Annotated in this window: 33 protein-coding genes, 1 tRNA gene and 1 riboswitch; of the genes, 7 read left to right on the top strand and 27 right to left on the bottom strand. The window is 44.8% G+C overall.

From position 1 onward, the window contains the following. Nucleotides 1-278 precede the first annotated feature (278 nt). The 17 genes from tadA to K8R76_04115 form a co-directional block, all read right to left on the bottom strand. Nucleotides 279-3011: a Flp pilus assembly complex ATPase component TadA gene (gene tadA / locus K8R76_04195; GenBank protein MCD4847372.1), complete on the bottom strand. Its 2733-nt coding sequence runs from the start codon at nt 3009-3011 to the stop codon at nt 279-281. Between the two features lie 38 nt (nt 3012-3049). Next, nucleotides 3050-6184, bottom strand: coding sequence for a response regulator (locus K8R76_04190; GenBank protein MCD4847371.1), 3135 nt, complete (start codon nt 6182-6184; stop codon nt 3050-3052). Nucleotides 6185-6205: 21 nt separating this feature from the next. Continuing rightward, complete coding sequence (locus tag K8R76_04185) at nt 6206-7648, bottom strand: sodium:solute symporter (GenBank protein ID MCD4847370.1); 1443 nt, start codon at nt 7646-7648, stop codon at nt 6206-6208. Between the two features lie 77 nt (nt 7649-7725). Next, nucleotides 7726-9297, bottom strand: coding sequence for a hypothetical protein (locus K8R76_04180; protein ID MCD4847369.1), 1572 nt, complete (start codon nt 9295-9297; stop codon nt 7726-7728). Beyond that, the gene (locus tag K8R76_04175) at nt 9291-9980 is read right to left on the bottom strand and encodes a hypothetical protein (GenBank protein ID MCD4847368.1); all 690 of its coding nucleotides are present in this window, start codon (nt 9978-9980) and stop codon (nt 9291-9293) included. The genes K8R76_04180 and K8R76_04175 overlap by 7 nt, the downstream gene beginning before the upstream one ends. Further along, complete coding sequence (locus K8R76_04170; protein MCD4847367.1) at nt 9977-10963, bottom strand: VWA domain-containing protein; 987 nt, start codon at nt 10961-10963, stop codon at nt 9977-9979. The genes K8R76_04175 and K8R76_04170 overlap by 4 nt, the downstream gene beginning before the upstream one ends. Then, complete coding sequence (locus tag K8R76_04165) at nt 10963-11901, bottom strand: VWA domain-containing protein (GenBank protein ID MCD4847366.1); 939 nt, start codon at nt 11899-11901, stop codon at nt 10963-10965. The genes K8R76_04170 and K8R76_04165 overlap by 1 nt, the downstream gene beginning before the upstream one ends. Further along, nucleotides 11898-12755, bottom strand: coding sequence for a hypothetical protein (locus K8R76_04160; GenBank protein ID MCD4847365.1), 858 nt, complete (start codon nt 12753-12755; stop codon nt 11898-11900). Before K8R76_04160 ends, K8R76_04165 begins: the two co-directional genes overlap by 4 nt. Then, nucleotides 12755-13639 carry a DUF58 domain-containing protein gene (locus K8R76_04155; protein MCD4847364.1) on the bottom strand — a complete coding sequence of 295 codons (885 nt, stop codon included), beginning with the start codon at nt 13637-13639 and terminating at the stop codon, nt 12755-12757. Before K8R76_04155 ends, K8R76_04160 begins: the two co-directional genes overlap by 1 nt. Nucleotides 13640-13653: 14 nt before the next feature. After that, nucleotides 13654-14646 carry a MoxR family ATPase gene (locus K8R76_04150; protein ID MCD4847363.1) on the bottom strand — a complete coding sequence of 331 codons (993 nt, stop codon included), beginning with the start codon at nt 14644-14646 and terminating at the stop codon, nt 13654-13656. Further along, nucleotides 14627-15997, bottom strand: a complete 1371-nt coding sequence (locus tag K8R76_04145; GenBank protein ID MCD4847362.1) for a phosphomannomutase/phosphoglucomutase — start codon at nt 15995-15997, stop codon at nt 14627-14629. The genes K8R76_04150 and K8R76_04145 overlap by 20 nt, the downstream gene beginning before the upstream one ends. Beyond that, nucleotides 15997-16803, bottom strand: coding sequence for a hypothetical protein (locus K8R76_04140; protein MCD4847361.1), 807 nt, complete (start codon nt 16801-16803; stop codon nt 15997-15999). The genes K8R76_04145 and K8R76_04140 overlap by 1 nt, the downstream gene beginning before the upstream one ends. Nucleotides 16804-16807: 4 nt before the next feature. Next, a complete protein-coding gene (locus K8R76_04135; GenBank protein MCD4847360.1) occupies nt 16808-17968 on the bottom strand; it encodes a DUF512 domain-containing protein in 1161 nt (386 codons plus the stop codon). 54 nt (nt 17969-18022) lie between these two features. Next, a complete protein-coding gene (locus K8R76_04130) occupies nt 18023-19849 on the bottom strand; it encodes a tetratricopeptide repeat protein (GenBank protein ID MCD4847359.1) in 1827 nt (608 codons plus the stop codon). 36 nt (nt 19850-19885) lie between these two features. Next, nucleotides 19886-21103: an imidazolonepropionase gene (hutI, locus tag K8R76_04125; protein ID MCD4847358.1), complete on the bottom strand. Its 1218-nt coding sequence runs from the start codon at nt 21101-21103 to the stop codon at nt 19886-19888. Between the two features lie 61 nt (nt 21104-21164). Continuing rightward, nucleotides 21165-21422 carry a 50S ribosomal protein L27 gene (gene rpmA, locus K8R76_04120; protein MCD4847357.1) on the bottom strand — a complete coding sequence of 86 codons (258 nt, stop codon included), beginning with the start codon at nt 21420-21422 and terminating at the stop codon, nt 21165-21167. 28 nt (nt 21423-21450) lie between these two features. Continuing rightward, the gene (locus K8R76_04115; protein ID MCD4847356.1) at nt 21451-23127 is read right to left on the bottom strand and encodes a T9SS type A sorting domain-containing protein; all 1677 of its coding nucleotides are present in this window, start codon (nt 23125-23127) and stop codon (nt 21451-21453) included. Between the two features lie 167 nt (nt 23128-23294). Between K8R76_04115 and K8R76_04110 the strand changes: the two genes are divergently transcribed. Further along, nucleotides 23295-23371: transfer RNA gene (locus K8R76_04110), tRNA-Pro, on the top strand. 3 nt (nt 23372-23374) lie between these two features. On the opposite strand, the gene K8R76_04105 is transcribed toward K8R76_04110, so the two are convergent. From K8R76_04105 to K8R76_04070, 8 genes are all read right to left on the bottom strand, one after another. Beyond that, the gene (locus K8R76_04105; protein ID MCD4847355.1) at nt 23375-24133 is read right to left on the bottom strand and encodes a TrkA family potassium uptake protein; all 759 of its coding nucleotides are present in this window, start codon (nt 24131-24133) and stop codon (nt 23375-23377) included. Then, on the bottom strand, nt 24120-25394 hold the full coding sequence (locus K8R76_04100) for an NAD-binding protein (protein ID MCD4847354.1): 1275 nt from the start codon (nt 25392-25394) through the stop codon (nt 24120-24122). The genes K8R76_04105 and K8R76_04100 overlap by 14 nt, the downstream gene beginning before the upstream one ends. A gap of 3 nt (nt 25395-25397) precedes the next feature. Then, nucleotides 25398-27791 (bottom strand): glycosyltransferase, encoded by a 2394-nt coding sequence (locus K8R76_04095; protein MCD4847353.1) that lies wholly within the window; start codon nt 27789-27791, stop codon nt 25398-25400. 57 nt (nt 27792-27848) lie between these two features. Beyond that, the gene (locus K8R76_04090; protein MCD4847352.1) at nt 27849-28865 is read right to left on the bottom strand and encodes a hypothetical protein; all 1017 of its coding nucleotides are present in this window, start codon (nt 28863-28865) and stop codon (nt 27849-27851) included. Between the two features lie 116 nt (nt 28866-28981). After that, nucleotides 28982-30925 carry a TonB-dependent receptor gene (locus K8R76_04085; protein ID MCD4847351.1) on the bottom strand — a complete coding sequence of 648 codons (1944 nt, stop codon included), beginning with the start codon at nt 30923-30925 and terminating at the stop codon, nt 28982-28984. A gap of 64 nt (nt 30926-30989) precedes the next feature. Further along, nucleotides 30990-31194, bottom strand: a riboswitch (cobalamin riboswitch). Nucleotides 31195-31368: 174 nt separating this feature from the next. Then, nucleotides 31369-31629: a hypothetical protein gene (locus tag K8R76_04080; protein MCD4847350.1), complete on the bottom strand. Its 261-nt coding sequence runs from the start codon at nt 31627-31629 to the stop codon at nt 31369-31371. A 127-nt stretch (nt 31630-31756) separates the two neighbouring features. Then, nucleotides 31757-33067 (bottom strand): FAD-dependent oxidoreductase, encoded by a 1311-nt coding sequence (locus K8R76_04075; protein ID MCD4847349.1) that lies wholly within the window; start codon nt 33065-33067, stop codon nt 31757-31759. Beyond that, nucleotides 33064-34098, bottom strand: a complete 1035-nt coding sequence (locus tag K8R76_04070) for a flippase-like domain-containing protein (protein MCD4847348.1) — start codon at nt 34096-34098, stop codon at nt 33064-33066. Before K8R76_04070 ends, K8R76_04075 begins: the two co-directional genes overlap by 4 nt. Nucleotides 34099-34158: 60 nt before the next feature. On the opposite strand from K8R76_04070, the gene K8R76_04065 reads away from it, so the two are divergent. From K8R76_04065 to K8R76_04055, 3 genes are all read left to right on the top strand, one after another. Then, on the top strand, nt 34159-35082 hold the full coding sequence (locus K8R76_04065; protein MCD4847347.1) for an ABC transporter ATP-binding protein: 924 nt from the start codon (nt 34159-34161) through the stop codon (nt 35080-35082). Further along, nucleotides 35072-35920 carry a hypothetical protein gene (locus K8R76_04060; GenBank protein ID MCD4847346.1) on the top strand — a complete coding sequence of 283 codons (849 nt, stop codon included), beginning with the start codon at nt 35072-35074 and terminating at the stop codon, nt 35918-35920. Before K8R76_04065 ends, K8R76_04060 begins: the two co-directional genes overlap by 11 nt. 125 nt (nt 35921-36045) lie before the next feature. Continuing rightward, complete coding sequence (locus tag K8R76_04055; GenBank protein MCD4847345.1) at nt 36046-36402, top strand: VOC family protein; 357 nt, start codon at nt 36046-36048, stop codon at nt 36400-36402. 2 nt (nt 36403-36404) lie between these two features. Here the strand turns inward: K8R76_04055 and K8R76_04050 are convergent, their stop codons facing one another. Both K8R76_04050 and K8R76_04045 read right to left on the bottom strand, forming a co-directional pair. Beyond that, complete coding sequence (locus K8R76_04050; GenBank protein MCD4847344.1) at nt 36405-37694, bottom strand: M18 family aminopeptidase; 1290 nt, start codon at nt 37692-37694, stop codon at nt 36405-36407. Between the two features lie 24 nt (nt 37695-37718). Further along, a complete protein-coding gene (locus K8R76_04045; GenBank protein ID MCD4847343.1) occupies nt 37719-41903 on the bottom strand; it encodes an acyl-CoA dehydratase activase in 4185 nt (1394 codons plus the stop codon). Between the two features lie 243 nt (nt 41904-42146). Between K8R76_04045 and K8R76_04040 the strand changes: the two genes are divergently transcribed. The 3 genes from K8R76_04040 to K8R76_04030 are packed head-to-tail and all read left to right on the top strand — an operon-like array spanning nt 42147 to nt 46939. Beyond that, nucleotides 42147-44147, top strand: coding sequence for an alkaline phosphatase family protein (locus K8R76_04040; protein ID MCD4847342.1), 2001 nt, complete (start codon nt 42147-42149; stop codon nt 44145-44147). Then, nucleotides 44147-46117, top strand: a complete 1971-nt coding sequence (locus tag K8R76_04035; protein MCD4847341.1) for an alkaline phosphatase family protein — start codon at nt 44147-44149, stop codon at nt 46115-46117. The genes K8R76_04040 and K8R76_04035 overlap by 1 nt, the downstream gene beginning before the upstream one ends. Continuing rightward, on the top strand, nt 46118-46939 hold the full coding sequence (locus K8R76_04030; GenBank protein MCD4847340.1) for a hypothetical protein: 822 nt from the start codon (nt 46118-46120) through the stop codon (nt 46937-46939). Nucleotides 46940-47065: the final 126 nt, after the last annotated feature.

The raw sequence follows: 47065 nt of genomic DNA, 5'->3' as shown, positions 1-47065 counted from the left end.
TATGTACAGTCAAAAGTAGCTTGTTCTGTGCTGATCTGTCCAGAAGGGGATAAAGTATATTGATGATATTATGTACAGTCAAAAGTAGCTTGTTCTGTGCTGATCTGTCCAGAAGGGGATAAAGGATATTGATGATATTATGTACAGTCATAAGAGATTTGTGCGGTATCAATACATATGACTTTACATAATATCCCTTATCGGACGTCATATATTCACTGAATTACGCCAAACCCCGTACTGGCAGCTTGTTTTGAATAAATAGTCCCTGTCACTATTTAAATACGTTTTAGTATTTTCTTGATTCTAAGAAGTAATGTATTCTTATGAATGGGTTTTCTGATGTAATCCTCAGCTCCTAATTCGTAACCTTTGACTTCATCCTGTGTATTATCCCTTGCTGTGAGGAATACAACCGGAGTTTCGATTCCTTTGTTTGTAATAGTTTCAAGCAGTTTGAATCCATCCAGATTGGGCATATCGACATCTGAGAGTATCAGATCAAAACTTTCCTTACTGAGTGTTACGATTGCATCAATCCCGTCACCTGTTGAAGTTACATCGTATCCGTTGGAAGACAGGATGAATGATATGAATTCGCGAAGATCAGGATCATCATCAACAACCAGGATTCTGGCTCCAGTATGAGCCTTCCCTCCTGTTTGATTCTCAATAACAGCTTTTTCTTGTTTCTCGAACGGTCTGGATTCAGTTGTGGAGACTGATTCAGCGGGTTTGAATTCTTTTGAGTATTCAAGAGCATCCGGTGTACTTGTCTCGTAAAATGATTTATCAGTTTTGTGAACCTGAAAAGATGCTGTTGTACTGTTCTTCCTGATAGAACCTGTAAGCCTTTTCTCCTCGAGAAGAATGGAATGATATATATCATTGTAGCAGACAGTGAAATCTCTCAGTTTATCAATAGCATGATCGCTCATAAGATATTGCCCGATATCATGAAAGCGCTGCCTCATGACCGATACTGATTCACCGCTTCTGACAATTTCGATAACTTCAGGATTGAATCGGAGCAGTTCGTATATTCCCTGACGACCTTTATAACCTCTGTTCTTGCACTTCGGGCATCCGACGGGATCGGCTATTATATCGGGAATATTTTCCGTGAAAAGACCGAGCATTTCCGATTCCTCAGGATTAATTGGTCTCTCGTTTCTGCAATAAGGACATAGACGTTTAAGGAGCCGCTGGGCTGAAATGAGAAGAATAGAGTCTGCCAGGTCAGCTCTTGTAACGCCAAGACGTTCAAGTCTTCCTATTGAAGTTGTCGTATTGGCAGAATGAAGTGTGCCGAATGTCATATGTCCGGTACTCGTAAGGTCCATCACTGTTTTTGCTGTAAATGGATCTCTGATCTCACCAAGAAAGATGATGTCTGGATCCTGTCTTACTGCTGATCTGAGAAGCGCTTCGAAGGTTACACCGGCTTTCTCATTAACTTCCTGCTGGTTGGCATACGAGATAGTGTATTCAACGGGGTCTTCAATGGTCATCAGGCTTCGGTTCTTGATATCGATATTCGATATAAGACTGTAAAGAGTTGTGCTTTTACCAGAACCTGTTGGACCTACGACAATTATCGCTCCCGAATGCTGCTGAGAAACCTCATACAGCGTCTCAGCTTGAGTCTCTGTCATACCAAGCTCAGCCAGTTCCATTGGCCTGGAATCCATGTCCAGAAGACGAATGATGATACTTTCCCCATAAGGTGTGGATGTGGTTGCAAGCCGCATTTTGAAGAACTTGCCTCCGATCCTTGCTTCCAGAGCTCCGTCCTGGGGTTTCCGTCTTTCAGCGATATCCATATCTGCCAGGACCTTAAATCGACTGAGAAGAGTTTTACCTGTTTTTGGTTTGAGAGTGAATTTGTCATACATATCACCATCGATTCGAAACCTGACAACTACTTTATCGGCTTTCGGTTCCATATGAATGTCACTTGCGGTATCAGCGACAGCAGTGAAAATGATTTTATCCGCTATATATTTGATGGGAGAAGTGTTAATATCATCCTTATCCGGTTCATGCTCTATTTCCAGTACGCTGCCGTGTCTGGTTTCAGACGCAATATCTTTTCCATCATCTGATTCGTCCCCATCTTCAAGTCTTGAGGATACAATCTTAACTTCCTGTTCTTTCGGAACATATGTTTTTAAGAGAGCGAGAATGCTTTCTGGCTGAGAAATTCCAAGTCGGGGTTCTTTCCCCTGAGAAACCATGTCAATTGTATCTCTGAGTTCAAGATTGAAAGGGTTGCTCAGAACATATGTGGTTTCTCCATCAGAATCCCGTATGGCTAGAACGAGTTTTGATCTGCTGAAAGGAGCCGGAAATACATCTGTAAGTATACTATCAGGATCAATATACGGGAGATAAGCAAATTGGAAATATTCAGCAATATTTCGAGCTAGAGCCTCCGCATCAACTCCAATATCCTTTGCGGAATCGTATAGAGACAATCGATCAAGCAACTTCATCCTGCCGGCAGCTTCTTCATCGAGATTCAGAGCATTTTCAAGGTATTGAATGAAATCAACGTAATCTGATGGAGCCTGATCCGGAGTGGTATGTTTTCCAGGTGCGTAAACTTTAGACCAGTGAGCTTTTGTTTTAAGGTGAAGAGTTATCTTATCAAGGAATTTATGTACGTTAGCAAGAGGACAGACAACACTGTCTACAACACCTACAGGTTTGGATGGAATTTTTGAATTAATCAGATCATCTGTCTCGAATGTTACTATTGTGGGAATACAGGCTGTCTCAGGATTATTCTGCAGTATGGAACTGAATTGAGATACACCCATCCCGGACATATGGTAAGGAACAACAATCAGATCCGGTTGATCAATTGCAGCTATTTCAAGACCTGTTCGGCCTCCTGCAGACTCGATTACTCTGCAATCACAACTGCCCTGCAGCAATTCAAACAGCTGATTTTTCCTGGATTCGTTATCATCAACAATCAGTACAAGTGGCAGCATCTTCTGTTTCATCTTACATTACAGCATTCATTGAATGAAAGAGTGATTTACTATTCAAGTTCCTCCATAAGGTCAGTATAATCTTCTTCTGATTGTCTGATCATGTTTTCAACTGCATTCAAATCACCATCAGAGCAAGCTTTCTCAATGCTTTTCATTATTTCCAGCAGGGCTTTTGCTCCAATATTACCGGATGAACCCTTTAATGAATGTGCGTATTTTCTGACTGATTCAATATCATTCACTGAAGCTGCATTCTTCAATGATGTCATGATTTCATCAGCATTGCTCTTGAAAAGATCAAGAATCTCTTTGACAAGTTCATCATCATCTCCGAGTGATTCCCTGAGAACTGATCTGTCAAATACGGCAAATTCCTTTTTCTCTTTCCCGGTCTTCCGTTTTGCTTCAGAAATGAATTCTCTGGAGCGGACTTTCTGAATCATCCTGGTTAGTGTTTCTGGTTTAACTGGTTTGGAAATATAATCATCCATTCCGGCCTGAATGCATTTCTCCCTGTCACCATCCATGGCGTGAGCAGTCATGGCTATAACAGGCACTTCATGATTCAGAACAGATGACTGCGGATCTCTGATGATGTATGTTGCCTCAAATCCATCCATTTCCGGCATCTGAATATCCATCAACACAAGATCGTAAACATTTTCTTTAAGCTCACGAACGGCTTCCATACCGTTCTCAACGGGGACTGCGGAATATCCGAGTTTCTCGAGCATTTTCAGGGCTACTTTCTGATTTACCGGATTATCTTCTGCAAGAAGGATTCTGAATTCTTCCTTTCTTAGTTCCGCTAAAGAGTGTTTTGTGATGATACCTCTGCTCTCAATTCGTGTACTACACTGGCCATCCATCACGTTCATGCTTATTAAGCAATCCCGAAACTGGGATATCTTCACAGGTTTGGTCAGATAGGCGGAAAAGCCTGCCTGCATCATCCTGGAGGCATCTCCACGCGCTGCTATGGATGTATACATGATTAAAAGCAATGTATCTTTCAGGTTAGGGTCACTCTTGATCTTCCTTCCAAGGGTTTCACCGTCCATGTCCGGCATCTGCATATCCAGAACAGCTATATCGAATGGATCATCATTTAAAAGGGCATCTCTCAGAATATTCAGCGCGGACTTGCCTGAGTCTGCTTCCTGGTACCTGCAGCCCCATTTTTTCATCATACCTGCAAGAATAATTCTGTTTGTATGATTATCATCCACAATAAGAATTTTCAGTGAGTTGAGAAGAGTGGATTCATCAGTCTTTATTTTCCTGGAAACCTGTGCGGGTTTCCTGATTATCATATCAGCTGTGAACCAGAAGGTTGAACCCTTTCCAGGTGTACTCTCAACGCCTATTTCGCCTCCAAGCAGATCTGCGATCTGTCTGGAAATGGTCAGGCCAAGCCCCGTGCCTCCATATCTTCGGGTTGTTGAAGAATCCGCCTGGGTAAAAGGATCGAACAGATTCCGGAGTTTGTCCTGTGAAATACCGACTCCTGTATCGGTAACAGAGAATTTAAGAAGAACCCTCTTCTCAGCTTCTTGTACTATATCTACGGTTAGGACTATCTCGCCTTCCGAAGTGAATTTAATCGCATTTCCAAGAAGATTGATGATTATCTGCCTCAACCTGCCGGGGTCACCTTTAAGAAGTGATGGGACTTCAGAATCTATATTCATCATTAATTCAATATTTTTCTCACATAAGCGGACGGCTGCAAGATCAGCAATACTTCCGAGCATTGTGCGAAGATCAAAATCTATTTCTTCCAGTTCAAGTTTACCGACTTCCATTTTAGAGAAATCCAGGATATCATTGATAATTGACATGAGTGATTCAGCGCTTTCCTGTATCGTCTCAGTGAAATCCCTCTGTTCAGGATTCAGATCAGTTTCGAGCAGGAGTCCTGTCATGCCTATGACGCCGTTCATAGGTGTTCTGATTTCATGACTCATATTCGCGAGGAACGCGCTTTTAATACTGCTGGCCTTTTTTGCTTCCTCCTCGGCTCTTTTCTGACTGGATATATCGACGAAAGCTTCAAGAAGAACGTTTTCACCGTTAAGTTCAATCGGAACGACTGATTTAATTATAGGTATTCTCTTTTTATCTCTGGTCAGCAGAATTCTCTCGGAATCGTCAACCTTTTCGCCAAGGTCAAGAATAGGACATCTTCCAATCTCTGTCGGACATATGAAATCATGGCAGATATTTCCTTCTAACTCTTCTGGTTTTCTTCCAAGAATATTTCTCGCAATTCTGTTTGCGCTGATTATTCTCTTGTCTCTGCCGATTATCATTATTCCGAAAGGCACGGATTCCAGAATGGTTTCATTTGTCTTCAGCGCTTCATTCAGTTCATCTTCGGATTTTCTCTGTTCAGTAATGTCTCTGTCTACCCCACGATAGCCAAGAAGATCGCCGTTTTCATCGAGGATAGGAACTCCATTTGTCAGTAAGATATGGATATTTCCATCTTTATCAAGAATTCTGTTTTCCATATCGACGATATTCATTTTCTTCAAAGCAATCAGTTGGAAAATCTTTGAGATACTACTGGAATCCTCAGCTGTCATGAAATCAAACGGTGTTTTCCCAAGTACTTCAGAAGCTGTGCATCCGATAAGGCTTATTACGTTATCAGAGCAGAACGTATACCTGCTGGATGCGTCTATCTCCCATACCCAGTCCGCGCTGCAAAGCGCAATATCTCTGAAGCGATTTTCACTCTCGGCAAGTTCAAGTTCGATCCGCTTTCGTTCTGTGATGTCTGATATTGTGGCAAAAGAACCTGTTATTCTACCCTCTTTGTCTTTTCTCGGAACGACTGAAAGTGATACTGTTTTCCTGTTATTCTTCTCCGTGACAATCGAAAGCTCGTACCTTGAAGATTCACCATCTTTTCTTCTATCAGTCTGGCTGGACACGATATTCCGTTGGTCGCTGGAGACAAAATCCAGGAAAGATCTTCCGATAAGATTTTCAGTCATCTCGACCTCGAAGAGTTCGTAAAGGACCGGATTACAGAATAAGATGACATTATCGTTACTGACAATCAGAATGCTCTCCATGACAGAATTCAGAATTTCCATATGCATATCATCATCCCTTGAAGAATTCTCTGGACGAGTGATAGTATCTTTGTCTGTATTCAGATTATCCTTTTTCATGACACATCCTCTCAAATATTATCATGTTGATCTGAGCTTTCGATAACCGACAAACAGAGCAGGGATGATAAGGGATACAAGCATACCTGTGGAAGCAGCCTGGGGAACCTTTGAAGCGCCCCACAGGATGAAGAGTATCAGGCATACGGAAAGCCCCATAGTGGATGCAGTTATGGCTCCGGCTTTCCCGATCATTTTTGAGAACAGTCCCCAGATAAATGGTCCGAGGAACACCGAAGCTATAGCACCCCAGGATATTGACAATATGGTTACTATTACAGCGGGTTTCTGCCAGGCCAGAATCATTGACAGAATAATGAAGAATCCGCTGCTCAGCCTGCCCAGTTTTGTAAGTGTTCTGTCTGAGGCTTTCTTATTGATGAAACCGTGATAAAAATCCTTAGTAACAGTTGAGCTGGATATCAGAACAAGAGCTGCAAGTGTGGACATCGATGCTGAGAGAACAAGGAGCAGAATAATAACAGAGAGAGCTCCGGGAATCACTGTTGTCAGAAGCTCCGGCATTAAAGCGTCAAAAATTGGTGTTCCACCTTCTCCAAATGCTTCTGGAGTGTTTGCGGGAGAAAGGAATACCCTTGTAAGCGCTCCCGTGAAGTAGGCTATCCCGGTTACAAGAAGAGCAAAAATAGTAGAAGCTACGGTACCTATCCTGACTGCTTTCCGGTCGCGGACAGCGTAAAATTTCTGAACGAGCTGAGGCATCGCGAAAGGGGCTACACTGGTCAGGAAGACCAGAGAGAGCAGTGGAATAATGCCAGGTGGTCCTACAGAGCCAATAAGTTTTGGTTCAATCGCTTTAAGACTTGAGATTATGTTCGGTAAGCCTCCTCCCTTTTCCAGAGTAAAACGGAAAAGAACGAGAACACCTATAGTCATAACGATTCCGAAGATAACATCAATCATTGCCATGGATCTGTATCCGCCCATTATAAGGTATACACCCGTAAACAGCCCCATGAAAAGCAGTATCCATGCATATGGAAGCTGAAATGTGGATTCGAAGAGGTAGCTCAATCCCATGAAGACCGCTGCAGTATAAGGTATGAAGAATACAAAAATGGCGACAGCAGTGAAACCTTTCAGAAATGGACTGTTGAATCTTGCTTCCAGATATTCAGGCATTGTTTTGACGCCGAGGGAATGAGTTGCCGATTTTATCCTGTGACCAAGCAGAAGCCAGACACCAAGTACACCTATTAATGAATTACCAAGGGCTATCCAGAGAGCGGAGAGACCGAATCCCCAGCCAAGTTTGCCTGCGAAGCCTATAAAAAGTACAGCTGAGAAGTATGCGGTGCCGTAGGAAAACGCGGTCATCCATGGACCAACTTTACCACCGCCGAGAAGGAAATCGTTGTAAGAACGGGTTTTCCGCATTCCTAAAAGACCAATTATCATGATAAGAACCGCATACGCCCCTACTGCAAGGTAATTAACAAGCATTCCTCATACTCCTGAAGGTTAAGACATTTTATTTCAATCTCTGAATATAGGCATGAAGAATTACCGGAACACCCCCATCAGCGGGAAACATCGTGATCCAGATCAGTGGACAGCTCCTGAACTAGTTCGATACATGTTCGCTTCAGACGATCAAGCTGTTCGCCGGATATCTTTCTTCCAGACAGCATGAGTTCAATATCTTTCCATTGACGAAGAAGTCTGCCTTTTAAAATACTGTCAGTATCTCTGGCATCAAGCGCTTCATCAAGCTCTTCAGAACCCATGTAGCATGGAGAACCCGTCAGAAGTTCAGAAAGTTCGTATTCAAGCGCGGTGAGCAGTTCTTCCGGATCTTGCGCATCGTTGATATTCTCCTTCGAACTGTTTCGGCTGATTCTTTTCCTCATTACAAGGAATACGACCAGAGATACAAGTAGAAAAGAAGAAAGAATCAGTAATAAGGAGGAATTTCGATTATCATCGCTGAAATCAGTTTCAACAGAAGTCGTATGACAGGTGACATGCACCGAAAGCGTACAGGATGGAATGATAGCCTGATGGTAAAGCTCTGAGTCGGTGTCGAACCATGCAAGACTGTCCGGACCAATGACAACGATGCCGGTATCACTCGGTTCAATAACAATCCGGCATGTGACCTCTCCCCCATCAGGTTCGCTGAGTAATGGACCGGAAAGCATTGATGCCGGACCGCTGATTGTCAGAGAAGGCAAAGACTCGAGCTGTGATGCTCCAGGACCGGTTGCGGAGAGCTGAATACATTTCTCTCCTGACTGACTGTAACCACTCAGAATTTCATCCAGACTGAAGAAGATCTCTTCTGTTATTCCCGTGAAATCAGCAGGCTGTTCTTCTTCGGGAAATGGATATACTGCCAGCCATGAACCTTCAGAGGATATTTGCTGTTCAAGTGATCTATGTAAGAATCCTCCAGGGATGCCGATCCTGCCCCGCAGGACGGGCAGCTCAAGGCTGCAGGCAAAAGCTGGAGTTATTTCCAATGTGGCAAGCCATGTCTTGAAATGACCGTTCTTGCATCTTACCCATGTAAGTTCATTTGCGTCCTCAATAAGACCGGAAGAAGCGTACTCGGCTGCATCGAGATAGAGGTCAACAATTTCAGCGTTTCTCTGGGTTTTATATATATAGTAATCGATCTGGAAAGACTGTCCTGGATATACTCGACCGGCAGTATCAATCTCGATTTCAATCCATGCAAGTACTTCAGATTCGGTACTGCTCGGTGTGCTTCCTGTATCAGGAGTATGACCGGATGAAATAATCGAATCAGCAGGGATTTCACAGATTAATGTTCCATAGGAAGTTATTCTGAATGGTCCAACCGTGTGGATTCCATCTTCAATCGACATGAAGTTAATCGATAGAATAGTTTCCGAGTTTATCGAACTTCCTGATGATGTGGTTATACTGGAAAATGAATGCATCGTATTGCTGCCCTGGAATCTCAGTCCATCAGAACAAAGAGGGGCGCATTCAACATTTCTGATATCCATACCGGTGAGAGTGATATCAACAGAGAAGGGATTGCCGGTTCGTACAGAATCCGGCAAAGAGACTTCAATATCAGGAAGTAAGGTGAAAAGAGACAGAAACCACAGCAGAATTACCATATTGGTCCCGCTGGATAACCCATTTTCTTCGCCCCGGTTGAATCCTCCGCCTGATTGCTGTCTTCCACGAGATCCAGAATGGCCTGTGCCTGTTCAGGTGTCATTTCAGTGATCTGCGGCGGAGGCTGTTGCTCATCCTGCTGGTCTTCGCTCTGATCCTGCTGGTCTTCGCTCTGATCCTGCTGGTCTTCGCTCTGATCCTGCTGATCTTCGTTCTGATCCTGCTGATCTTCGCTCTGATCCTGTTGATCCTCAGGGGGTTCGTGATTGTCAAGCCAGTTAAGTCCAGCCTCAAGTCCGGTATTCTCGCATTTCAGAGAGAGACCATCTGATACAGCAGTTCGAAGAAAGTGTACTGATGACTCTACTCCGGCGTAATCGTTTTCCTTGATGGCAAGTGCGAGAGAAGTAAGATCCCTTGCAAGCATGAGTGTATCATCTCCCACATCAGTGATATCCATGGAAAGAATTGAATCGGCAACCGACAGAGAATCCGCCATGAATTGAGATGAAGCAAGATTATAGAGTATTCTTCCCCTTTCGGGCATCCTTGAAAAGAGTTCCGACAAGGCTCCGATCGCGCTCGAATATTGTTCATCAAGAAAGTACTGTGCCGCGATCTCCGCGAGTTCAGCAGGCGCGAGGTTACTTTGAAGCTGAAGTATCATGAGAAGGAAAATCATTTGCCCTTCCTCTCAACAGCAATCGCAAGAGAAAAGAGTATCAGAGCAGCTCCAAGGAAGTACTGGTATCTCCTGGTAGAAGTGGAACCGCCTGATGCAAACTCACTGTTTTCATCGGAAATATGTTCCAGAAATACCTGAACAATGGACGAGAGATCATCAGTCTGAGACAGTGGTAGATATACCCCCCCTGTTTCAGAAGCCAGTTTCATGAGAGATTCTTCCTCAAGAACTGTTCTCACTGTATCTCCTGCCGTATCAAGGAGAATGCCTCCATTTTCAAGAGGTATCGTCATTTCAACAGGTCCTCCGACTCCCACTGTCAAAAGACGCATATTGTTTGCTTTCGCGGTTTCTATCGCGCTTGCAGTCGCGTAATCATGAAACCCTCCATCACTGAATACTATTCCAAGACGGGCTTCAAGATCCATTTCAGGTAGCGCAGACACCATTATATCCACAAGATTTCCAAGTTGTGTTCCGCGGACAATATCGGTGTTGCTCCATGTATCATCAGGTAGTCTGCTCAGGAGAAATTTCCTGTCCAGGGTCAGAGGAGATGCAAGTCTGGAACTTCCTGAGAATATCACGAGTGCTATTCGTACATCGTCAAGTTCTTCTATCAGCCTTCTTATCTCCGCATTAGCCCTGACAATTCTGGATGGGGCTTCATCCAGAGATGACATGGATTGAGAGATATCCAGAGCTATTACGAGGTTCTTCCCTCCTGTTGAAACTATGGCAGATGATCGACCCCAGGTTGGACCACTCAGAGCTATTACTGAAAGAATCAAACCGGTCACCCAGAGGGTAATTGAGAATGATCTCTCCGGTGGAGGATGAATTCTGACTTTGTCCCAGAGAACAGGTCTGACAAATACTCTTAACAGTTTCATTTCAGAATTAAGCCACTTTTTCCTCAACCACCAGTAAACAGGTGCCAGAAGGAGCAGGAGAAGCAGGAAAGGGTGCTGGAATCCCATCAGTCACCCACAACCTTGAAAACGCGCCATTTAAGAACACTTGAAACCGCAAGTAGCATCAGTCCCCACACAAGAAATTGCATGTAAGAATCTCTGTATACGAAAAGACCTTCTGGAGGAAGAGTAGAAGCTTCAAGCGAATCAATTGCGCAGTAAACCTCATCAAGCTCCTGCGGCGATTCAACATTGAAAAGTCTGCCTCCGTTCAATCCGGCGATAGCTGAGAGAGTTTCCCTGTCAACTCCAAGTCCTTCTTCTGAAGAAGGAGTACCGATGGCAACGGTATATACTCTCAGGCTGTCCCCATGAATGGTATTGACAGCCTGCGCAACAGTAATGGGATCAATCCGGGAGGAGGTGTCTTCACCATCTGAAATGAGGACGATCACTCTTCTGGCTGTTTGTGAATAGTCAAACCCTCTGGCTGCTACTGCGAGACCTGCTCCGATAGCGGTTCCATCCTGAAGGGTACCGATTGAAGCGCTCTGAATGAATCTCTCAAGCGTCGAATGATCAAAAGTAGGCGGACAGATGGCTCTAGGTTGTTCCGCGTAGATCACCAGACCTATTCTGTCGTTTGGTCTTCCGTTTATGAATGTCAGAGCTGCTTTTTTAGCGGCTGCAAGTCTGCTTGGATAGTAATCACTTTGAGTCATACTTCCTGAAACATCCAGAGTTATTATGATATCCAGTCCCTCACCAGCTTCTGGAAGTCTCTCAAAGCCGTACTGTGGGCGTGCGAGTGCGATGAACAGAAGTGCGAACCCGATCCATTGCAGAAGGCTGGATACTCTATTTCCCGAATTGCTGTTTACAGAGGGAAAGGAAAAAGGTCCGGTATATGTCTGAGAGTGAGTCTTAACCTTTCTGAAGAAAAACTGCAGAATAATCAAAAGGAATGGAAACCCCAATAAAGCCGGCAGAAACTGGAAATTCATCGAAGATGCCAGTCCCTTCTGATGGAAGACAGCTTCGATGTAAATCTCTCAGCTCTTTCTCTTGAACCACCCCATGACGCGTATCTCTGAAGGGTAATCTCTTCTATGAGTTCGGTAGAATCCTCGGTGAATTTCCTGCCGTCCTTTTCCGAATGGGTAAGTCTGATAATTTGACGCCATGTAAGGGCGCGGTTGGATATTTTGAAGCGGAAAAATACTGTGTCTCTGAGCAATTTGTCCACATCTCTGTAATAGGTGATCCAATCACCGTTAGCGAACGCTGGTGAATCAATAAGCGCTTTTACTTCATCCAGAGGAGATAGAAGTTTCTTTTCTCCCGCATGAATATCTTCTGTGCCTGACAGTTTTTTCTTTTTTCTGTAGTACAGCCACGATAATACAGCAATAATGGTGATAACACCGATAAGCAGCATTGGAAACAGCCATGAAGTTGGAGGAGCCTTTTTCCATTCCTCCCAGAATCTATGCTGATTCAGGTAGTTTTCTGGAAATCCAGGAGGAATATCAATTCCAAGGGGAGATGGGAAAACCGAAACCATCCAGACCGAATCCGGCATGGTTCGCTGCACCAGAAGAACAGGCGGAGCAAAGAGTTCCTCAAGAGAGTCCGAGTGAGCTCCGAGCATAGGAAGATCGAGTGTGTCAAGGGAAAGCGGGACAAGTGTCACAATGCCGGCATCCTGCTCAAGCACATGCCAGTTCTCTGAAGATTCAAGCAATTCAACTGTCCAGCCATCCGGTACAGGGTATTCGACTGTTACGGGAATCCCGAGAGAACATGAAACTGCTTCGCTTCCGGAGACAAGCGAAATCATTATAAGAAAATCTATCATCAATGGCGTCTCCGCTTTTTCCTGAGTTCGAAGAATCTTCTAAGGGGCAGCACAAGATTATCGGCCGTTGAAATACTTATCAGGTCAAGTCTGTTGTCTTTGCATAGTTTCTCTCTTTCAGCCTGAACAAGACGTACCTGATAGGCGAATTTATCTCTCCAGGTTCGGGAACTTGTATTCACAACCTGTTCTTTCCCTGTTTCCGGATAGCGGAATCGAACGTGTCCCATAGGCGGCAGGTGAATTTCTCTGGGGTCAAAGACATGTATTCCTACAACATCATGCTTCTGTACAGTTGCATGAAGAAGTTTGCTGCCCCCCGGTATTCTGAAATCACTGATGATGAATACGAGAGCCCTTCTGTTGAGTACGCGACCCATGTACTTCAGAGCTTTATCAAGGTCTGCCGGTGCCTGTCTGTCAGGAACCTGAAGGATTCGCCGTACAAGACCAAGAGCGTGTTTCCTCCCCTTGTCCGGCGGGACATATTCATGAACCTGGTCGGAAAAAGTCAGCATTCCGACTCGATCATTACTTTGAGATGCTGAAAGTGCCAGTACAGCTGCTACTTCAGCAACACGTTCTGCTTTTGTAAGATTAAGTGATCCAAATCGAAGACTGCCTGAGAGATCGACAGCAAGAAGAACCAGTAACTCACGTTCCTCCCTGAATATTTTTACATATGGAATCCTGGTTCTTGCATAGACATTCCAATCGATGAGTTTCGGGTCATCTCCTTCTGAATATTCTCTGAGATCAGAGAACTCCATTCCCTGGCCTCGGAAGATTGATGAGTAATCTCCCCCGACAAGCTGTGCTACAAGTTTCCTTGTCTGGAGTTCAATCCTTCTGACGCGTTTGAACAGTGAGTGTACATTTTCCATGAAAATAATCTCTGTTACTTGACCGGAATCCTGTTTAGTATTCTGTCTATTATCTCCTCTACACCCACTTCTTCCGCTTCAGCTTCGAATGAGAGAATTATTCTGTGTCTGAGAACATCATGAGCAACTTCTTTTACTGTTGAAGGTGAAACAAATGATGATCCGTGGAGGAATGCCCTCGCTCTTGATGCTGCAAGAAGACCAAGTGAGCCTCTTGGACTGGCTCCAACGGTGATGAGATCATCAATATCCTTCAATCCAGCCTGTCTCGGGTGCCGTGTGGCGGAAACCAGCCTGACCATATAGTCAAGTACTCCATCTTCAACGATTACGCTGGAGGAGAGTTTCTGAAGTTCTATAACCTTTTCAGTTGATATCACCGGTTCAATATCCGGAAGAGGTTTGCCTCCTGTCCTTCGTAATATTTCAACTTCCTCAACAGCTGTTGGGTAGTCGATTTTCAGTTTCATTATAAATCTGTCCACCTGAGCTTCAGGCAACGGATAAGTGCCCTCCTGTTCAATCGGATTCTGTGTGGCCATAACGAAGAATGGAGACGGCAGAGGATATGTCTTGCCGCCGAATGTAACCTGTCGCTCCTGCATTGCCTCTAGCAGAGCGCTCTGAACCTTGGCCGGAGCTCTGTTAATTTCATCAGCAAGTATGAACTGCGCGAAAAGAGGTCCTTTTCTTGCGGTGAATGTACTTGTTTCCGGTTGAAATATCATTGTGCCTGTCAGATCCGCAGGCAGAAGATCAGGCGTGAACTGCAATCTTGAGAATGATGCCATTACGCACCTGGAAAGAGTTCTGGCAGCAAGCGTTTTTGCCAGTCCTGGCACACCTTCGATAAGAACATGACCATCACAGAGAAGCGCAGTCATTAATCCCTGACGGAATTCATCCTGCCCAACGATAACACTGGAAAAAACAGACTCCAGTTTATCCAGCAGAGGTTTTTCCGATTCAATCTGTTTCTCGAGTTCTTCAATCAGCTGTCTTGACATCCAGTTTCCTCCCGGCTTTTTCAATGTATTCACGCAATAAATATTCATATTCAGCCAGCTGCTGAGAAGTTCCAGCCTCAAACCTCATGACAAGCACAGGCTGAGTGTTGGATGCGCGAATAAGTCCCCATCCATCGGGGAATGAGACTCTTGCACCATCAGTGGTATCCACTGAATATCCAGCCTTTTCCAGCATATCTGTTACTGTATCGACAACGATGAATTTGCTTTCATCAGAGCATTCTTCCCTTATTTCGGGAGTAGAGAATACTTCAGGAAGATCTGCCAGGTAAGAACTCAGAGGAGCATCATCTGACGCAATTATCTCAAGCAACCGCATTGCAGCATAGAGTGCGTCATCGTATCCGTAATATCTGTCCCTGAAAAAGATATGTCCGCTCATTTCCCCCGCAAGTAGAGCATTCTCCTCAGCCATGGCTTTCTTGATAAGAGAGTGCCCTGTTGGTGACATCACAGCACGTCCACCCGCCTTTTCGATTTCAGAGAAAAACAGTTCTGAAGCCTTGACTTCAGAAATAATTGTTGCTCCAGGATTAACCTTTAGAAGTGATTTAGCCAGAATTATGAGGATTCTGTCACCCCGGACAACGTTTCCCTCTTCATCAAGTATTCCAAGTCTATCAGCGTCACCATCAAATGCAAGACCGATGTCAGCTCCTTCTCTAAGAACTGTTTTTCGAAGATCTTGCAGGTTTTCTTCTACGGTTGGGTCAGGATGATGATTCGGGAAAGTGCCATCCATTTCGCAGTAAATAGGAATAACTCTGCATCCAAGGTTTTTGAGGACATCAATCGCAATCGTGCCGCCAGTGCCATTTCCCGCATCTATAGCAATTTTCAGGGAACGATCAAAACAGAATTCAGAAAGAAGCCTGTTCGTATATGATTTCGTAATGGATTTACTTATTGCTGTTGCTTTTGATGCAACAGGAGGCACTGATGATATATCCTCCATTAATTTTCGGAGTTTCTGGATACCCTCACCCCATATAGTTTCATGTCCGAACAAGATTTTGAACCCATTGTATTCCGGGGGATTATGACTGCCTGTAATCATCACTGTAACATCCGGATTTAAAGTATACGCAGCAAAATAAGTCATTGGTGTTGTCTGCACTCCAAGATCAATAACATCTGACCCTGAAGTGATAATTCCATCTGTCAGCCAGCGGCAGAGAGTAGTGCCTGACGGTCTGCAATCTCTTCCGACAGCTACAACATTTCCAGCTATTCCTCCAAGAACTCTGCCCAGGTTTAATACGAGATGCTCATCAAGATCTGAGGGAAATATTCCTCTTATGTCGTATTTTCTGAATACACGGTTCTTCACTATGTCTGACGCTCCATTTTCTGATTCAGCGCGGGTAATTCCATCACGTATTGCCCGATTTTCGAATCGCTTGTGAGCCATCCATCGTGGATGCTTACAATTTGTCGTGCCAGTTCTACACCGAAAGCTGATTGTTTAACAGTCTTTGCAGATTCACCCTTGTATGCGATTTTCATTCTTACAGATACTTCGTCATTGAAGAGTACGATATGAACCAGAGATCCGGACACCATTATGCGTGAAATCTCTGATAGAATATTCTCTAGCGCATGCTTGAGGTAATGCCTGCTTCCGGTAACCATGACATTCTCATCAATGGACATCGCAAGGGAAACGCCTTTGGATGAAAACTCATCATTCCACTCGTTAAGAGTATCAAAAAGCAAATTGTCAAGAGAAACTGAAGAAGATTCAGCTTCATCGGGAAATTGTGAAGTGCCTGATAGATCCATCCTTTCAAGAAAGGCGAGTTCTTTCATTACATCAAGGAAGTTCTCAATTTCAGTAATCTCATTCGTAAGTCTTGTGAGATGCTCTTTTACACCGGGTGATCTGTCAGGTGGTTGCGAAAGCTCAATAGCTGTTTCTCGGAGTGATTCAAGAGGCTCTCTCAAGGAGATTCCTATCCTGGACAGCATATCGGATTTAAGCTTTCCCAACTCATCCAGTTCTTTAGTCAGTGCCTTGAGTTTATTCGAGAGGAGTTTGTTCTTTCTCATTAACGCAACGTTTTTTCTTCTGTTCATTTCCAGAATCAGAAACAGACAAAGAAAAGACAGAAATATGACAGATACTGGTAAATTCATGATTTCAGATCAGATCCTCCAACCCTCGCGCGATTATTATTTTGCGACCTGTCAGCTGTTCGATATTCCACGGTGTCATATCATCAAGTGTTAACATATCATGGTTGAACATGGAGCGAGGTAAAAAGACAGAATCGCCGGTGACATTTTCCGCCCTGATTGATTTAACGATATCATTCCCTGCCAGCAATCCTGAAACTCCCACTTCAGGACCGAAGAATGTGTTGTTTACAGACAGAATCTGATATTCTGATCCTGCCAGAACTCGTTTCATGAATGGTGCTGCAAGAGTTCCGGTGCATATCAGTCCCCTGCCAGAGAAATTTCTGTTTTCATACTCAAGGAGGTTTGAAAGCAGTCCAATTCCATTCTCCCTCAGTGTACATTCCTTATAATATGCAGAATCCGGAACATCCTTTCCAGAGAGAGAGAATAACTCATCCGCGGGATAGACCCAGGGCGTTCCTCTTCTTCTCAGAGCTATACTTCTCCAGCTATCACATTGATGAATTATTTCGGCAGCTTCTGACGGTGTCGGTCGTCTTATATCCTCCAGCCCGTCTCTGAATGATGTGATTCCCACCGGTACAACACCAACAGATGTTACAGAAGGGATATTTATCAGATCCCTGAGGGTACGTTCAAGAACTATCCCGTTATTCCACTCAGGCACAATAACGATCTGAGTTTCTACTGAAATACCGGCATTGGACAGGATTTTCAGTAGAGGGATGATTGGTTCTTCTTTTCCAGTTCCAAGCAATCTTCCTCTTTGAACAGGATCAGACGCATGAACTGAAACATGGACTGATGATAGATTCTTCTTAATAGCGATACTAACATCATTTCGATCGAGTGTGACGTAAGTTCCATGAAGGAAGGAATATCGGATATCATCATCCTTAACAAGAAGAGAAGACCTGATACCTGGAGGAAGTTGATCAATGAAACAAAAGATGCATTTTCGCCTGCAGATTCTTGGTGATTGTCCTTCAAATTCAAATCCCCATTCTATTCCAGGGATTCTCCGAATGATAATGTTCTTTGTCTGAATTCCCCGTCTGTATTTGATATTGATCAATGTTCCATTTGCGTTGTACATGAAATCAAACCAGTCATCCAGTATTTCACCATTACATGTAACTAGAATATCAGTCTTTTTCAAACCTGTTCTTGAGGCAGGAGAGCCTGGGTGAATGGAACGGATTCTGAGCAAGAGTCAGTCCAGCGTGTGCCGCATCTTGACTAAATCTGAATCAAGTTTGGATGCAATCTTGAGTTCGCGCTTTGCCTGAGAATTTCTACCTGTTGCTTCATAGACATCCGCTATAGCGAGATGAAAACCAACCGCTGCTTTCATATTTCCAGCCGTAATAGTGAGTCCCTTTCTGAAATTGTCTTCAGCTTCATCGTATCTCTCGAGTAGAAGGCAGCATCTGCCAAGCATTTCTCTTGCTTTCATTCGATAGTCAGGGCTTTTAAGAACCTGTTCAAATTCGAAGTGAGCTTCACGATAAAGTCCCATCTCCATGTATGCTATTCCAAGATCGTAATGCGTGGAGTAATCATCCTTTGAAACAGCTGAATCAATACCATCCTGGAATTCACGGATTATGCCTGCCAGCGCGGTAGCTGTATTCCTGTCAAATCTGCGATCTATGTCTGCCAGTATCATTGCGATATCAGCGTAGTCATCACTGTCGACAAGTCCCGGACGAATTCCGTCCATCAGTGTTCTTGCCATTTCAAAATTTGAGTCGACAGCAACAGATTTTTCCAGAGCAGCAAGGGCTTCGTGAGGGCTGTCGTTTAGAAGGTATGCTACTGCCAGTCTGTAGAATGCTCTGGCCTGCCCTTCAGTATTCATCGATTTCCTGATTCTAACAACCTCTTTAGCCGCACTCAGTGATTCAGGACAGATATCAAGCACACCCTCAAGCAGTTCGAAAACCATATACTCCCGCTCATTAGCGCGGTAGATCGTGCAGGCTCTCAGATATGCATCAATTGATCCGTAGAAATCACCTACTTCAAGAAGGAGGTTTCCGAGTTCTACAAATCCGAGGCCATCTCCACGAGATCGATCGAGATTATCTCTCATATCATCAACCTGGAGAGATAGAGCTTCCTGAAGCTGTCTTTTTGAGACAAGGCTCAGACTTACGAGTATGTCTCCGAGCTTGCGATCGTCTTCCGATTCTCTCTGGATCTGCAGTGCATCAAGAACATCATCGGCCTCAAGTAATCCCTCGGCTACGAAATATTCACCGATACGCTTTCTTTTTGATAGAACATCTCCTTCATAATCCTGGGCTTGTTCAAAGAAACCGGATTCATCGTATTCGATTTCTTCAGGCGAGGATGATAAAGAATCTTCTACGAATTCGACCTCTTCAATTGAGGGCGGTAAGATGGGCTTTTCAGGTTCAATCTTTTCAGGTGGTGGCGGCGGTGGAGGTTCAGCTAATCCAAGTTTCCTATTCAATTGTTCAAGTTTGAGTTCGAGCTGATTGAGTTGGTTAATGCCTCTGTCACGTGCAAGCTGAATAGAATTCTCCAGGCTTTCGAGATCCTCAAGTGATGCTGCAATCTTGGCAAGTCGGATTACCCACTTATCATCCTCCGGTTGAAGCCTTGTCATGGCCATGCAGGAACGCAGGACTGCCGGGTCTTTTATGGCAGGCTTTGATTTGAGATACAGAATGAATTCCTTTTCTGCTTCATCAGGTTTATCCTGTTTATCAAGGTTAATAGCTTTCAGGTAGTGAGACATTGCAAAGCTATCGTCGATTCGCAGGGCTTTTCTTGCAACTGATAACGAAGCTGAATGAAGACCGTTATTGCAGTATAGTTCTCCTGCTATGCAGAATTGTTCGAGAGCCTTGTCAAGCTGATTAAGTTTTATGAGAACATCACCGAGAGAATTGTGAATTGAAGGTTCTTCCGGATACTGATTCATCATATGATTCAGTACTTTCTCTGCACTGTCGTACTTTCCCTTTTGAATCAATTCCTGTGCTTTGCGTCGCTGTTCTATATCAATCATGTCTCATCCTTTTGAATACATTATACATTAAATGCATCAATCGAACATGGTGGAAGCCAGATGTCCATTAACAATAACCCCTGCAATATCTGGCACAGCCAAGTGATAAGCAATACCACGGTAATCATCAAGATCCCATAGTATCATATCCGCATCCATTCCAGGAGCAAGTGCACCCTTGCGATCAGCGATACCCAAGGCAGCTGCTCCGTTGATTGTGGCGGCGGTTACCGCTTCTTCTATTGTAAAGCCGCACTGACATACCGCAAGGTTGATCATGAAAGGCATTGATTCACAAAAACAGCTGCCAGGGTTGAAATCTGTTGCAATGGCAACACATGCTCCAGCATCAAGCAGTTCTCTGCCACGCGGGAATGGTTTTCCGAGAAAGAGTGCCGTTCCGGGAAGAAGGGTTGCCACTGTATTGCTGGCAGCAATCCGTTCTATGTTCTCTTTTGAAATTGATAGAAGGTGATCTGCGCTTACGGCATCGTTTTCGACTGCTACAGCTGCGCCGCCTGTATCATGGAATTCATCTGCATGAATCTTAAGCTTGAAACCCATTTCGGCTGCGGCTCTGAGATATCGAGCTGATTGCTCGGCTGTGAAAACACCTTTTTCACAGAAAATATCGACAAAATCGGCTAATTTTCTTTCTCTGATTACAGGCAGGACTTCTTTAATCAGATAATCAAGGTACTGATCGGGATGATCGGTGAATTCCAGCGGTACTTCATGTGCTCCCAGAAAAGTCATCAATATAGTCTGAGGACAGTTATCAGCGGCATCTGAAGCGATCTGGAGGCATCTCAGCTCGGTATCAGCGTCAAGTCCGTAACCACTCTTCACCTCAACGGATGTTGTTCCAAAATGAAGCATGGTTCTGAGATGCTTTACGAGTGTCTCCTCAATCTGAGCAGAAGTGGCAGTCCTTGTTCTTGCAACGCTGTTAAGTATTCCTCCCCCTGCCCTTGCGATTTCCTCGTAATCCGCACCGGACGCTCTGAGAGCAAACTCAGCCTGTCTTGTTCCGGCATATAGCGGATGAGTATGTGAATCCACAAAACCAGGTGTGACAACTCTGCCGGTCGCATCGATCTCAAGAGCATCCCGGTTCAGCTCGATGTTGGCTGAGATATCAGAAGAAGTGCCGGTCCAGACTACTCTGCCATTCTGCGCAGCAATTGCTCCACCGTGGATGATGGATAGTTTTGATGCATCCTCTCCCCTGCGCAAACATGGGGAGCCGGTCATTGTAACCAGCTCCCCGACATTTCGTATAAGCAAGTCAGATGGAATCTTCATCAAGGAATTGTTAAGCCTGTTCAGTGATTATAGAGGCAACCTTTCTGCCGCCCATGCTGTGGAACTTCAACCTGCCGTCTATTTTAGCGAATAGAGTATCGTCATTACCTCTTCCGACGTTAACACCGGCATGTATCCTTGTTCCGCGCTGCCTTATAATGATAGTTCCAGCCGACACCAGCGAACCGGCGGCAGCTTTAACTCCAAGCCGTCTTCCGGCACTGTCCCGGCCATTACGAGAACTGCTTGATGATTTCTTATGTGCCATTATTATAAGAACCTTTCAATTTTTCGATTTATCTGTTTACTATGAATCTTGTAGTCCAGGAAGAATTTCCGCTGTTGAATCGTACAGTATACATACCGGAAGGTACTTCCGAACCGTTGTGTTCCGCGCAGTTCCATACAAATGTTTCCATTTCGGTGGTCATTTCCTGTGAATACACAGAACGGCCTGTAATATCGTAAATTGCAACGATTCCTCCAACCCCTGTAACAGGCAATGAAATATTAAGAGATCCATTCGCAGGATTTGGGTAAACACAGAGCCTTCCTGTTCCAATACTCCCTGTTTCGGAATCTTCTATACCTACATTGTATAGAACAAAACTGACTTCTACTCGTTCCTCTGGGCCTACTGCAACATCAGTAATAATCTGGGGAACATATCCATCAGCGCTGACCTCTACATCGTATGTGCCCGGCACCAGGGTTTTATGATAATCTCCGAGAGTCACATCGGTGCGGCAGAAGCGCAGTGGTGTGGAATCCGTTCCATCGGATATACCCATGGATATCATGGCATCGAGCGGGTCTCCGGAAGCATTCGTTACCGTTCCCCAGATACCGTAGATACTGGTTGTGAAGAAGTCCAGTGTTGCATGATAATGAGCCATATTTATGTCGGGCCAGTCAGATGGCGCGAAAGTATCATGTGTCTCGATTGTATAATCAACAGTGCCGCACTCACCGTAGCTCCAGTCGTTAACGTCTCCATTTATTGCATACCAGCTTGCACCAGGAAGAGCAATCCAGAAAGCTCCGCCGCTCCCAAAATAGTCGATAATTCCGGGATCATTGACATAGCTATTACACTGGGCATCGAGCAGATCATAATCCTCAGGCAGAGGGCTAACTGTGTAATTCCAGACAGTGTTGATGCATTGTGCTCCACTGTGAAGTGAAAGACCGGTAGAGAAGGGATTTATGAAGTTTTCAATATCCGGCCAGTTCTGCATGGTAAGGTCACGAAGAGCAGCCGTTTCCGGTTCGGAAAATGCTGTTGAGCCCCCGCCGCCGCCTGGTCCCATATAACTGCAGTTTCTGTTCAGATCGATACCGTTCGCGTTGTATCTGTTGCTGCTGTAGTATCCGTCAGGATTGAGTACCGGGATTATCCAGGTTTCGCTGTTGTTGATAATGTATTGGCAGGCAGGATCATCTGCGTAGCCTTCAGTGAGTTTGTTCAGATAGCATAATGTAACTGTGGATGCAATTTTCTCATTACCGTGAATACCTCCGTGGATTCTCAACTCCGGTTCAATTTCCTCTACGCCAGGATTATCCGACACGATTACAGCCAGAATTGGTCTGACCTGCACGCTATAACCTATTGTGTCAAGAACACAGATATCAGAATGGTTTGAAGCTATTAAAGCAGCTGAATCGTAAATATCAAGAAGTGAAGGATAAGGGATGAGCGGTTCGGGAACCGGGATATGCATAGGCTTGAAACCAAGGTGCCGCAGCAACTCCTCCTGATCGGCATTCACATAAACGGTGGCTTTATCTCCGTGAGCCCATTCGATAAGAAAACCCTGATCCTCAAGCACTTTTATGTCAGTCTGGCTTATGTTTTCAATTCTTACGGAGTAATAGGGAATAGAATAACTGAAGTCGTCAGAATTCATTGTGTTTCCAGCAGAGGATACACCCATAATAATCAGTGGAATGATAATAGAAAATTTTAACATGATACTCATCTCATTTCAAGATATTTGGAAATTCACTAATATGCAGTAATATACTAATTTAGACTATATAGTATGCTACAATAAGGCTATATGAGTCAAGTCTGTTTCCGGAATTCACCTCTTGCGGTATTGTACTTTGGATTTGTAGTATATTGCCTTCGGTAAATCGGGGCGTGGCGCAGTTCGGTAGCGCACCTGCTTTGGGAGCAGGGGGTCGCCGGTTCAAATCCGGCCGCCCCGACCATTCCTACTTCCGGAGAAGATTTCTGACACCCATCCACCTGTGCTTTCTGTCCTGTGCAGTGGAAAGCAGTTTTCGAACAGCATCTTCGTCTTCCTTCGTTCCAAAAGCAATGAGGGTGTCTCCCTCACCCGTTCGAAAGTCTCCCGAGGGGCTGTAGATCATGCTTCTATCTTTACGGCTCACAGCAATAATCACAACTCCGGTATTCTTCTGTATTTCAAGTTTTGAGAGTGATAATCCAGCAGATGGGCTTCCCTCATGCACGGTGATGCTCAGATATCCGGCAGTTTTTCCGCGGGCGTAAACAATTTGATCAAGGAAAGCTACAACATAAGGCCTGAGTAATTCGTTTGATATTCTGAATCCTTCGGCATTACTCGGGTTGACCGTTCTTTTAGCACCCACAAGTTCCAATTTTTTTTCCGCGGAAAGATCAGAGGCGATTGAATAGATATTAAGCCTCGGATTAATTCTTCTGGCTGAAAGACAAAGGAAGACATTGCTTCTGTCATCGGGCAGTATGGAATAAAGAACATCAGCATCCGGAACGCCGGCATCCTTCAATGTAATATCTAACAGACAATTACCTTCTGTTGCAGTAACGTCCATATTCAGTTCCTGCAATCTCTTGAGAGCTTCCGGATCCCGGTCAATAACCGATACATTGAATTCATGATTAAGCAGTTCTTTTACTACACAGATTCCTGTTTCGCCAAGACCGCATACGATGCACTTCGTCTTACCGTGATTAGTTGCGGTCACGTTTTTTTCTCCCTCTTCTACGCTTGCCGCGTTCCAGCACTCGAGCAAGTGCCTGAAGCTGCTCGGGGGACTCGATTGTAAGCAGGATATCTCCCTCTTCCAGAGCGTATTCGTATCCCGGATTGCAGATGATACTTTTATCAGCTTTCATAATTGCGAAAATTCTGGCTCCGGAGATCCGTCCAAGATCGAGTTCACCTAAAGTTGCTCCGATGGATGAACATCCTTTTTCAATAATGTATTCCTCCATCCTGCAGTCATGCTCAGGATCCCCGATCATTTTGTCAAGGAAATCCATTGTGTCCTGATTAAGAAGATCAGCTACAAGATTTCTTCCAACAGCAATGGAAGGCGTGAATGAAGAACTCGCGCCAACAAGAGCAAGTTTTTCCTCACTTTCACTTCCTGCCGCCCTGCTGAAAATTGTAAGATCATCATTAAGAAGATGTGCTGAGAGAGTAAGGAAAAGATTTGAAGTCTCGTCAGGAAGTACAGAAACAAATCCCTTTGCACGATGGATTCCGGCATCGTTAAGCATAATTTCGTCTGAACGATCCTGTGGAAAGTAGTAGAACCCTCTCCTTTTTCTTAAATCAGGAGGAGGATTGTCATCAGAGCCAATTCCTACAACCGATAGATTCACGCGAAGGAGTTCGTCGATAACAACAGCACCTGCTCCAGTACAGCCGCATACAATGTAATGTTCGTTCAGCATTGCTACCCTCTTGAGAAGCGATCGTCGTTTCATGGTTTCAGCAAGGCGGGAACCTACCAGATAGGCTACGAAATTCGCATTCACATACAGGATAACCATATACGCGATAATTACGAAAAGGGTTACCCATATGTTATATGCTTTTCTCCATTTATCATCCATGAATTCGTAGGCATAATCGCGAATAACATCATCGTATCCGACCGTTGTGATAGTAATGGAGGTCATGTATCCAGCCAGCAGCACCTGACCGAAGAAAGTGTTCTCATCAAGCATCATTTCGATCCGAGCTTTTTCGGTAAGCTGTTCGGCTGAAGGATTATTTACACTCAGCAGTTCTTCAAGGCGTTGTGACAGATTAGTCTTTTCTATGGAAGTTTTATGTGAAGTGAAAACCATAAAACCGGTTATACCAATACCCATAACCAGAACAAAAAGAGTAAGAGCAACAGCAATTTTGCTTGAGAAGAATACAGCAAGACCGCCACCCCTGGTCAGTTTTCTTATCAGTATATGTGATTTGTTACGCTTTTTCCAGATGGACATTGGTTATTTACATGATCCATTTCTGTTCTTCGCACTGGGTTTTGAAGGTGATATGTTCCACAATTCATCGAATGCCTTATCCCAGGTTCTGGCCATTGCCATTTTTCTTGCTCTCGCGCTCATGGATTTCATCATTTCTTCATTCCTCGCAATGCGCAATATAACGGAAGCAAGTGATTCCGGATTATGACTTTCAAAAACAAGACCGGTCTTTCCGGGTTCAATGATCTCCTGTGGTCCTCCCCTGTCGCTTACTATTGCAGGAAGACCTGAAGCCTGGGCTTCCAGAACCGAATTACCAAAAGTATCTGTGGAACTTGGAAATACAAAGATATCTCCCGAGGCGTAAGCTATGGACAAATCCTCTCCGTGCAGTTCTCCGCAGAAGTAACAGCCCATGCCGCTGAGTTCGTTAACAAGTTCTCCAAGGTAAGGGCCATCCCCCAATATGTAGAGTTCAAGAGAAGGTAGTGAATCCTTTGCTGTAATGAATGCGCTGGCCAGTATATCAAGGTCTTTTTCTCTGGAAACTCTGCCTGCGTATACAAGGCGGATGGATCCGGGATTACCACCGTATTTCCGCACGAATTCATCGGATCTCCATACAGGTGAGAAAAGGTCGCAGTCAGTTCCTCTTGGAAACAGCTCCATCCTCTCTCTTGGAATGCCCATAGCCTCAAGATCGTTCATATAGAATCTGCTGGGGACAAGTACTGTATCAACACTGTTATAAAACCATGCAGCGGCTGTTCCAGCGAATTCTCCCATTTTACCGTCCTGAACAATATGATTAACATGTCTGGGGTAATCTGTGTGATATATACCTGCCGCAGGGATACCAAGGAGTCGAGATATGCCCAGAGCGGCAAATCCTACCGGACCCGGCGTAGAAATGTACATCATCCCGAAGCCTTCCTCCTCAACAAATCGAAGCACTTCAAGAAAAGGAGGAACAGAAAGAAGTTTTGAGTGGTAATCAGGAACCGGAAACTCGCGAAGCGGAGGAAAATTCACAACCCATCCGGGGAAAGAGAGCGGTCTGCTCTGTGAGGCGATTACCGCCATTTCCCTTCCTGTATCGATCGCCAGCCTGCTGTATTTCTGAATTGTGCGTGAGACTCCGTTAAGGTCATCGATTGTATCGGTGAACCAGACTCTTTTGCAGGGATTTCGCAGACTGCTGAATATCTCAGGAGATAATTCTGCTGAAACGGTCTCAACAGCCTCTCTGCCCTTCTTTCTGTTTAGATAGGCCAGAGGATAAGGGATATTAAGCAGTACAACTGGAATAAGCGCGGTAAATGCTTCAAGAGCATCGAGGAGTCTGCCATCCGAAATCCTCTTGATAAGAAGAGAGGAATAATGCTTAAGAAGGCTGTTGCTGAGCCTGTTAAGGATTTCGAAAGTTCTTTCGTCTATTCCTTCCGCTTCAAGTTCAGGACTGCCCGATCTCAGATTCAGATCTTTTCCTATTTCTATCAGCTGGTCAGCGAAAATAGTTTCAAAATCCGATTCTCCTGACTTCTTACCTTTTTTGATCAATTGATGAAAAAGAAAATCTGCCTTATGCCAGACAGTTGGTTCAGCTGAGGTTATCGAGGGCCGAAAGAATCTGTCTGCGGCAAGAGTGGCAATAGTCGGCATTTTCTGTGCTGTAAGACGGTCACGATAGAATGAATATGCGATAGAGTAAACAGAGTAAGCGGAGCGAATCGCGCTGCCGTGTTCACCCTTCGGGATACCTTTTCCATTTCTCACGCCATCAAGGTATTCTTCAAGATTATTCGCGTCTCTTACTTCAGTATATGTAAGTCCCATGAATCTTCCGCAGTGATCGTCTGATCCGCCTGTAAATCCATTAAAGTCAGGATCTTCTCTGATCGATCTGACAATTGGAATTACGGAGATGTTTTCATCCCGTGATCTTACGCCGTTGAGAGATTCCACAAGATCGACATTATTAATGACCATTTTGAATTCTTCCGGAGTAAGGTCTGTTCCCGGGAAATAGAATGGGTGCGCCAGCGAATGAGAAAGCTGCTGATCGGCAAAATATTCCATAAGTGCCGGAAAAGAGTCTCTCAAAGGAATCATTTCTTCGTGCTGCTCCGGAGTCAGATTGAATACAAGGATATGCAAAGCAGCTCTTCTGCCGGGCAGAAAAGTTCTTACTTCCTCGCTCAGGAAAGTATCAGGATGGTGAGAAATGCTCAGACAGCCATCAATCGTGTTGATATCGGTAATGGTAACGAAATCCATCCCGCGTTTCTTAGCGAGTTCATAGATCAATTCAGGCGGAGTAAAACTCTCAGGTGCTTTGAGCGCTCTGAGAATCCATCTTCCCGATTCTTTTGAATACTTCGAATGTACGTGCAGATCACATGAAGAAGCGGACATGATACCTCCTGTTGAAACAGGTAAATATCATAAGAAACTCATATACAGGCAAATTCTTTATCGTTCTATTGCTATTATTCCCTGAGGGCCGTCTCCGGCGGTGAGAGAGCCCAGAAGGACCTGAGACTGCCAGAGAGCACGATAGACCTTATCTCCATCAAAGTCGGTCATATAGAGAGTATCCCCGCTGACGGCAAGACCTGCAAGCGTAATCGATGTATCAAGCACCCATGTTGAAAGAAGTGATCCGGATTCGCTGTAGAAGAAAATCGAAGAGCCCCAGTCACAGCAGGCGAAAGAGCTACCCACTCTAACAGGTGAATGCGGGGTACCTCCGGTCTGCACCTGAGCTTTAATTGTTGCAGTAACAGGATCGATGATGGAAACAACACCGTCATCGTTATCCGTGTAGGTGTAAGAGAATGCATGGATGTTCCCCGTTTCACTGCAATACCACAGATCGATTGTGTTCTGCCCCGTATCGATCCATCCAGTTTCCTCGAGAGTCACCGCATCTAATACAGTTACTCCGCCGGGAGGATTGGGTTCTGTATAGTCCCCGTGGCTAACGAATATGCTACCTGATGCAATTGTAATTCCGTAAGGATATTCGGTAACATCCACTGTTTCACCAAGTGTCCAGCTATCAGTTGACACGGCTGCTATCTGGCCGGTAAGCAGAAAAGTAACCCAGATTTTGCCGTTGTCATAAGCCATGGCCCAGGGATTGCTGCCCCCTGGAAAGGTAATCTCGTGCAGTAATGATCCCGATACTGACAGATCGACGACATGGAGCACAGAGGAAAGGGAGCTCAGAACTGCCAGCTTGTCAGAACCCAGGTAGAAGAAATCATTTGGTGCATCACCGGTAATGTAGGCCGTCGATACCAGCAAATCACTTTCGGGGAAGTATAGATCAACGGTATTAGCCAGTCCGTTGAACCATGCAACCACATTACCGCTGGGATTAGTTCCAGGATCTGGTTCAACAGGGGAATTGCAGGATACCGCTAGAAACAGTATCAGTGTAATACTGGTGAGAGTGAGAACATTGAGATGTTCTTTTCGCATCATGTTTCCTTCCTTGTCTCCGGGACACGCACCAGAGCGTGCATGTCTTATTTTCCGGGACACGCACCAGAGCGTGCATGTCTTATTTTCCGGGACACGCACCAGAGCGTGCATGTCCCTCAATTGCTCCATTTGATGCTGAAGGTGAAAGTTCTTGGTTTTCCTCTGAATCCGCTTGTTTCCTGGTATTCTTCGTCGAACATATTTTCGACCGATGTTCCTATAGAGAAATTACCTGTAAATGGTATAGGCATATCCAGTCCGGCTGAAACGATTGAATAAGCAGGAAGCCAGGAAGTTTCGCTGTAATTCTTGAACCTTATGCCCATCCCGCCTAGAGACACCGAACAGTGAATTCCGCTGAAGATATCAAGACCGGTTTCAAGACCGAATGTATAATCAGGTGTATACGGAAGAACACTGCCGTAATTTGTTGATTCCGGCGAGTCATCGGTAACGCTAAGAAGAGTGAAACTGACTCTGACTGTCAGTGATCTGTACCTGAACAGAACCTCGGTTTCAATACCTTTTCTTAATGCTTTTGAGATATTAACAGGTGACCATAGTCCGTCACTTCCGGGTTCCCATCTTATGAGATCATCAGTCATTGCCAGGAAACCGGTTGTTGACACTTTTATCAACTCGCATCCGATGAGTGATACTCCGATCTCAGTTTCCAGAGAGTTTTCCGATTTCAGATCGGGATTCCCTCTCGCGAAAGTGTCCTCAGGCCAGTACAGATCGTTGATGGTTGGTCTTCTGAATCCCCTGGATCCGCTTATATGACAAATGAAAAGAGAATCAAATACAGGTACACCAGTGGAGAGTACTGCTCCAAACCTTGTATCTCCGTTCGATATACAGTTCAATCTTGTCGATACTGTTATTGATAAATCGTCAGTATATCCGGATGAAAACGATAGATCACCTGTCAGCCTGTCTCTCTCTCCTAGAGAAGTACTCCATACCTGCTCAAATATGCTCCTCCCTGCAATATGCGTTTCAAGACACAGGAATGATAAATCGTACTCAAGAGTAAGTGATCCTCTTAATTCGTCGTGAGTATCATCAATGACTGTCGGAGTTGCAGATCTGTAGATATGTCTTCCCGTTCTGAAGTCGGTGGAAAGAGTGTAATCACTCAGTATCCATCGTACCCACCCGTCAAAAGAGTACCTCTGTCTTCTTCCGTCAGTTGGAGGGCTCCAGTCCGGGCTCTCGGTTTCTCCCCCTGAAGCAGCTGCCATAAAACCATATCTGAATCCATCCGTGTTCCCGATGAAGAGTACTACCCCGTCGTGCGCTACGGTGCTTTCTATTCCAACAAGCCTCCTGATACTCAGAGCCAGTCGATTTCTGCCTGTCGAGACTCCGCAGGATAAACTCAATGCGCCATTATCACTTATGGAAACAGCTGCTCTTGAAGGTAATCCGGGTGATTCGGGCAGAAAATTCAACGATCCCGCCATTCCACCCTTCAGGAAGCCGGACCCTCCTCCCCTGGCTATTTCAACTCCGCTGAACACAATTGGATCAAGCGTCAGGCCGGGAAGGCCATCAAGCGAACTGCCAATATCATGACCATCCACGTAATATCCTGAATGTCCCGGATCACTTCCTCTAAGTGAAACAGATATCACAGGCATAGCGCCGCCATATTCCCTTACGTAAATACCGCTGCAGCGGCTGTTCAGGCTCCGAAAACCGGTCCTGGCAATGAATTCGATGTCATCCCGATCAAGCACTGTAGTCGATGGAAACTGGTTTCTGAATCCTCTACGTGATGCGATTACCGAAAGTACCATTCCAGAAGGAACAGGCACGGGTACAAGTATTACATGTCCGGATGTCGGTACAGATCCCCGCCATGTGTTATACCCTATAGAATGTATTTCAATCGAATCAGGTTCAGATGTGATTAGAACCGCGCCTTCAGAGTCAGTTATACCTATGATTGTGCTGTCTGAGCAGACGGATGCTGCAATTACCGGAAAACCGGCGGTATCGCTGATCGACAGAGTAGTCTGAGAGACAGCAGAAATTAAAAGAAGAACATGAAACAAAAATACCTCCTGCGACTGATGAAGCCGCGGAGGCTCTGGCCGGAACTAGCTCCCTCAAGCGGGGATTAAAGCTCCAGGCCGCGGTGCAATATCCTGACTTCCGGATCAGCCCTTCCCCCGCCTTCCCGCCTTTCGGCAGTGGCTAAAAGGCTGTCCGATAATGAAGCATTGTCGGACAACCTCCTAGTGGAGGTCGGTTCCCGGTTACAGTGGCGCTACCGTGGCGGATTCTCACCGCCTTCCTGCACCCCGCGACCAATTATTTAGAACGACTATACTACGGGACAGAATCGTCCGCAATACAATGGTCATCTTTCTTTCCGGATTCATTGTAATCAATAAATTCACTGTAGTGTGTTTTCATGCACGAAGGACATACGGAATGAGAAAAATCGGCCTCTGAATGTTTTCTTACATAACTGTCAAGAACGATCCATTCCCCGTTAATCCGGATCTTTCTGCAGAAAGAACAGAATTTTGATTCTTTTCAGTAATTCCAGTGTAAGGAAAATGATCAAGCCTGCAAGAATCAGAATCATGAATGTTTCAAAAATGCTTTCCTTATAGTTAATGGGGGTGACAGCAGCTCCGAATATCAAGTGAGGCAGATCAAGTATTTCATCCAGCCAGATAAGAACAATAACAAGAAGAAATCCAAGTGATTCGCAGAGAATGATGCGATTTGTACACTGTAATTTTGTCATAATGTGGCCCAATACTCTAACAGAACAATATATAAAGAATATCAATACTAAATAGTACTATATGCTATTGCACCGTAATCATATATATATTTTGAATGCACTTTCAGAAGTCAATTGACAACCGGTATCAATTCTTCCAGAAATCCTTTTCGAAGGGTTCTCCTCCTGCAATGGCAAGAGCTTGAGCGATTGAGTGATCCATATTATTGTACCAGAATGAACCGCATCGACCAAGCAGTTCCAGACCTTCAGGGAGTTCAATACTCGAAAGACGTTTCCTGTATTCAAGATCGTATAGAGGGTAAGTCTCGGGAATTCTCTGCCAGTCAAGGAAGATTATATCCTCAGGATTCAAAGCGTGAACCTTTTCGAGATCGGACACCAGTGTATCCCTGCATGAGTCAGGATTCCTCCAGAGTTCGCTGTCTCTTGATACTGTTATTTCTGCGATAAGGCTGTCATATCCTTCAGGTACAGTGTTTTCTCTGAAATTCCGCGGAACGGAAAGCCTGCTGAAAATGACATCTTCCTGACCGAAGTAACACCACTGGTATGTATTCGGTTGTCTTTTCGAGAGAGCGATATTGCAGATGAGTGTGTTCATGAAGCGAAAACCTGATTCAGGATACAGAATAGAAATCGGAGCCGACCAGAAGACCTTATCCACTGAAATCACTTCTCCATTACTCAATTCAACACCTGTCACTCTTCCTTCAGATGTTACTATTCCTGAAGCAGTTGAATTGAATCGGACTTCTCCACCGTTTTCCCGGATCTTCGTGACCTGCCTGTCACAGAATGTCTGTATTCCACCTCTGGAAGGATAGTAGAAAGTAGTCGCAACAGGTTTCGGCAGCAGCAAACCTTTTAAAAGTGAGGAAAGGTTATCAGCCTTAACTTTTTTATCAATTACCGCCCGGTTCACTCCAGCAGCAGCCCAATCCGGATGAAGTCTGTCAGAATCGATTCCGGTGAATTTTCTGGTATATCCGCTGAAAAAGAAATCGTAGAGGTTTTTCCCATACTTCGCTATGATGAACTCAGCAAAATTATGAATGCTGTCATCTTCTGATCGACGAAAAAGATCGAGACAACTTCTGAAGAGTACAGGAAATGGCAGACCGATAACTGCTCCAAGAGTCAGGGGCCAGTGCTTGTAATTGCCCTCTATATAGACACTGCTTTCTCTCTTTATAGCTATGTGCTCATCGCCCAGGATATCAAGGAGATATTTCTCTACTATTGTATCAGATGTATGGAAACGATGAGGACCAATGTCAAAAAGATAACCATCTCTTTTGAAGGTTCGTGCTAATCCTCCCGGAGTGCTGTTCCGCTCTACAACGGTAATGTGGCTGTTTTCACAACTTGCAGTCAGACGTTCAGCGAGTGTGAGACCCGCTATTCCTGCTCCAACTATGATGGTACTTCTGTTCAATTTGAATCCTTATAAGTTGAATTCATAGAAACACGATGTCTGTGTTTATTAAGTAATATGAACCAGAGCCATGGAATGGCAAGAATCATCAGAAATACAGCCATGAACATCCAGAGAAGATGCACACTGAAACCCAGTTCAATAATGTTTGTACCAGAAGCAACAATACCCTCAATACCAACCATGGCAAATCCTGCAGCCCATCCGGCTTCAACGGTTCCCAGACTTAACAGCCCGTGCACAGGCAATGCCATTGTAAGATCCGTAACTCCGCTTGCGAAGAAGATTTTCCATAGAGGTATTCCAGTAATTCCGAGGGATTCGAGCAGCAGACAGAACATAAGAAGTTTGCTAATCCAGGCTATAAGTGAAACAAGGAATGCAGATGCTAATTTCCCTTTCTTTCCCTTGACGGAAGATGCCTCAAGAAGATCATCGAACCAGTGGGTTATCTCTCCCGGCATTAATTTCTGAAGGACCCATACTGAAGGCTTTCTGATGGCTCTCAAGAGGGGTACTATGAAGATTATCCCGAGGGATCCTATTAATACCAGAATGGGTGCTACATAAGCCATCTCTCCAACTCCTGCAGCAACCGCGGATCCGATAATGATTCCCATAGCGACAAGATCGAGCAGTTTCGCGAGTACAACAGTCGCGGTTCCGTATCCTACTGGAATTGAGCCGAAGTGTTTGAAAAGCCCTACGAAAGCAACATCTGAGAGTCTTACTGGAAGAAGATGCCCAAGCCCTACATGGATGGATGTAACAGGCATTGATAGAGAAAAGGGTACTTTCTTTCCGAAGCTTAGAATCATCCATCTGAATGCTCTGAGAATCTGACTTAGAAGAAATAGAGCAAAGGCTCCGAGAAGGAGGCCTGTATCAGCATCCGCAACTCTGTTGAAGATATTGTTCAGTGCCGAGACGATGCCATCGTGTCCACCTGAAGTTCTTAGAAGAAACCAGGATAGGGATAATCCGAGTACTATCCCAAAGGCTGCGCTTGCGAATTTCTTATTGAGTTTCAATAGTCTCCTGTTATGTTATGTTCATGAATAAGGGACTATTATACTAAAAGGAAAGACTCAGTGAATAAAGAACCGCTTGTTCAGGTCAGCAAATTATTCAAATCCTATCGCAAAGTACAGGCTCTTCGAGAATTCAGCCTTTTCATTGATCCCGGCATGATATTTTCTCTCCTTGGTCCCAATGGTGCCGGAAAAACCACCCTGATGAAAATACTCCTTGGAATTGTTAAGTACGACTCTGGAACTGTCCATATTTTAAATCTTCCGGTATCCTCACCTCTATCCAGACGAAGCGTAAGGTTTCTTCCCGAATATTTGACTTTCCCGTCCTGGGCCACTCCTAAAGTGCTGATGCGGCAGTTGGAGCGCATAAGGCATGAATCCAGCATGCACGATTTCATTAATCGCTGTACAGAACTTGACTGTGTTGACCTGATGAACAGACCGATGGGTAAGATGTCCAGAGGACAGAAGCAGAGGGTTGCTCTCTCTCTTGTTACGACGGGGCAGCCAACCCTTGTTCTTCTTGATGAGCCTTCTACAGGTCTTGATCCCGCTGGACGGATAATGGTTCGAAAACTGATAAAAACCCTTGCTTCAAACGGATCAACGGTATTGATTAACTCTCACCTGCTGGGTGAGGTCGAACGGGTTTGCGATACAGCGGCATTCATCAATAAAGGTTTTCTAATCGCGGAAGGTGGAATTGACTCTCTTTCAAAGCAGACCGGACTTGCTTTTGTTGAGACAGAACAGACATCTGAAATGCACATAGCTCTTGAGAATGCCGGTTACTCCTGCCGGACCGAGAATAAAGGTATACTCGTGCAGCTCACTTCCCCATCTGCCTTCAGGAAATTCACCGAGATAGTACTAACGACGGGGATTATCTTCACAGCTCTCACTCTGAAGAGAGAAAGTCTTGAGGATGTCTTTCTCAGAATCATGGATCACTCGAATCTGGAGGATGACATTGTTTCTTAACTTTGTAGAGCAGCTGCTGAGAAGAAAAATCGTTCTTACTGCATTAATCGCTACAGTTGTTTTCCTTGGCTTTTACTGGTGGGGTGTTTCTGCAGCTTCATCAATTGAATTCAATCCGGGAAACGATTCGGATGATCAGGTTATGAGTATACTGGGGCCGGCTGATGCTGCTCTTGCAGCGATAATCACAGCCGGTCCTCTCGCTGCAACTCTGATTACGGCATTGATAATTGTGATTGGTTCAACAATGCTTCCGGAGGAGATCGGACAGGGGCGAATGCCATTCTGGTTATCATTGCCCCAATCCAGGCTGAGAGTATTTCTTTCAACAAGTCTTGCTCCCCTGGCGGTATCTTTTGTTCTATCGCTGATACTTTTTACGGGAATATTTGTAATCACTCGGATATATTTTCCGTTTTCTCCTCGCAGTATTACACTGGTTCTTTTATCCATGCTCATCTGGCTTGCTGCAGTGTGGGCTTCCGTGACACTCCTCTCCCTCATCGTAAAAAAAGTAGCTTCAATGCTTATTACTTTCTTCCTGGCTGCTGTTGCTTCGATGTTCGGGGGAATTTATGAAATGATGCAGATGTTCCCTGGAGATGCGCCTGACGCTCTTGTGACAGTCACCAGAGTTATCATGTTTGTGTTTCCCGCCGACAGGGGCTACAGAGGGGTCATATACGGACTGATTCCCAAGGATGCTGTCATTACCGAGAATCTAGCTTTTTTCGGAGTAACCGCGAACGTCCCCCCTGCTCATCTCATCTACGCTGTATGCTGGAGCATTGTATTAATGGGATTGGGTTACTGGAAGTTCAGGAGTATGGATTTCTGAAATCTTCTCCCATTAAGTTTACTATCATACATTCATTTAGCTTGACTCGAATATTGTTCATTGGTTATTCTATTCATGAATGAAAATCCGAAGATGAGTACCACTACGAAAGGATTGTGGCAGAAATGAATAGAATTATCCATGTAAAGATCACATCAGATGATCCTGAAGAGATAGCAGAATTCTATGGGAAAGCATTCAACTGGAAAATCGAGAAGTTTCCGGACCCGCCGGATGGCTGGAAAATGGATTCAGGCAAAGGATTTGGAGTAAATTGCACTGTTTACAGAAGTGAAGACTCACCCCTTGATAAGCATCTTTCTATAGCAATATCTGTTTCTTCAATTGCAGAAACAGCAGATCGAATTCTCGAAGCTGGCGGAAAAATAATGCATGACAAAATACATGCTTTCGGGAACACATATCTTTATTGCCAGGATCCTGACAGAAACACCATCTGCCTTGTTGAGTTCGGGAATTAGGGTTAATCAGAAATACTGACCGTACCCATCATGTGTTCAACAAAAACCTTGATCATATCTTCGTGATCAGATGTACCTGCCACTTCCCTGATTGAATGCATCGACAGCATTGCGTTACCGACATCCACGCTTTTAATTCCTGTTCTGGATGATGTTATTGGTCCGATAGTGCTTCCACAGAGTATATCGTTCCTGCTCACATAATACTGAACATTTACGCCTGCTTCTTTCGCGCAGTGGGAGAAATAGGAAGAAGAAATATCAGAGGATGTGTATTTGTTACTGGCGTTTACCTTAATAACAGGACCACCGTTCAGTACGGGACGGCATTCGGAATCATGCTTGCCCGCGTAATTGGGATGTACACCATGAGCGCCATCAGCGGACACAAACACACTGTTTGAAAGGCATCTGAAGTACTCTTTCCTGCTTCCCGACAATCTCTCTATCACTGAATCGAGAAAAGATGAATTGGCTCCGTTAAGGGTTTTCGAACCAACTTCTTCACTGTTGAATAGACTTATCATCCGTGTGTGGGGTGTTTCCTCTGTTCTAAGAATTGCTTCTACTGCGGCATGACACATAGTCAGATTGTCCAGCCTGCCGGAAAAAATGAAGTCATCATCGATACCCCCTGTGACTGCTGGCTGAGGATCCCAGACTTCCATCGACCATCCGGAGACATCTTCTTTTCTCAGGCCGGCTGAATTACAGGCAAGATCAAGCAGTTCCTGAAAACCTGAGCCGGAAGTAGACAAAAGCAATGGAGTATTATCTTCCGGATTGATCTTGAATCCATCTTTATTGATATTGCGTTCAAGATGAATAGCTGGAGAAGCAATCCTGCAAACAGGTTTCCTCAAAATGAACAGTTTCTGTTTAAGAAGGTTATCTTCCTGAAATACAAGGGTGCCTGAAATGGAGAGATCACGATCGAACCATGTCGCAAGTATTGGACTTCCATATACCTCCACTCCAAGAGTAATCATACCGTCTTTAGACCGTTGAGGTATTGGTTTTACTCTGAAACCGGGTGAATCAGTATGCGCCCCTGTTATTCTGCAGCCGGCCTCTCCGCAGGATTGAGAACCCGATATTCCTGCAATTATAGCGGACGACGATCGAACAATATAGAATTTTTCATTTATCGAAAGGTTCCATATGTCCTTCTCATGCAGTCTCCTGAAATCGTTCTCCTCCAATTTGGATGCAAGACCGGATACAGCCCAGGAAGCAGTAGGGCTTTTATCAAGAAACGACAGTAAATCAGAAACAGAATTCTCGGTATTCATTATTTCCTGCGCTTTCAAATTGAATTACTTCATTGTTATCAATGAAAGATCAGCCTTTTTCCCGGATTTCTCCATGAAGGTTTGAGTGACCTGATACATGAACGCTTCAAGTCTTGCTTCATTATCTGTATCTTCCTGACCGTCAAAGGCTAAATTGAGCCATGGAAGATCCCGATGTTCCTTACGTATTCTCTTGCTGATAGCAGTTACAATCGTTCCGGGAAGGCATGTAAATGGGAATATATTCACAGCACCGTCTATTATTCCTTTTTCAGCGAGGGAAAGGGGTGCTCCAACACAAAGAATAGCCTCACCGCCTACGTTTTCTTCCATGTAGGGTTTTGCGGTATTCAGAATCTCGAAAGGTTCCGGTTCAGGACGATCTGCAAGAAGTGAAGCAAAAGGGGCTTCCATCTGTTTTCTAAGTTTCGACATAAGTTTCATTCTTGAATATCCCCTGACAAGATCAGGAATCCTTTTTCGATCTTTCGATTTCTGTATGAAGGAGTAGTTGACGAATTCAAACCATTCCATAAGAGGTGTATTAAAGACCTCTCCTCCCAGTGCTTCAATTCGCAGATCAGTGAAAGAGTGAGCAAAGGAGTCATTACGTACATAAATTTCACCGAACATAAGTACAAGAGGTTTTGGAACATCTTTTCTGGGTATTTTCAAGTATTCCTCAGCTGATTGTGCAAGTACAGGGATTAATGATTTCCCTTTTTCCATCGCTTCAGCGGCTGCAGTGAGCGAAGTATTCATTACCTCATCGGCTCTGCCGCTCTCGATTTCATATGGCCGTACGCGGTAGAGAGCGCTTTTCAGGATATCTCCGGCTATCGCTGCTTTGAGCATATCAATTTGAAATGCGAGTGATGACAGCTCCTTTACGCTTGTGTACGAATCGCTGGAAGTGGCCGTTATGATGGGTACATCCTCAAATCCGTGACGATCAAGTAGTATCCTGTGGTAGCTGCAGTACTGACCGAATCGGCACGGTCCGGAGGCTGTTCCCATGAAAAAGGCTGTATCGGATGGATTATTCTCCTTTAGAATCGACAGCATATTTCCTATTGTGATAATAGCGGGATAGCATTCTTTTCCGGTGGTCACCGAACGGCCTAATGCAACAGATTCCTTCGTGGTTGGCGGGATGCGGACGGCATTAACGCCATGCTTCCGGGCTGCCGCAACCGCAATTCCCGTAGCTTCACCCAGCCATGGAATCCATACCTGTCTGTCTTTGATTTCCATATTTCTGTTGCCGAGCATTTCCTGGAATGAAGATGTTCCGTTCTCTCTTCTGCCTGCAATAGCGTCCATGAATGCTTCGCAACGGGTAATGACACCTGCGTCAGCAGCATGTTCATCGATTTCTATCGTAAGCATAGGTTTTTCGCCCATTATCCTTGCTACTTCATGTTGAATAAATGAATCAGGACCGCAACCGAAGTTAGTGATGTAAACACCGTTAAGCAACTTGTTTTCTCTTATTGCAAGTGCCGCTGCAATGATTCGCTGACCATATTGCCAGTACATGTTCGGGTGCATTTCAGATATTCGCTCCATTGGAAGCTCAAGACAATCGGTAGGTATGACTATAGCTCCCATTTTCGCAAGTTTACCTGGAAGTTCAACATTAACCGCAGGATCCGAACCGTTGTACGGTCTGCTTATTATGACGAATACAGGTTGATTATCTTTCACTTTTGCGAGAGCTTCTCGACCGAGTTCCAATAACGAATCCGCAAAAGCAGTCTGCTTCTTCCTTGCATTCATACAAGCTTTGACTGCGGATTTTCTATTAATGTTCAATCCCTCAGCCATTTTGAGAAGACCATTCATCCAGTCTTTACCGGATAAAGAGAAATCAAGTACCGGACTGAGTGTTTTAACATTTTCCTCGGTTGAGAGTCCGAGGCTGGAATCTATAATATGAGGTGATCCTTCGATATAGGGACAATTATACGATTCAGAAAAATTACCCTGCGGGAAGGATCTTAGAATTGAAGGAAGAAATATGTAGTCCACATCCTTTTCAAGCAGATCTAGAACATGTCCGTGAGCAAGTTTCACTGGAAAGCAGGTTTCCGCTGCTACGCTTTCAACACCGGAATGGATCAGATTACTTGTAGAAGTTCCCGAAAGAACAACATCAAAACCGCATTCTTCAAAGAAAGTTCTGAAGAATGGAAAGAACTCCCAGAACCAGAGCGCTCTTGGGATTCCCATTTTTGGTTTAGTTCCTGATACTTCTTCATTGAAATTACCCAGAAGTAGCTTTTCTCTGTAAATAAAGAGGTTTTGTCCTTCATTATCCGCTTCTATTGAAGATTTTCCTGTTTCATACTTTTCACATCTTCCTCCGTAATAAAGCTTTCTTCCATCCTGGAGAGTTACGCGGTGGATTTCGCAATTATTGGAGCAGCTTTTGCATACGAATGAATCCTGTCTGTATTTTTCGGAAGCCAGACGGAATCCCTTGAATGAGGATGGCCCTGGTTGTTTTTCTTCCATTGCAAGCAGAGCGACTCCTATTGCTCCTGTTACATGATGGTTGGAGGGTATTGTGATATTACCATCAGTGAGAACCGCGTTGAAAGCAGCTGCAACACCTTCATTGAATGCCGTTCCGCCTTGAAAGAAAATATGCTTGCCGATTTTCTTCTCGCCTACGACTCTGTGCAGATAATTCTTAACAATTGAATATGATAGACCGGAGACAAGATTCTCAACTGATGCGCCATCTGCCTGATGAGAAAATACATCACTTTCCATGAATACGGTGCATCTTTCACCGAGACCGCATGGCTCAGGGGCATTAATGGCACATGGTCCAAAATCCTTTATGCTGAGTCCAAGCTTCTCGGCCTGTTCCTCAAGAAATGAGCCTGTTCCTGCGGCACAAACCTTGTTCATCTCAAAATCGACAACTCTTCCATTCTCGAGTGAAATGTATTTGGAGTCCTGCCCGCCAATCTCGAAAATAGTGTCTACCCCAGGGTCTATTTCAACAGCAGCTCTTGCCTGAGCTGTAATTTCATTCCTGACAACATCCGCTCCTGTGAAATCACCTATCATATATCTGCCTGAACCGGTTGTTCCAAGACCGAGAACTTCCCTTTCAGCACCAAGTGTGTGAAACAGTCTGGAAAGTCCTTCCTTTACAGCTTCAAGTGGTTTCCCGGCTGTCATGAGATATTCAGATGCGTGAAGCTCTCTGGTTTGAGCTCCTATAGCCACAAGATTTGTGCTGATTGAACCTACATCAATGCCTATGTAGACAGCCTCAGTGGTGATGACGGGAGCTGATGCAACGCCTGGATGATGAATGGAAAACTGTTTGAGAGGTTCAAGTGATTTCACCGTCATTTTACTCCCGGATGAATCCAGAAGACTATCGATGTATTTGTTCTGAAGAACTGAAAGATCACTATCCCGGGATACAATTGCGGCTCCAGCAGCTACTAGACACCTGAAATGCTCGGGTACAATAAGATCAGAATACTCATGACCGAGTACTTCCCTGAATGCTTGAACCATACCTGGATTGGCTGCAACTCCTCCCACAAATGCGACAGGAGGGCGAAAATCCTTTCCTGAGGCGATGGAACTTTTGAAATTCCGTGCAACTGCGAAGCAGAGCCCTGCGACAATATGTGCTACAGGTGTTCCTATCTGCTGTAGATGAATCATGTCTGTCTTCGCGAATACACTGCATCTGCCGGCAATTCTTGGAGGATTTTTGCACTGAAGGGCAAGTTCTCCGAGTTCTTCGGGTTTCAGTCCGAGCCTTGATGCCTGCTGATCAAGAAATGATCCTGTGCCGGCGGCACAGACGGAATTCATTGAAAAATCATCGAAAGCGATTCCTTCAATAGTATTTCTGAACAGAAGAAGTTTTGAATCCTGTCCACCCATCTCGATAACCGAATAAACCTCAGGACAGCATTGAGGTATCGCTCCTGCGAGAGCCACAACTTCATTTACAGGCTTACTTCCAGCAACGAAAGCGGCTGTTCTGGAGCAACTGCCTGTGAATGCCGTGGGAATTCCCTCCCACCCATCAAGATCAGATAGAATAGAAACAAGACTGTCAACCGGATTACCGTGGTGGCGCCTGTATACTGCTCTGGAAATACGATTCCCATCCATTTGTACAACTTTAACGCTTACAGATCCCATATCGATACCGATTCTGGCGCTCATCCAGTTGATCCTCCGTGAAACAGGTGTTGTTATTCAGTAAACAGAACTCTCAAAAAACACTTCTGTATTTAATAAAAAGTACTGTCTGCAGGAAAGCGAAAGATAAACAAATTCTACCTGATATGGTAGTTTACTGTTTGACGAGCACTTCTTTCCGGTGGATATTTCAAAGGGAGGAAAATCATTATTGACAGGTTTCAGGGAAACGACAAATGTCGGATTCCCTTTCTCATCATTATTCTGTTGCTATTTGTCACTGCGGTATCCGCATATGTGGGACCAGGCGCGGGATTTGGAATAGTAACATCATTTCTCGTCATTCTTAATGCGCTATTCGCTTCGATGCTGTCTGCTCTTATATGGCCGGTAACTCTGATTATAAGATTCATCAAGCGAAGAAGACGGCAGTATAAGCAAATCTCGAAAAGAGTGGTCGTTCTGGGACTCGATGGGTTTTCACCACGTATTGCCGGACAGATGATGGATTCCGGTCAATTACCATATCTTGACAGCATGCGTAAGAACGGCACATTCTGTGATTTACAGACAACATGTCCGGGGATATCTCCTGTTGCATGGTCTTCTTTTCAAACAGGTGTTAATCCTGGAAAACATGATATTTTCGATTTCCTCGCACCGGACCGGGAGCGTTACCTTCCTACACTTTCTTCAGTGAAAACAGGATCAACAACTTCCAGAGTGGGTTTTGGCGCCTTCGGTTTCAATGTATCAAAATCATTTGTCAGACTTCTCCGTAAAAGCAAACCCTTCTGGATTCTTCTGAGAAAGTATGGCATCAAATCTACAGTTCTTAGAGTACCCATAACCTATCCCCCTGAATCACTGGATGGACAGCTTCTGAGCGGAATGTGCGTACCTGATCTCAGAGGAACTCAGGGAAGCTATACCGTGTTTTCTGAAAAGGATTCCGGAGACTCATATGCGGGAGGTATCCGGCGGGAACTATCGAAGGTTAACGAACATCTCTGGACAGGAATATTTCCAGGTCCAATGAAAAATGATGGCATATGCGCGACTATCCCGCTTGAACTGGAAATTTCCGGAGAACGTATTACTCTTATAATTGGAGACAGGAAAATATCCATCTCGCAAGGAGTTCTTTCCGAATGGGTTGAACTTACTTTCAAATCAGGCAGAAAGAAAATCAAGGCTATATCAAGATTCTGTCTGACTATGGAGAACAGCTGTCCCTCCGTTTATTCCACAGCGCTGCATATCGATCCTTTCTCTCCTTCTCTGCCCATTTCACATCCCGTTTATTACTCGAAATATCTGGCTGGACTTTATGGACCTTTTGCTACACTTGGCCTTGCCGAGGATACCTGGGCTCTGAACAATGATGCTGTTTCTGAAAATATCTTTCTGGATCAGTCCTGGTCCATCTTCGAGGAGAGAGAGAAAATGTATTTTGATGCTCTCTCTCACACTGGCAGGGGCCTTGTCGTATGTGTATTTGATACTTCAGACAGGATACAGCATATGTTCTGGGGTCAGGGAACAACTCCTGATACTCCGATTCATAACATGTACTTAAGAATGGATGAGCTGATAGGCAGAACCCTCTCTGAACTGCGGAAAGACGATATGCTCATTGTCATGTCCGATCATGGCTTTACATCCTTCCATACCTGTATTGATTTCAACAGGTGGCTGCTGTCCAATGGATACCTTTTTCTGAAAGACGGCGTGGAAACAGTTGACACATCTTTTAAAGGTGTTGACTGGTCAAAAACAAGAGCCTGGTCCATGGGGCTCGCAGGAATTATGCTGAACATTAAAGGTCGTGAAGGAAATGGGATTGTCGAACCTGGCATAGATGCTGAAGAGCTTCTGACTGAGATTGCTGATAAACTGCTTATTCTTGAAACAGACGAAGGAGAACGTGTGATTAACGCTGTATATTCCGCATCGGACATATATCATGGTCCCTACGTCACCGGATCTCCCGATCTTGTAGTAGGTACGAAAACAGGATTCAGGGCCGGCTGGGGTTGTGTCACCGGCGGGGTTGGAAGTAAAGTGATATATCCCAACACCAGACGTTGGAACGGAGATCACTGTCATGATCACAAACTTGTTCCCGGAACTCTGGCATCAAATATGAAACTTGACTCGTTCAATGCTTCCATTCTTGATATTGCTCCGACAATCCTTAGAGTTCTTGGAATCAGACCGCCTTCATACATGGATGGAAAAATACTCACTGGAAATGAAAACAGATAATGAAACGGCGTGAATTTCTTAAGCTGGCGGCTCTTTCTCCAGCAGCGCTTCTGGCATTGAAAACCGGTTGCGCAAAATCGAATTCATCCGCAAAGCGGGTAATTGTACTCGGAATCGATGGATTAGATCCATTTCTTCTCAGGACTTTCATTCATGAAGGGGTTATGCCTAACGCTGCCAGAATGGCAGATTATGGAGGGTTGAACAACCTTGGAACAAGCAATCCCCCACAGAGTCCTGTTGCCTGGTCGAATTTCATAACCGGATACGGTCCTGATGTTCATGGGATTTTCGATTTCATTCACAGAAAACCAACTACAAGAGATCCTTATCTGTCCACTTCTCGAGTTATCGGACCCGGCAGAACAATAAGTATAAGCGATTGGAGATTACCATTAACCGGAGCAAAAGTCGAATTGCTCCGTAAAGGAGAGCCGTTCTGGAAAAAGTTGACGGATGAGGGTATCCCTGTGAAGCTTGTCAAACTGCCGGTCGATTTCCCTCCCGATAAAGGTAAAGCGACCATACTATCCGGTCTTGGCACACCGGATATGCGGGGAAGCCAGGGCAGCTTCACATTCTTCACGGATGATGCAAGATCAATATCAAACAGTACTTCCGGAGGCATTGTAGTAGCGGTTAGAGATTATGGTGATAACTGCTACAGGTGTTCGATAAAAGGTCCGGAGAACTCGATGCGCGCTGGAAATCCGGAAATGGAGATTGAAGCCGAGGTTCGTGTTGACAGAATCTCGAATGCGGCAAGAATTGATATTCAGGGCAACAGTTACGTTCTTGCAGCAGGTGAGTGGAGCCCATGGATAAGGATGCGTTTTGATGCCATTCCGCATATATCCAGCGTCAGCGCAATTGGCAAATTCTACATGAAAGAGATTACTCCGAAGCTGAAACTCTACATGTCTCCTCTAAATATAGATCCTCTTGATCCAGCATTACCGATTTCATCACCGGCTGGATACAGCAGCGATCTTGCAAGGAATCTTGGCGGATTCTATACCCAGGGTTTCCCCGAGGATACAAAGGCTCTTTCAAGGGGCATTCTTTCAGATGAAGAATACCTCCAGCAGGCGTGGATAGTTCTTCAGGAGCGGCTGGAGCTCTTTCACCATGAGTTGAGCAGGTTCCGTGATGGTCTTTTCTTCTTCTACTTCAGTTCTCTTGATCTGAATTTGCATATGTTCTACAGAGTACTCGATCCGAACTCACCGCTTCACGCAACAACAAGCCCCCGTTTCAAGGGTGCAATTCGAGAGTTGTATATGCAGATTGACTCTGTAATTGGCCATGCACTTGAGGCAAGAGATGCGAATACCGAAGTAATCGTACTCTCCGATCATGGGTTTGCACCATTCAATAGGTCGTTCAATCTGAATACATGGCTTGCTTCAGAAGGCTACGCGACAATCACTTCGCCAAATGCAAGGAACCAGGACATGTTTGCGGCAATAGACTGGGCATCTACAGGGGCTTATGGGCTTGGTCTGAATTCTCTTTTCATCAACAGAGCTGGGCGAGAGGACAACGGAGCAGTTTCACCTGAACAGGTTCAGGATCTGCTAATACGATTAAAGCGTGATCTTGAATCAGTTACGGATCCCGCCAGCGGAAGGAGAGTTATAGATAACGCACATATCACTTCCGAGATTTATCCCGGCCAGCTCCCTCCATACGCTCCTGACATGATTATCGGCTACGCAAGGTGTTATCGTTCTTCGTGGGAGACTACTCTTGGCAGCTTTCCGGAAGAAGTTATCACCGATAATCTTGATCCATGGAGCGGAACACACTGCATTGATCCCGCAGCTGTTCCGGGAGTTCTGTTATCCACACAAAAACCCGGTGTTGAGAACCCGAATCTTATGGATATGGGGAGAAGCATTGCGGGACTTTTTGATATCCCTGTTCTTCCGCCCGGTGGAAGGGATATTTTCAGTGGAAACGGTTCTTAAGTGATTTTCAATATTATCGGAAGCGTTCTGACTCTGGTTATGGATACTGTACTCCTTCCATTTCGATCCCTCCCTTCCATATGGGGACTTCTATTCATTTCTATGCTTGCAGGTCTCGGTATGATCAGCATTTTCAGGTTAACATCAAACCAGGAAAAGATTTCAAGTCTCAGAAAAAGAATGCTTGGGGAAGTATTCGGCATACTTCTTCATGTCAGCAGCCCAAAAACAGTTATAGGATTTGCCGGAAGACTTATACGCAGCAACACACTGTATCTTCTGTATATTTTTAAACCCCTTCTCGTTATAGCTATACCTTTCATGCTGATCTGGGGACAGCTTGATGCCAGATACGGAGCTGAAATCGCTGATCGGAATACACATGTCACAGTTACTGTCGAATACGGGAATTCTCTTTCGGAGAGAGATGAAATAGATATGGTCGGCACGAACATTGAGATAATGCCACCTGTTGTCATGGTTGATACTCTCAGTCAGTTCAGTTTCAGGATAATATTCGAGGATGATATGATCGGCAGTCTCGATATTAACGGAACACCATACACTATGGGCGCAACCGGTTTATGGAATGGAGCGATAATTCTTAGAGGATTTGATGGAAATAACGCTCTGAAACGCCTTTTCTGCCCCTGGATAGACCGAGCAGTACTTGAAGATGACGGACCGGTTTCAGGATGGTATTCTCTTAAAGCAGTCCGCTACGCTGTTCTTGGAGGACACTGGTCCTGGCTGGCGGTATTTCTGGTATTCTCTTCTGTTTCTGCAATTGCAGGCGCAAAACTATTCAATGTGAAAATATAGAGAACGGAGTATCATGCAGAAACTTAAGCTTAAGCTTGATAATGAAACAATCGAAAGAATCAGAAAAGTATGATCAAGTCCCGAATTTTCTGTGACTTTCATCTAGCACTCCATTGAGATTGTTTC

The sequence above is a fragment of the Candidatus Aegiribacteria sp. genome (assembly GCA_021108435.1).
Lineage (GTDB): Bacteria > Fermentibacterota > Fermentibacteria > Fermentibacterales > JCC-6 > Aegiribacteria.
Note: the sequence above shows the minus strand (reverse complement) of the source record. Positions and strands in the feature narration are given on the sequence as shown.

Excerpts from the sequence above, each read along its gene's own strand:
- K8R76_04115 (MCD4847356.1), bottom strand. The coding sequence starts at position 23,127 with ATGTTAAAATTTTCTATTATCATTCCACTGATTATTATGGGTGTATCC.
- tadA (MCD4847372.1), bottom strand. The coding sequence starts at position 3,011 with ATGAAACAGAAGATGCTGCCACTTGTACTGATTGTTGATGATAACGAA.
- K8R76_04100 (MCD4847354.1), bottom strand. The coding sequence starts at position 25,394 with ATGTCCATCTGGAAAAAGCGTAACAAATCACATATACTGATAAGAAAA.
- K8R76_04160 (MCD4847365.1), bottom strand. The coding sequence starts at position 12,755 with ATGATAGATTTTCTTATAATGATTTCGCTTGTCTCCGGAAGCGAAGCA.
- K8R76_04130 (MCD4847359.1), bottom strand. The coding sequence starts at position 19,849 with ATGATTGATATAGAACAGCGACGCAAAGCACAGGAATTGATTCAAAAG.
- K8R76_04170 (MCD4847367.1), bottom strand. The coding sequence starts at position 10,963 with ATGGGATTCCAGCACCCTTTCCTGCTTCTCCTGCTCCTTCTGGCACCT.
- K8R76_04150 (MCD4847363.1), bottom strand. The coding sequence starts at position 14,646 with ATGTCAAGACAGCTGATTGAAGAACTCGAGAAACAGATTGAATCGGAA.
- K8R76_04080 (MCD4847350.1), bottom strand. The coding sequence starts at position 31,629 with ATGACAAAATTACAGTGTACAAATCGCATCATTCTCTGCGAATCACTT.
- K8R76_04090 (MCD4847352.1), bottom strand. The coding sequence starts at position 28,865 with ATGATGCGAAAAGAACATCTCAATGTTCTCACTCTCACCAGTATTACA.
- K8R76_04035 (MCD4847341.1), top strand. The coding sequence starts at position 44,147 with ATGAAACGGCGTGAATTTCTTAAGCTGGCGGCTCTTTCTCCAGCAGCG.
- K8R76_04140 (MCD4847361.1), bottom strand. The coding sequence starts at position 16,803 with ATGAATTTACCAGTATCTGTCATATTTCTGTCTTTTCTTTGTCTGTTT.
- K8R76_04050 (MCD4847344.1), bottom strand. The coding sequence starts at position 37,694 with ATGAATACCGAGAATTCTGTTTCTGATTTACTGTCGTTTCTTGATAAA.
- rpmA (MCD4847357.1), bottom strand. The coding sequence starts at position 21,422 with ATGGCACATAAGAAATCATCAAGCAGTTCTCGTAATGGCCGGGACAGT.
- K8R76_04055 (MCD4847345.1), top strand. The coding sequence starts at position 36,046 with ATGAATAGAATTATCCATGTAAAGATCACATCAGATGATCCTGAAGAG.
- hutI (MCD4847358.1), bottom strand. The coding sequence starts at position 21,103 with ATGACCGGCTCCCCATGTTTGCGCAGGGGAGAGGATGCATCAAAACTA.
- K8R76_04095 (MCD4847353.1), bottom strand. The coding sequence starts at position 27,791 with ATGTCCGCTTCTTCATGTGATCTGCACGTACATTCGAAGTATTCAAAA.
- K8R76_04155 (MCD4847364.1), bottom strand. The coding sequence starts at position 13,639 with ATGGAAAATGTACACTCACTGTTCAAACGCGTCAGAAGGATTGAACTC.
- K8R76_04165 (MCD4847366.1), bottom strand. The coding sequence starts at position 11,901 with ATGAATTTCCAGTTTCTGCCGGCTTTATTGGGGTTTCCATTCCTTTTG.
- K8R76_04190 (MCD4847371.1), bottom strand. The coding sequence starts at position 6,184 with ATGAAAAAGGATAATCTGAATACAGACAAAGATACTATCACTCGTCCA.
- K8R76_04175 (MCD4847368.1), bottom strand. The coding sequence starts at position 9,980 with ATGATTTTCCTTCTCATGATACTTCAGCTTCAAAGTAACCTCGCGCCT.
- K8R76_04185 (MCD4847370.1), bottom strand. The coding sequence starts at position 7,648 with ATGCTTGTTAATTACCTTGCAGTAGGGGCGTATGCGGTTCTTATCATG.
- K8R76_04180 (MCD4847369.1), bottom strand. The coding sequence starts at position 9,297 with ATGGTAATTCTGCTGTGGTTTCTGTCTCTTTTCACCTTACTTCCTGAT.
- K8R76_04045 (MCD4847343.1), bottom strand. The coding sequence starts at position 41,903 with ATGAGCGCCAGAATCGGTATCGATATGGGATCTGTAAGCGTTAAAGTT.